The sequence below is a fragment of the Streptomyces sp. 6N223 genome (assembly GCF_052246635.1).
In the GTDB taxonomy this organism is placed as follows: Bacteria; Actinomycetota; Actinomycetes; order Streptomycetales; family Streptomycetaceae; genus Streptomyces.
Window position 1 is genome coordinate 1 of record NZ_JBQQCA010000003.1, and the last position, 57,671, is coordinate 57,671.

General features: G+C 71.1%; 37 protein-coding genes and 2 pseudogenes (1 of these 39 running past the window's edge). 23 read left to right on the top strand and 16 right to left on the bottom strand.

Going from position 1 to position 57,671, the window contains the following annotated elements:
- Positions 1 to 282 precede the first annotated feature (282 nt).
- From ACTWQH_RS03020 to ACTWQH_RS03035, 4 genes and pseudogenes are all read left to right on the top strand, one after another.
- The gene (locus ACTWQH_RS03020) at positions 283 to 2,769 is read left to right on the top strand and encodes a PQQ-dependent sugar dehydrogenase (RefSeq protein WP_443284702.1); all 2,487 of its coding nucleotides are present in this window, start codon (positions 283 to 285) and stop codon (positions 2,767 to 2,769) included.
- A gap of 14 nt (positions 2,770 to 2,783) precedes the next feature.
- Positions 2,784 to 3,581 (top strand): annotated as a pseudogene (locus ACTWQH_RS03025) (ThuA domain-containing protein); the annotation flags it as partial.
- Between the two features lie 14 nt (positions 3,582 to 3,595).
- Positions 3,596 to 4,720: pseudogene (locus ACTWQH_RS03030) on the top strand (extracellular catalytic domain type 1 short-chain-length polyhydroxyalkanoate depolymerase); the annotation flags it as partial.
- 173 nt (positions 4,721 to 4,893) lie between these two features.
- Entirely contained in the window at positions 4,894 to 6,033 is a 1,140-nt protein-coding gene (locus tag ACTWQH_RS03035; RefSeq protein ID WP_443284703.1) for an endo-1,4-beta-xylanase, read from the top strand.
- Positions 6,034 to 6,144: 111 nt separating this feature from the next.
- Here ACTWQH_RS03035 and ACTWQH_RS03040 read toward each other — a convergent pair whose 3' ends face one another.
- Positions 6,145 to 6,966, bottom strand: coding sequence for a MerR family transcriptional regulator (locus ACTWQH_RS03040; RefSeq protein WP_443284704.1), 822 nt, complete (start codon positions 6,964 to 6,966; stop codon positions 6,145 to 6,147).
- 135 nt (positions 6,967 to 7,101) lie between these two features.
- Between ACTWQH_RS03040 and ACTWQH_RS03045 the strand changes: the two genes are divergently transcribed.
- The gene (locus tag ACTWQH_RS03045; RefSeq protein WP_443284705.1) at positions 7,102 to 7,731 is read left to right on the top strand and encodes a proteophosphoglycan 5; all 630 of its coding nucleotides are present in this window, start codon (positions 7,102 to 7,104) and stop codon (positions 7,729 to 7,731) included.
- Between the two features lie 69 nt (positions 7,732 to 7,800).
- Here ACTWQH_RS03045 and ACTWQH_RS03050 read toward each other — a convergent pair whose 3' ends face one another.
- A complete protein-coding gene (locus ACTWQH_RS03050) occupies positions 7,801 to 8,274 on the bottom strand; it encodes a hypothetical protein (protein WP_443284706.1) in 474 nt (157 codons plus the stop codon).
- Between the two features lie 183 nt (positions 8,275 to 8,457).
- Positions 8,458 to 9,390, bottom strand: a complete 933-nt coding sequence (locus ACTWQH_RS03055; RefSeq protein WP_443284707.1) for an aldo/keto reductase — start codon at positions 9,388 to 9,390, stop codon at positions 8,458 to 8,460.
- Between the two features lie 898 nt (positions 9,391 to 10,288).
- Here ACTWQH_RS03055 and ACTWQH_RS03060 point away from each other — a divergent pair.
- Positions 10,289 to 11,104, top strand: a complete 816-nt coding sequence (locus ACTWQH_RS03060) for a GH12 family glycosyl hydrolase domain-containing protein (RefSeq protein WP_443284708.1) — start codon at positions 10,289 to 10,291, stop codon at positions 11,102 to 11,104.
- A gap of 109 nt (positions 11,105 to 11,213) precedes the next feature.
- On the opposite strand, the gene ACTWQH_RS03065 is transcribed toward ACTWQH_RS03060, so the two are convergent.
- A complete protein-coding gene (locus ACTWQH_RS03065) occupies positions 11,214 to 11,432 on the bottom strand; it encodes a hypothetical protein (protein ID WP_443284709.1) in 219 nt (72 codons plus the stop codon).
- A 249-nt stretch (positions 11,433 to 11,681) separates the two neighbouring features.
- The gene (locus ACTWQH_RS03070; protein ID WP_443284710.1) at positions 11,682 to 11,843 is read right to left on the bottom strand and encodes a hypothetical protein; all 162 of its coding nucleotides are present in this window, start codon (positions 11,841 to 11,843) and stop codon (positions 11,682 to 11,684) included.
- Between the two features lie 234 nt (positions 11,844 to 12,077).
- Between ACTWQH_RS03070 and ACTWQH_RS03075 the strand changes: the two genes are divergently transcribed.
- Genes ACTWQH_RS03075 through ACTWQH_RS03115 form a run of 9 tightly spaced genes read left to right on the top strand, consistent with a single transcriptional unit; the run spans position 12,078 to position 32,417 of the window.
- Entirely contained in the window at positions 12,078 to 13,049 is a 972-nt protein-coding gene (locus tag ACTWQH_RS03075; RefSeq protein WP_443284919.1) for a ketoacyl-ACP synthase III family protein, read from the top strand.
- Positions 13,046 to 13,315, top strand: a complete 270-nt coding sequence (locus ACTWQH_RS03080) for an acyl carrier protein (RefSeq protein ID WP_443284711.1) — start codon at positions 13,046 to 13,048, stop codon at positions 13,313 to 13,315. The genes ACTWQH_RS03075 and ACTWQH_RS03080 overlap by 4 nt, the downstream gene beginning before the upstream one ends.
- Positions 13,299 to 14,507 (top strand): acyl-CoA dehydrogenase family protein, encoded by a 1,209-nt coding sequence (locus ACTWQH_RS03085; RefSeq protein ID WP_443284712.1) that lies wholly within the window; start codon positions 13,299 to 13,301, stop codon positions 14,505 to 14,507. The genes ACTWQH_RS03080 and ACTWQH_RS03085 overlap by 17 nt, the downstream gene beginning before the upstream one ends.
- Positions 14,504 to 15,616 carry an HAD-IIIC family phosphatase gene (locus ACTWQH_RS03090; RefSeq protein ID WP_443284713.1) on the top strand — a complete coding sequence of 371 codons (1,113 nt, stop codon included), beginning with the start codon at positions 14,504 to 14,506 and terminating at the stop codon, positions 15,614 to 15,616. Before ACTWQH_RS03085 ends, ACTWQH_RS03090 begins: the two co-directional genes overlap by 4 nt.
- Positions 15,613 to 17,493: a non-ribosomal peptide synthetase gene (locus ACTWQH_RS03095; protein ID WP_443284714.1), complete on the top strand. Its 1,881-nt coding sequence runs from the start codon at positions 15,613 to 15,615 to the stop codon at positions 17,491 to 17,493. Before ACTWQH_RS03090 ends, ACTWQH_RS03095 begins: the two co-directional genes overlap by 4 nt.
- A 22-nt stretch (positions 17,494 to 17,515) precedes the next feature.
- Positions 17,516 to 22,741: a condensation domain-containing protein gene (locus ACTWQH_RS03100; RefSeq protein WP_443284715.1), complete on the top strand. Its 5,226-nt coding sequence runs from the start codon at positions 17,516 to 17,518 to the stop codon at positions 22,739 to 22,741.
- A 31-nt stretch (positions 22,742 to 22,772) separates the two neighbouring features.
- On the top strand, positions 22,773 to 23,771 hold the full coding sequence (locus ACTWQH_RS03105) for a 3-hydroxyacyl-CoA dehydrogenase family protein (RefSeq protein ID WP_443284716.1): 999 nt from the start codon (positions 22,773 to 22,775) through the stop codon (positions 23,769 to 23,771).
- Positions 23,764 to 27,762, top strand: coding sequence for an amino acid adenylation domain-containing protein (locus tag ACTWQH_RS03110; RefSeq protein ID WP_443284717.1), 3,999 nt, complete (start codon positions 23,764 to 23,766; stop codon positions 27,760 to 27,762). The genes ACTWQH_RS03105 and ACTWQH_RS03110 overlap by 8 nt, the downstream gene beginning before the upstream one ends.
- Before the next feature lie 41 nt (positions 27,763 to 27,803).
- Positions 27,804 to 32,417, top strand: a complete 4,614-nt coding sequence (locus ACTWQH_RS03115) for an amino acid adenylation domain-containing protein (protein ID WP_443284718.1) — start codon at positions 27,804 to 27,806, stop codon at positions 32,415 to 32,417.
- 37 nt (positions 32,418 to 32,454) lie between these two features.
- Here ACTWQH_RS03115 and ACTWQH_RS03120 read toward each other — a convergent pair whose 3' ends face one another.
- The 3 genes from ACTWQH_RS03120 to ACTWQH_RS03130 all read right to left on the bottom strand — a co-directional run bounded on the left by ACTWQH_RS03120 (position 32,455) and on the right by ACTWQH_RS03130 (position 35,823).
- Positions 32,455 to 34,122 carry a hypothetical protein gene (locus ACTWQH_RS03120; protein WP_443284719.1) on the bottom strand — a complete coding sequence of 556 codons (1,668 nt, stop codon included), beginning with the start codon at positions 34,120 to 34,122 and terminating at the stop codon, positions 32,455 to 32,457.
- Positions 34,123 to 34,184: 62 nt separating this feature from the next.
- On the bottom strand, positions 34,185 to 34,592 hold the full coding sequence (locus ACTWQH_RS03125) for a RidA family protein (protein ID WP_443284720.1): 408 nt from the start codon (positions 34,590 to 34,592) through the stop codon (positions 34,185 to 34,187).
- Between the two features lie 319 nt (positions 34,593 to 34,911).
- On the bottom strand, positions 34,912 to 35,823 hold the full coding sequence (locus ACTWQH_RS03130; RefSeq protein ID WP_443284721.1) for a thermonuclease family protein: 912 nt from the start codon (positions 35,821 to 35,823) through the stop codon (positions 34,912 to 34,914).
- Positions 35,824 to 35,992: 169 nt separating this feature from the next.
- Between ACTWQH_RS03130 and ACTWQH_RS03135 the strand changes: the two genes are divergently transcribed.
- On the top strand, positions 35,993 to 36,607 hold the full coding sequence (locus tag ACTWQH_RS03135) for a hypothetical protein (protein WP_443284722.1): 615 nt from the start codon (positions 35,993 to 35,995) through the stop codon (positions 36,605 to 36,607).
- Between the two features lie 474 nt (positions 36,608 to 37,081).
- Here ACTWQH_RS03135 and ACTWQH_RS03140 read toward each other — a convergent pair whose 3' ends face one another.
- A complete protein-coding gene (locus ACTWQH_RS03140; RefSeq protein ID WP_443284723.1) occupies positions 37,082 to 37,720 on the bottom strand; it encodes a phage tail tip lysozyme in 639 nt (212 codons plus the stop codon).
- A 279-nt stretch (positions 37,721 to 37,999) separates the two neighbouring features.
- Entirely contained in the window at positions 38,000 to 39,838 is a 1,839-nt protein-coding gene (locus tag ACTWQH_RS03145) for a SpoIIE family protein phosphatase (RefSeq protein ID WP_443284724.1), read from the bottom strand.
- 76 nt (positions 39,839 to 39,914) lie between these two features.
- Between ACTWQH_RS03145 and ACTWQH_RS03150 the strand changes: the two genes are divergently transcribed.
- Both ACTWQH_RS03150 and ACTWQH_RS03155 read left to right on the top strand, forming a co-directional pair.
- The gene (locus tag ACTWQH_RS03150) at positions 39,915 to 43,625 is read left to right on the top strand and encodes a HAMP domain-containing protein (protein ID WP_443284725.1); all 3,711 of its coding nucleotides are present in this window, start codon (positions 39,915 to 39,917) and stop codon (positions 43,623 to 43,625) included.
- Complete coding sequence (locus ACTWQH_RS03155; protein ID WP_443284726.1) at positions 43,622 to 44,254, top strand: response regulator; 633 nt, start codon at positions 43,622 to 43,624, stop codon at positions 44,252 to 44,254. The genes ACTWQH_RS03150 and ACTWQH_RS03155 overlap by 4 nt, the downstream gene beginning before the upstream one ends.
- Positions 44,255 to 44,308: 54 nt before the next feature.
- Here ACTWQH_RS03155 and ACTWQH_RS03160 read toward each other — a convergent pair whose 3' ends face one another.
- Genes ACTWQH_RS03160 through ACTWQH_RS03175 form a run of 4 tightly spaced genes read right to left on the bottom strand, consistent with a single transcriptional unit; the run spans position 44,309 to position 47,882 of the window.
- The gene (locus tag ACTWQH_RS03160) at positions 44,309 to 45,547 is read right to left on the bottom strand and encodes an aminotransferase class V-fold PLP-dependent enzyme (protein WP_443284727.1); all 1,239 of its coding nucleotides are present in this window, start codon (positions 45,545 to 45,547) and stop codon (positions 44,309 to 44,311) included.
- Positions 45,544 to 46,377, bottom strand: coding sequence for an amino acid ABC transporter ATP-binding protein (locus tag ACTWQH_RS03165; protein WP_443284728.1), 834 nt, complete (start codon positions 46,375 to 46,377; stop codon positions 45,544 to 45,546). The genes ACTWQH_RS03160 and ACTWQH_RS03165 overlap by 4 nt, the downstream gene beginning before the upstream one ends.
- The gene (locus tag ACTWQH_RS03170) at positions 46,374 to 47,021 is read right to left on the bottom strand and encodes an amino acid ABC transporter permease (protein ID WP_443284729.1); all 648 of its coding nucleotides are present in this window, start codon (positions 47,019 to 47,021) and stop codon (positions 46,374 to 46,376) included. Before ACTWQH_RS03170 ends, ACTWQH_RS03165 begins: the two co-directional genes overlap by 4 nt.
- A 36-nt stretch (positions 47,022 to 47,057) precedes the next feature.
- Positions 47,058 to 47,882 (bottom strand): transporter substrate-binding domain-containing protein, encoded by an 825-nt coding sequence (locus ACTWQH_RS03175; RefSeq protein WP_443284730.1) that lies wholly within the window; start codon positions 47,880 to 47,882, stop codon positions 47,058 to 47,060.
- Between the two features lie 429 nt (positions 47,883 to 48,311).
- Between ACTWQH_RS03175 and sigJ the strand changes: the two genes are divergently transcribed.
- The 4 genes from sigJ to dnaE all read left to right on the top strand — a co-directional run bounded on the left by sigJ (position 48,312) and on the right by dnaE (position 54,742).
- On the top strand, positions 48,312 to 49,184 hold the full coding sequence (sigJ, locus tag ACTWQH_RS03180) for an RNA polymerase sigma factor SigJ (protein ID WP_443284731.1): 873 nt from the start codon (positions 48,312 to 48,314) through the stop codon (positions 49,182 to 49,184).
- A gap of 66 nt (positions 49,185 to 49,250) precedes the next feature.
- The gene (locus ACTWQH_RS03185; RefSeq protein WP_443284732.1) at positions 49,251 to 50,405 is read left to right on the top strand and encodes an NAD(P)/FAD-dependent oxidoreductase; all 1,155 of its coding nucleotides are present in this window, start codon (positions 49,251 to 49,253) and stop codon (positions 50,403 to 50,405) included.
- 136 nt (positions 50,406 to 50,541) lie between these two features.
- On the top strand, positions 50,542 to 51,156 hold the full coding sequence (locus ACTWQH_RS03190; protein WP_443284733.1) for a TetR/AcrR family transcriptional regulator: 615 nt from the start codon (positions 50,542 to 50,544) through the stop codon (positions 51,154 to 51,156).
- Position 51,157: 1 nt separating this feature from the next.
- The gene (dnaE, locus tag ACTWQH_RS03195) at positions 51,158 to 54,742 is read left to right on the top strand and encodes a DNA polymerase III subunit alpha (RefSeq protein WP_443284734.1); all 3,585 of its coding nucleotides are present in this window, start codon (positions 51,158 to 51,160) and stop codon (positions 54,740 to 54,742) included.
- A gap of 14 nt (positions 54,743 to 54,756) precedes the next feature.
- On the opposite strand, the gene ACTWQH_RS03200 is transcribed toward dnaE, so the two are convergent.
- A complete protein-coding gene (locus ACTWQH_RS03200) occupies positions 54,757 to 55,377 on the bottom strand; it encodes a dihydrofolate reductase family protein (protein ID WP_443284735.1) in 621 nt (206 codons plus the stop codon).
- 293 nt (positions 55,378 to 55,670) lie between these two features.
- On the opposite strand from ACTWQH_RS03200, the gene ACTWQH_RS03205 reads away from it, so the two are divergent.
- The gene (locus ACTWQH_RS03205) at positions 55,671 to 57,116 is read left to right on the top strand and encodes an amino acid permease (RefSeq protein ID WP_443284736.1); all 1,446 of its coding nucleotides are present in this window, start codon (positions 55,671 to 55,673) and stop codon (positions 57,114 to 57,116) included.
- A gap of 80 nt (positions 57,117 to 57,196) precedes the next feature.
- On the opposite strand, the gene ACTWQH_RS03210 is transcribed toward ACTWQH_RS03205, so the two are convergent.
- A protein-coding gene (locus ACTWQH_RS03210) for an ABC transporter ATP-binding protein (RefSeq protein ID WP_443284737.1) crosses the window boundary here: on the bottom strand, positions 57,197 to 57,671 show its 3' portion. 302 nt of this gene lie beyond the right edge of the window; only the last 475 of its 777 coding nucleotides appear in the window; the start codon falls outside the window, past its right edge; its stop codon occupies positions 57,197 to 57,199.

Sequence of the window (57,671 nt, forward strand, 5' to 3'; positions counted from 1 at the left end):
ACCACGGCGCCTACCTCGTGCCGGACTACCCCACCTACCCCCAGACCGAGAACACCTTCCTGGACTGGTTCCGCTGGAGCCTGTACGGCGACACCGCCGCCCACGACCGCCTCCCGGCCGGCGCCCAAGCCGACGGCACCAGCTGGGAATTCACGGAGGCGTAGACCGACTCAGCCGGCCTCACCACGTGCCGGCGCGGCATGCGTACTCCCAGGGCCAGTCCTCACGTCCCCCGGTCCTGAAGTGACTGGCCCTGGCTTCCCCAACCCTACGGAGACGGACGTGTACAGGAGTTTCAGACGGCTTCTCGCCGGGGCGACCGGCGCGCTGCTCGCCACGGCGGGCGCCCTGACCGCGCTGTCGGCGGCCTCGGCCGAGCCCGCCGAGACGGGCGACGCGCGGCAGGCGTCCGCGTTCCAGCAGGTGACGCTCGCCAAGGGCGGCGAGGAGATGGGCGAGCCGATGCACCTGGCGGTGCTGCCCGACCGCTCGGTGCTGCACACCGCGCGGGACGGCACGCTGCGGGTGACCGACGCCAAGGGCACGACGAGCGTCGCGGGTGAGCTCGACGTCTACACCCACGACGAGGAGGGCCTGCAGAGCGTCGGCGTCGATCCCGACTTCGCCACCAACCGCTTCGTCTACCTCTACTACTCGCCCGCGCTCGACACCCCGCCCGGGGACGCGCCGAGCCAGGGCAGCGCGGCAGACTTCAAGGAGTGGCAGGGCCACAACCGGCTCTCCCGGTTCACCCTGACCGAGGACTACACGCTCGACCTCGACAGCGAGGTGGAGATCCTCAGGGTGCCGACCAACCGTGGCCACTGCTGCCACGTCGGCGGGGACATCGACTTCGACGCCGACGGCAACCTCTACCTGTCCACGGGCGACGACACCGACCCGTTCGCCTCCGACGGCTACACCCCGATCGACGAGGGCGAGAACCGCAGCCCGGCCTATGACGCGCAGCGGTCGTCGGGCAACACCAACGACCTGCGCGGCAAGATCCTCCGGATCTCCGTCAACGACGACGGCTCCTACGACATCCCGGAGGGCAACCTCTTCGAGCCGGGGACGGCGAACACCCGGCCGGAGATCTACGCCATGGGCTTCCGCAACCCGTTCACGATCACCGTCGACAAGCCGACGGGCACGGTCTACGTGGGCGAGCACGGTCCGGACGCCGCCACCGAGGACCCCGACCGCGGCCCGGTCGGCATGGTGGAGTTCGTCCGCGTGACCGAGGCGGGCAACCTCGGCTGGCCGTACTGCGCCGCGGACAACCAGCCCTACGTCGAGTACGACTTCGCCACCGAGGAGTCCGGCTCGGCGTACGACTGCGAGGGCGGGCCCACCAACAACTCGCCGAACAACACCGGCCTGACCACCCTGCCGCCCGCCCAGCCGGGATGGATCCCCTACCACGGCGACTCCGTCCCGGAGTTCGGCGACGGGTGGTCGAATTCCCCGACGGCCGGCCCGGTCTACCACTACGACGCCGATCTGGACTCGGCGGTGAAGTTCCCCGAGGAGTACGACGGCGACTTCTTCGCCATGGAGTACGGGCGTCAGTGGATCAAGAACATCGACGTGGCGGACGACGGCAGCCCCGGCGCCATCAACGACTTCCCCTGGTCCGGCACCCAGGTGATCGACGCCGCCTTCGGACCGGACGGCGCGCTGTACGTCCTGGACTACGGCATGGGCTACACCGAGGGCGACGAGAACAGCGCCCTGTACCGGATCGAGCACCTCACCTCCGACGGCCGCGCCCCCGTCGCCGAGGCGTCGGCCGAGCCGACCTCCGGGCCGGCGCCGCTGGAGGTGGCGTTCTCCTCCGAGGGCAGCAGCGACCCGGACGGCGACGCCCTCACCTACAGCTGGGAGTTCGGCGACGGCGAAGGCTCCACCAAGGCCAACCCCACCCACACCTACACCGAGGCCGGCGAGTACACCGCGACGCTGACCGTCGAGGACACCACCGGCCGGATTGCCACCGCCTCCGCCCACATCACCGTCGGCAACACCGCGCCGACCGTCACCCTGGAGCTGCCGGCGGACGGCCAGATCGTCGACTTCGGCGACGCCGTGCCGTACGAGATCACCGTCACCGACCCCGAGGACAGCGAGATCGACTGCTCGAATGTCACGCTGAGCTTCATCCTCGGCCACGACAACCACGGCCATCCGCAGACCTCCGAGACCGGCTGCTCCGGCACCCTCCAGACGGGCTCCGACGGCGAGCACGACGCGAACGCGAACGTCTTCGGCGTCTGGGAAGCCGAGTACACCGACTCCGACGGGCTGACCGCCCGCGACGAGCACATCACCCAGACCAGCCACCGGCAGGCCGAGCACTTCACCGACGCGAGCGGCGTCGAGGTTACGTCGAGCGAGGCCGCGCACGGCGGCAGCGCCGTGGGGGCCATCGAGGACGGCGACTGGATCGCGTTCGAGCCCTACGTGCTCGCCGACGCCACCGAGATCACCGCGCGCGTCTCCTCCGCCGACGCCGGCGGCACCATCGAGGTACGCGCCGGCTCACCCGACGGCGACCTGCTCGGCAGCGTGGACGTGCCCAGCACCGGCGGCTCGGGGACCTTCGAGGACGTGACGGCCGCCCTGTCCGGCGCGCCCGCCGGGACCACCACGCTCCACCTGGTCTTCACCGGCGCGGACGGCGAGGCGTTGTTCACCGTCGACGACTTCACGTTCACCACCACCGACGACACCACCGACGACACGGCCGCGGGCCACCCGCACCCGTGAAGGGAGTATCCGTCATGACCACACGCGCGACCCGCCTGGTCAGGCTGGCGGCCGGGGCGGTGCTGTGCGCCGCGGCGCTGCCGGCCCTGACCCCGCAGGGGGCGACGGCGGCTCCCGACGACCCGGCCTATGAGGTCCTGGTCTTCTCCAAGACCGCGGGCTTCCGCCACGACTCCATCGAGGCGGGCATCACCGCGATCCAGGAGCTGGGCGAGCAGAACAACTTCACGGTGACCGCGACCGAGGACGCGTCCGCGTTCACCTCCGACAACCTCGCCCGGTACCAGACCGTCGTCTTCCTCTCCACCACCGGCGACGTCCTCGACGACGCCCAGCAGGGCGCGTTCGAGCAGTACATCACCGCGGGCGGCGGCTACCTCGGCGTCCACGCCGCCGCCGACACCGAGTACGACTGGCCCTTCTACGGCGAGTTGGTCGGCGCCTACTTCGAGTCTCACCCGGAGATCCAGCCGGCCACCGTCGTCGTCGAGGACCGAGAGCACGACGCCACCGCCCACCTGCCGGCCGCCTGGCAGCGCACGGACGAGTGGTACAACTACCAGTCCAGTCCTCGGGAGTCCGTCCACGTGCTGGCCTCGCTGGACGAGGCGAGCTACGCCGGCGGCACCATGGGCGGCGACCACCCCATCGCCTGGTGCCAGGAGTACGAGGGCGGCCGGTCGTTCTACACCGGCTTCGGCCACTCCGCCGAATCCTTCGCCGAGCCCGACTTCCGCGCCCACCTGCTGGGCGGCGTCCGCTACGCCGCCGGGATCGTCGAGGCCGACTGCCGCCCCGAGGCCGGCCGCACCGCCTCCTCCGCCCCATGACCGGTCGGCGTCGGGGAGGCGCAACGCCCACGTCCGCGCGGGACCTCGCCCCGCCGCACGGCCGGCGCCACGGCCCGTCACGAAAGGACAGTCCCGTGTCCCAATCCGTCGAGCACACACCACGAACCACCACCAGGAGGCGGATCCGCTCCCGGTCCCGCCGCGCGCTCGTCGTCCTGCTGGGGGCGGTCCTGCCGCTGGCGGCCGCGACGTTCCTCACCGCGACCGCGACCGCGACCGCGACCGCGAACACCAACACGACCGCGAACGCGGCAACCGACCGCGCCGCCGCCGCCGAGCTGACCGAGGTCACCGACTTCGGCGAGAACCCCACCAACCTGCGCATGCACCTCTACGTGCCCGACAGCGTCACCGAGCAGCCGGCCGTGGTCCTGGCCCTCCACTACTGCACGGGCACGGGCGAGGCGTACTACGCCGGCACCCAGTTCGCCTCCCTGGCCGACCAGCACGGCTTCATCGTCATCTACCCGACGGCCACCCGCGAGAGTCAGTGCTGGGACGTCTCCTCCCCCGAGGCCCTGACCCGCGACGGCGGCAGCGACCCGGTCGGCCTGAAGTCGATGGTCGACCACACCGTCGCCACCTACGGGGCCGACACCAGCCGCGTCTTCGTCACCGGCGGCTCGTCGGGCGGCATGATGACCAACGTCATGGCCGGCCTCTACCCCGACGTCTTCGCGGCGGGCGCGGCCTTCGCCGGCGTTCCCTTCGGATGCTTCGCCACCACCGACGGCTCCGAGTGGAACAGCGCCTGCGCCGGCGGCGAGGTCACCCACACCCCCGAGGAGTGGGCCCAGATCGTGCGCGACGCCTACCCCGGCTACGACGGGCCCTACCCGCGCATGCAGATGTTCCACGGCACCGTGGACGACACCCTCAGCTACGTGAACTTCGAGGAAGAGATCAAGCAGTGGACAGCCGTCCACGGCCTGAGCCAGACCCCGGAGGCCTCCGACAACCCGACGCCGGAGTGGACCCGCACCCGCTACGGCGGCACCGGCACCCAGGCCACCGTCGAAGCCAACAGCTTCGAGGGCTGGGGCCACGGCCTGCCGGGTGACCTCGGCCTGGACGAACGCGCCATCGAGTTCTTCGGCCTGACCAGCCCGCAGTAGGGCAACGACATGGCTACCAGCCGACCAGCCCTGCCCCCACGCCCACCGGCCGCGACCCGTGGCCGGCGGCGCGGCTCAGCCCTGAGCCGCGATTCCGTAACACCGCAAATCCGGACGGGCGTCGAGCCCGTCCCCCCACCGGATGAACAGGAGCCGCAATGATCAGCAGTACGTCCGTACCGCGCTCGCGCCGGCGGCGTGCGCGCCGCCCCCTCCGGGCGGCCGTGGCCACCGTGGCGACCGCCGGCCTCGCCGTGACCGGCATCGTGATGTTCTCCACCACCGCCACGGCTCAGGCCGACACCCTGGGTGCCGCCGCGGAGCAGTCCGGCCGGTACTTCGGCACCGCCACCGAGGCCGGCTACTGGGGCGACTCGCAGTACACCTCGATCCTGGACAGCGAGTTCTCCAGCCTCGTCGCCGAGAACGGCATGAAGTGGGACGCCACCGAGCCCAACCCGGGCGAGTTCAACTTCGACGGCGGTGACCAGCTCGTCGAACGCGCCCAGGCCAACGGGCAGGCCGTCCGCGGCCACACCCTGGTCTGGCACGCCCAGCAGCCCGGCTGGACCGCAGGCCTGTACGGCGACGACCTGCGCAACGCCATGATCAACCACATCACCGAGACCGCCGGCCACTTCGCCGGCCAGATCTCCTCCTGGGACGTGGTCAACGAGGCGTTCGAGGAGGACGGCTCCCGCCGTCAGTCCAACCTCCAGATCGAGATGGGCGACACCTGGATCGAGGAGGCGTTCGTCGCCGCCGACGCCGCCGACCCCGACGCCAAGCTCTGCTACAACGACTACAACCTCGACGGCATCAACGCCAAGAGCGACGGCGTCTACGCCATGGTCGAGGACTTCCTCGCCCGCGGCGTGCCCATCGACTGCGTGGGCATCCAGTCCCACCTCAGCACCGAGTCCGACCTGAGCACCTACCAGGCCAACCTCCAGCGCTTCTCCGACCTCGGCGTGGACGTGCACATCACCGAGCTGGACGTCGGCGGCTCCGGCACCGCCCAGGCCGACGTCTACCGGACCGTGACCGAGGCGTGCGTGGCCGTCGAACGCTGCGCCGGCATCACCACCTGGGGCTTCACCGACGCGTACTCCTGGCGCGGCGACGAGACTCCCCTGCCGTGGGACGCCAACTACCAGAAGAAGGAGGCATACACCGCGATACTCGACGCGCTGAACGCCGCCGCCGGAAGCAACACCGGCCAGGGCAGCGAGCCCGCCACCGCGGCGTACGAGCAGACCGCACGACGCGAGAGCCCTCTCGTCGCGCAGCTCGCCTGACCCCAAGCCGGGGCGGGGCGGGGCGCCACAAGGGTCCCGCACATGCGGAGCGGCTGGCGCCCCGCCCCCACCCCTGACCAGCGTCGCCCAGGCTGGCCGGGGTGCGATGGCTCAGACCCGGGTCACCGGAGCCTGTAGTTCCGTCACCCAGTTATCGCGGTTCTCGGGGCACTCCAGGTTGATCTCGCGGGGGTATCCGGTCGACTGGTAGCCGTTGGCGTCGATCCAGCGGGCAAGGGTCTGGGCGGTGGGGAGCACGGTATCCATCGAGCCGCGATGCACGATGGTCGCCGCCTGGTCGAAGGACGGCAGGTCGAGGATCCGGAAGGCGCCGTCCTGGAGAGGGGCGGAGACCTGGACGGCGGCGTGGACGCTGATCCTGCCGCCACCCTCCGGGGCGTCCTCGTAGTACGCGACGCCGGGGCCCGTGGGGGTGATGCCCGCCGAGCCCAGGCGCCGGAACAGCTCGTCGTAGAGCGGCCCGATGACCGGGCCGATGTCCTCGGGCTCGTAACTCGCGGCGGTCGCGGTCAGCTCCGCCACCCGGACGGCAGGGACGTTCTTGATGACAACGTCGTTCGTGGGCATGTGCCCCTCGCTCTCGATCGCTCGGAGCCTCGCCTCGACCTGGACCAGCCGTGCTCCCGCGGCAGCGACAGCAGTCTCCAGTTCGGCCCGCCGCAGCCGCAGCATGCCGCGCAGTTCCTCGGCGCTGACCTTCTCGTCCACGATGTCCTGGACCTGCTGGAGGGTGAAGCCGAGGTCCTTGAGCGCGATGATCCGGTTGAGGCGGGCGAGCTGGGCAGCGGTGTAGTAGCGGTAGCCGCTGGCGGGGTCAACGTGGGCCGGGTGCAGCAGGCCGCTCGCGTCGTAGTGACGCAGCATCCGGACTGAGACGCGGCCGTGCCGAGCGAAGTCTCCGATCGTGAACATGATGTCTCCGAGCTGACCGCCTGACACGGTGTGAGAGTCAAGAAGCTACTCTGCGGCCGACCGAGGCAGCGCGGTCGTTGAGGCATGGCCGCTGCGCACACGAGAGCGAGTCGGGCAGAAAGAGGTGGAGCAGTCATGGGGCTTGTGAACCTGGACCTTCCCACGCCGGCGCGGTTGCGCGGCCGCTGGGCGGCATACGCGGCGATCCGCGCGGCCCGGGGCCCGGACAGGACGTGCTGGGCCGACGGCCCTGTATGGCACTTCGACGACAGCGGTGGCAACTGGGCGGAGGTGCACCACCTCGGTGCGGGCCGTGCGGTGCTGATCGGCTACGACCACGAGTACTCGGAAACCTATTACGGCCCGGCCGCCGAGGACTTCGGCGAGGACGAGACCGATGTGCTCGCCGGGGCACCCGACTGGTGGCGGCCGGTGGTGGAGCAGATGCTGGCCGAGAAGGAGTACGTGGGCTTCGTGTACGGCTTCGACGGCGACGGATGGAAGCGTGCCGACTACAGCGCCGAAGACGGATTTCACAGCGTGGGCCTGCCCGCCCGGAGCGTCGAGAAGACGCGCCAGAGCATCATCTCGTTCGCCCGGGAGGCGCCGGGCCTCGGCGGGGCGGCGCCACGTCCGGCCGCGATCGACGCGCTCATCGCCGCCGACGGCGACGTCACGGAGGCACACGTGACCTCGGTCGTCGGAGCGGGTGGTTGGGATCCCGCGGCGGGCGCTGCCGCGGCCAGGAGATTCCTGGCCTTCTGACCGCGTTCGGCGATCGGCGATCGGCGACGACCCTGCCGGCGAGTGCTCGGCGTCGGAATACCTCGGTCGTCAGTGCCAGTCCATGGCGCCGAACATGTACACCACCAGAGCGCGGCCTTCGGCACGCGAGGCGGCGCGGCCCAGCGCGATGGCTTCGGCATAGTCGTAGGCGTCCTCCGGAGCGGTCATCGCGCTCGGCGAGGTCAGGATCCGATACCCGCACACGCTGCGCAGCCAGATGTCCAGGTACAGCGTCTCGCCCGCAGGCGGGTCCACCGGGTCGACGCGAGGATCGCGGTACTGCACCGGCCATTCACGTACGACGTCGCCGTGCCGGAGGATGGTCACCTTCTGGGCCCTCCGGAGGATCTTGTAGCCCATCGGGATCCATTGGCACAGATCGGGGTTGTCGAACAGGGCGGGATCGGTGAACGCAGATGTGGGTCGGTGGCCACCGAAGAGTATGAACTGCGTCTCGGTCCGCTCGCTGTCAAAGGGGTCGATACGGTCCGCCTCAGCCGGCGGGTAAGGCCAGTAGTCCATGGTCCCGATCCTGCCGGGCCCCTCTGACAGCGACCGGGTGCACGTGGTCTGCCGGCGGGCTCGCGTATTCAGCTCTCGCCAGTGCTCCGCGGGGCCCAGCCTGGTGGTGACCGCCCACTGGTCCCCGGGGGCCTGTCGGCTCCAGGCGGGAAGGACGCGCGACGACCGGTCGCGGCGCCGGCGTCAGTCCTCCAGCGTCGACGGCGGCGTGCCCAGGGCGGCCAGCTCCGGCCAGAACCCCTCGGGGATGGTGGTCGCCCGCAGCTCCTCAAGCTGGGCGAGCCGCTCGGGGCGGTTGACCCCCACGATCGTCGAGGCGATGCCCGGGTGGCGCAGCGAGAACCGCAGCGCCACGGCGTGCAGCGGGATGTCCCACCGCCCGCACAGCTCGCGGGCGCGCGCCACCCAGGCGAGGAGTTCCGGCCCCGCCTGGGTGTAGGCGTACTTCTCGCCCCTGCCGGCGAGGATGCCGCCGCCGAAGGGCGCGGCGTTGAAGACGCCGATGCCGCGGTCGGCCGCCAGGTCGATCAGCTCCTCGCCCCGCCGGTCCACGAGCGTGTACCGGTTGTGGGTCAGCAGAACGTCGAACGCGCCGCTCTCGGCGTACCGGCGCATCTGGGAGACGGGGCCCGAGGCGATGCCGAGGGCCCCGGCCAGCCCCTGCTCGCGCAGCTCGGTCAGCCCCTGCACGGCCCCGCCGGGCGCGAACGCCTCCTCGACCTCGATGGTGTAGGGGTCGTGGAGGTGGAGCAGCGGCAGGCGGTCGAGCCCCAGGCGCGCGGTGCTCTCCTCGAACGACCGCCAGACCCGGTCACGGTCCAGCGCGCCCGTCTCCGGGTCGGCGTCGACCTTGGTGACGATCACTTTGCCGGCGGGAAGCCCGTCGCGCCGGACGGCGGCTCCCAGGACGGTCTCGCTGCGGCCCTGGGCGTAGTTGTTCGAGGTGTCGATCATCGCGAACGGGCTGGCGAACATCGCCCGCGCCAGAGCGTCGGCCTCCTCGGCCGGTGTCCCGTCGGGATGCGGCGGGTTGCCCAGGTAGGAGGTGCCGACGCTGACCGCCGTCACGCGCAGCGAGGTCCCCGGCACGATCCGCTCGTCCGTCAACTCATCCATGTCTCTTCGATCTTCCGCCGCGCGCCACGCGTACCTGTTCGATACGCCTTGCCGCACGGGACACTAGCAGCGACGCGTGGCGCCCGCGGGGGGACGGCTCCCCGCCAGCATGCCGCGGCCGACTACGGCTGGACGGCCAGCGACGACGAGCTGATGCCGACGGTCACCGTCACGCCCGACGGCGAGTGGCCCGGGCCCCCTGCCGCGCCGGGTGCGCCTAGCCGCAGCGGAGGATTACCCATTATCGAAGCGCTTCGATTCTCAGCCAGAGCCCCCAATCCGTGAAGAGCACGCGACAACTGCTTGCACGCCCCCTACCTACCGTTGGCAACGTTGCTAAATCTCCCCATCGCACTTCTGTCGCAGGGCTTGTGTGCTCCGCTGAGGGCTCCTAGCCTCAGCCAAACGTTGAAGCGCTTCGACCCTTCGTCGTACGCATCCCGGGACCTTGCAACGAAGCAGAGCCAGGAAGGGGCGTTGACGTCATGCCGAACGCACGCTCCGGGCCGAGCCGGACATTCGCCTACGCCGGCCTGCCGCAGGTCGTCGAAAGCGCGGAGAACGCCGTGGCGCGGAGCACGGTCCCACGCCCCCGTACCGCGGGAGACCGGCGGAAGCCCTCCGCCACCAGAGCAACGCAAACCAGGCTCGATCACGTCCAGGACGTGTCTGACGAAGTCGGCCCCTTCACGAAGGGCATGCCCATCGGCGCCATCGAAGGCTGAAACGTACCCCCGCAGACCTGACTCCACCTCCGGACCCCGCCCCCACACCAAGAGGAGACAGCCGGTGGCCGCGCTCAGCGACACGCTCCGGGGGGCGGTTGCACATCGTCAACCTCGCTGGGGCGCGAGCCGCCTCAACCCCCACCCCCCACAGCAACGAAGGAAGAGCTGTCATGCGACACTCACGACGCCCGCGTCTCCCGCGGGCCCTGGCGCCGGTCACCATCGCGCTGGCGACCGTCCTCACCGTCACAACGGTCAGCATCGCCTCGGCGCAGGAGGACACCCCCGCAGCCCCGCTGGCCGAGGTGTGCGGTGACTTCGAGACGATCGAGCAGGGCAAGTACTGGCTGAACAACAACGTCTGGGGGCAGGACGCCGGCACCGGCTGGCAGTGCGTCCACGACTCCCCGCCCGCCGAGGAGGGCACCATCGCCTGGGGCACCAACTGGGAGTGGTCCGGCGAGCCGACCTCGGTGAAGTCCTTCGTCAGCTCCGTACTCGGCTGGCACTGGAGCTCGATCGAGCCCGACACCGGCCTGCCGGTCCAGCTCTCCTCGGGCACCCCGGTCAACACCGTCTGGGACTACCAGGTCAGCGACAACCCGGGCACCATGAACGTCGCCTACGACCTGTGGCTGCACTCCATCAACAACCCCGGCTCGTCGGACGACCCGACCGACGAGATCATGATCTGGCCCTACCGCAGCGGCGGCGCGGGCCCGATCGGCGAGACCGTCGCCACCGTCGAGATCGGCGGCGCCACCTGGGAGCTGCACGAGGGCAACATCGGCTGGGACGTGTACTCCTTCGTCCGCACGGAGAACACCGAGTCGGTCGAGTTCAACCTCATGGACTTCCTGACCTACCTCGTGGAGAACCGCGGTCTGGACGCCAACAAGTACCTCAACAGCGTGCAGGCCGGAACCGAGGTGTTCACCGGCGCCGGGTCGCTTGAGACCAGCCGGTACGCCACCGACGTCGGCTGACGTCCCCCAACCGGGACCCCGCGAAGGCGGGCACACCGGCGCCCCACGCGGCAGGTCGGCCGGTGGCCGACAGGACACAGCGGCCACCGGCCGGCCCGCCCGGCGCCCGTCAGCATCCCGTTGCGCACCTGCGCGCTGACGGCGTCTCGCGCCGCGGCCGGGCACAGCGGCTGCCGGGCAGGCCCTTGAGCCTGGACCGGCTCATCAGCAGTTCCACCGTGCCGTGGCTGAACCCGGCGCGGTTCACCCGCCCGTCCACCACGGTCGCACCGTTGGCGGCGTAGACCATGTCGGGGAACCAGGCGCCGCGTCCGGTCGGCATCTGCACGCCGCCCCGCTCACCTGGCTCATTTGCCGCCCGCTTAAAGATATGGCGGCCATACGGACCCGAGGGCAGGCTGAAGCCATTCCGCTCTGGTTCCTGAGCATGTGGCCCCACCGTCCTGTCCAAGCGTGTGCCCCATCCGTGTCGAACCCACCTCGATGTCCGTGAGTCCTCGGACGTCCGTCGGCAGACCCGCCGTCAACCCCCTCGTGACCACGGCTCCACCGACGTCCGATCTTCCCGATGCGCAGGTCACACAAGCATGGAGGCAAGATCATGCCCGAACAGAAACAGGCCCTGCGCGTCTCCCTGTTCGACTCCACGCCGCGCGACGGCGAGCAGGCTCCCGGGGACCGCGCGGTCCGCGAGGACGTCCGCCCCGATCTTCAGGCGGGTGGCCGCGAGAACCGCCATCGGCGAAGAACGAAGACACGGCGAGGGCCGAGGTGGTGCGCCTCGGTCACACCGAGCAGGCCGAGGCGGTGCGGCGGGCCTGCGACGCGGTGATCGAGCGCCGACGGCACCCAGGCCGCTCCGGCCTGGTACGTCGCAGAGATCGGCTGACAGCCCGGACATCCTGCCTCAGACGAGAGGGGAACGACCACCGTGTCCCAGCAGGCCCTCCAGCATGGCGCAGCACCCGTCGCCATCCGCAGCGCCGCCTGGTATCTGCCCGAGCACACGCTGCCGATCAACGGTGTGCGGACGCTCGACGAGGCCGAGCGCGCCACCCGCGACGCTCTGGGCATCGACACGATCCGGGCGGACGACCGGCTGAGCTCCGTCACTCTCGCGGAACGCGCCGCACGCCGGGCTCTCGAACAGGCGGGGCTCGACGCCCGGGACCTGGGCGCCCTGGTGATGGTGGAGTCGCGGGTCCAGGAGACGTTCCTCAGCTCCGAGGTGACCAGGCTCCAGCACCAACTCGGCGCCGGCAACGCCACCACCTTCTCGGTGGGCGGGCTCGGCTGTGTCTCGATCACCCCGGCCCTGCTGACGGCCCGCGGACTGCTGGCCGCGGACCCTGCCCTGGACCATGTCCTGGTCGTGCACGGCAGCAAGCCGGCCGCCGCCCTGCGCTACCGCCACCCGGTCACGGTGAACGGCGACGGCGGGCAGGCACTGCTGCTCTCCCGCAGCGGGCGGATACGGGTACTCGACATCGCGCAGCAGACCAACGGGCGCTACTGGGACCTCTTCCACGTCGACTACCGGGACCGCCCCACCGCGTCGTGGCGCGAACAGTGCACGGAGCCCAGCACCTACTCCTTCCGCCTGGCCGTGGAGACGCGCAACCACCTCTCCGCGATGCTGGGCGACCTGCTGCGGCGCAACGGAATCGGCCGTGGGGACGTCGCCGGCTTCGTCAGCCAGAATCTGTCCGCCGGGAGCTTCACCTTCCTCGAGGACTCCCTGGACATCGAACTGCTGCCGGCGTGCCGGGAGAACCTCCGGCAGTACGGACACCTCGGTCCCAACGATGTCTTCCTCAATCTCCGCACAGCACTCGACCGCAAGGAGCTGGCCCCCGGCGACCTCGCGGTCCTGATCAACGTGAGCCCGGTGGCTGCCTGGAGTCTGCTGCTGGTCGAGACAGGTCCACAGGAGGACGCGGCATGAACGACATCACCTCGCAGATCACCGGCTTCCTGAGCGCGGCTCTTCGCCGGCAGGTCGAGCCGGACGACGACTACTTCGCGCAGGGCCTCGCCGACTCGCTGTTCGCCCTGGAGCTGGTGACCTTCGTCGAGAGCCACTTCGCCCTCACCATCGAGGTCGAGGATCTGGATCTGGACAGCTTCAGGACCGCCAACCGCATCACGGAGTTCGTCCGGCGCAAGACCGGAGCGCCCGAGCTGGGAGAGGCGCATGTCGAGGGTTCCTGACAGCGGCCCCGACGCCGCGACGACGGATCTGCCGCCCATGGAGCCCGTGGAGCCCGTGGACCTGTCCCGGGTCGCGGCCGATCTGGCGGCCAACGCACACGACTGCGCCTCTCGTTGGGATCAGGACGGCGGACTGCCCGATTCGGTGCGCAAGGAGTTCGCCGCATCGGGACTGCTCGCCGCGGACCTGCCCGAGCGGTACGGGGGCGCCGGCCTCCATCCGCTCACGCTCGGCGAGATCACCGCACGGATCGGTGGTGAGTGCAGCGCCCTGCGCGGGCTGCTGACCGTACAAGGCATGGTCGCCGCGGCGCTGCTGCGCTGGGGCACCGAGGCGCAGCGGGCCGACTGGCTGCCCAGGCTGGCCGGCGGCGAGCTGACCGCCGGCTTCGCGGCGACCGAGCAGGGCGCCGGCAGCGCGCTGGGGTCGGTGGAAACCCGTATCGAGGCGTCGGGCCGGTCGGACCACCAGGAACGCCAGGAACTGGTCGTGAGCGGCCACAAGAGGTGGGTCACCTTCGGCGCGGTCGCCGACGTGTTCCTGGTCCTCGGCACGTACGAGGGAAGGCCGGCCGCCGTGCTCGTGGACGCCGACCGCGCCGGTGTCGAGCGGGAGCCTGTGAACGGCCAGCTCGGCATGCGGGCCGCCCGCGTCGCCCATCTGTCCTTCGACGGCGTGCGGGTGCCCCGGCGTCAGCTCGTCGCCCCTCCCGGTCTGGGGCTCTCCCATGTCGCCGGCACCGCGCTCGACCACGGCCGGTTCACGGTCGCCTGGGGATGCGTGGGCATGGCGGAGGCGTGCGTCGAGGACGCCGCCACCCACGCCGCGGTCCGCCGGCAGGGCGGCACCCCCCTGGGTGACCACCAGTTGGTCCGGTCACTGCTGGCCAGGTCGGCGGTGGACGCCGCCGGGGCCCGGGAACTCGCCCGCAGGGCCGCGGAGGCACGGGCCTCGGGCCCGGGTCACGGGGTGTCGGAGACGCTCATGGCCAAGTACGCGGCGGCTTCCGCGGCGGCGGCGTGCAGCCGCGACGCCGTGCAGGTGCTCGGCTCGGCCGGCTGCGCGCCCGGCAGCAGGGCGGGCCGCCACTTCCGGGACGCCAAGGTCATGGAGATCATCGAAGGAGCACAGCAGGTGTCCGAACTTCACATAGCCGAACGGCTGTTACGGCGCTTCGGTGGTGCGGCGTGACGGCGGCAGCGGGCGCGCCCACCGTCAAGTGCCTGGTGTGGGACCTGGACGACACCCTGTGGGACGGGGTGGTGCTGGAGGGCGACGATCCCGCCCCCTTCCCCGCGGCGCTGGAGACCCTGGCCGAGCTGGACCGTCGCGGCATCCTGCACGCCGCCGCCAGCCGTGGCGAACACAGCGTCACCCACCGCCATCTGACGGAACGCCGACTGGCCGACTGGTTCTGCGCGACACAGGTGGGCTGGGGCGCCAAGTCCGCCGCGGTGCGCCGGATCGCGAAGGCCCTCAACATAGGTCTGGACACCATCGCGTTCGTCGACAACGACCCGGTGGAGCGGGCGGAGGTCGCCGGCGAACTCCCCATGGTCCGCTGCTACCCGGCGGCGGAGGTCGGACGGCTGCCGGAGTACCAGGAGTTCCGGCCCGAGCACATCACCGCGGAGGCCACCGGGCGGCGCCGGCTCTACCAGGCCGAGTGGCAACGCCAGGAGGCCGAAGAGGAGTTCACCGGAGGACGCCAGGCGTTCCTCGACTCGCTCGACCTGGTCATGGAGCTGCGCGCGGCCACCGAGGAAGACCTCTCCCGGGCCAGCGAGCTGACCGTCCGCACGCACCAGCTCAACAGCACAGGACTGACCTACGGCATCGACGAACTGCGCCGGCTGAGCTCCTCACCGGACCACCAGGTGCTGCTGGCCACGCTCCGCGACCGCTTCGGGGACTACGGGATCATCGGCCTGGCCGTCACCGAACTCGTCGGGCGGGACTCGGTCCTGCGGCTGATGCTGATGTCCTGCCGGGTCGCCTCGCGCGGTGCGGGGAACGTGCTGCTGCACCACCTGATCCAGCAGGCCCTGGCGGCCGGCCGGCGCCCCGTCGCGCACTTCATCCCGACCGAGGCCAACCGGAACATGCTGGTCACGATGCGCTTCGCCGGCTACGAGGCGACGGTCACCGACGAGGACCGCCTCGTGCTCACCGTGGACCCGGAGCGCCCGCTGCCCAAGGCCCCCGGCCACACGCGCGTGATCGCCGGTGCGGCATGCACAGCACAGGAAACCGCGCTGGAGACAGCACAGGAGACAGCACAGGAGGCGAGGCTGCCATGACCCGACGTCCCGGTGGTATCGATGAGTTCGTCCCCGCGGACGCCCCGGCGGAGGTACGGCCGGTGTGGGACGCCTTCCGAAGCCAGGTGGCCAGGACGCCCGAGGCGACCGCGCTCATCATCGGCGGCGTCTCGCTGACGTACCGCGAGCTCGACCACGCCTCGGCCGGTCTTGCGCGGCTGCTGTGGCAGCACGGACTGCGGCCGGGGCGGGTCGTCTGCGTCCGGACGCCGCAGAGCGCCCTGTCCGTGGTCGCCGTGCTCGCCGCGCTGCGCACCGGTGCCACCTGGGCGGTCCTGGAACCGGACCTGCCCGTCGGGAGGTTCGAGGCGCTGTGCCGGGACCTCGACTGCGCGGTGGTGCTGAGCGAGGGCGGCGACGCGGTGCCGGCACCCGCGCTCGCGGCGATGCCCGCCCCGCCGGCGGTCGTGGACGCGGCGGACCTGAAGCTGACGCGGCTCGTCGAGGCGGGCCAGGAGCTGCCGACCGACCCGTACCCACCGGTCCCGGAGCAGAGCCCCGCCTACGTCGCCTACACCTCGGGATCCACCGGTGTGCCCAAAGGCGTGATGGTCAGCCGGGGCCAGCTCGCGGCGTCCATCAGCTGCCGGGGGCCGGTGTACGGCACCGAGCACTCCGTCCTCCTGATCGCGTTGCGGCTGTCCTTCGACGGGGTTCTCGGCGGCATGTTCTGGTCGCTCACCGACGGTCACACGCTGGTCCTGCCCGATTCCCGGCAGCTCGTGCGGGTGCCGGAGTTCACCCGGCTGGCCAGGGAACACCGCGTGACACACCTGTTCAACATTCCCTCCTACTACCGGGCGGTGCTCCAGGAACCCGGCGGCCTGCCCGACACGCTGCGCCTTGTGGTCGTGGGGGGTGAGGAGTGCACCCCCCAGCTGGTGGCCGCACACCACGAGCGACTGCCGGGGATCCCGATCGTCAACGAGTACGGGCCCACCGAGACGACCATCACCTGCACGGTGGAGACCGATCCGGACCCGACCCGGGACCGCATCCCCATCGGGCGGCCCTTCCCGGGAGCGCGGACCCTGGTACTGGACGAGCGGCTGCGTGAAGTCCCGGCCGGGGAGCGGGGCGAGCTCTACGTCGGCGGCTCCTTCGTGGCACTCGGCTACGCGAACCAGCCGGCCCGCACGGCCGAGCGATTCGTCGCGGACCCGTACGGGCGGCCGGGCGGGCGCCTCTACCGCACCGGGGACATCGCCAGCGTCGACGAGCGGGGCGCGTTGCTCTACCACGGCAGAACGGACGACCAGGTCAAGATCCGCGGTGCGCGGATCGAACTCGGCGAGATCGAAAGCGTGCTGGAACGCCATGCGGGCGTGGCGCAGGCCGTGGCGCTCTGCGAGCGTGCCGGGCGGGACGAGCCGCAGGTGATCGCCTTCGTACTGCCGACACCCGGCAGCGGGCCGCCGGACGACCCGGAGCTGCGCGAACACTGCCGAGGCCGACTGGTGGAGCAGGCCGTACCGACCCTGTTCGTACCGGTCGACCACATGCCCCTCGACCGCAACACCAAGGCGAACCGGGCCACGCTCCGCACGCTGATCCCGACGGACCGGCAGGCCTCCGGGGACTGGAGCGGGCACCGGCCTGCCGTCGGCCGGATCTGGGCGGAGGTCCTCGGGCACTCCGGCGCCGGCCCGGACGACAACTTCTTCGCCGTCGGCGGGAGTTCGATCAAGGTCATCGACCTGCACGACAGGCTGGAGCGGCGATGGCCCGGGGCGCTGCGGGTGGGCGAGCTGTTCGACTACATCACCATCGCCACCCAGGCGCAGCGGATCGCCGACCGCCTGGGCGAGCGCGCACAGGGCGAGGAACCCGCCCCACCGGCCACATACGAGCTCTGACAGGCATGAAGGGAGAGGTGACATGAGCGGCACGGGCGTGACACACGGCAGACCGGCCGTCGCGGTGATCGGCATCGCCACGAGATTCCCGCAGGCGGATTCCCTCGCCGCCTTCCGGGCGAACCTGCGGGCGGGGAGGGACTCGGTGCGTCCGATCCCGCCGGAACGGATCCGGAGCACAGGGCTCGATCCCCGGCAGGACTATCCGGAGCAGGGCTACCTGGAGCGGATCGACCTCTTCGACCACGAGTTCTTCGGGCTGTCCCGGCGCGAGGCGGAGGTGACCGACCCGCAGCACCGGCTGGCACTCCAGCTCACCCAGGAGGCGCTGGAGAACGCCGGATACGCCCCGTCCGGGCTCCGGGACAGCCAGACAGCGGTGATCTTCAGCTCGCCGAACAACGGCTACGCGCCCCTGGTGCGCGAGCGCGGCACGCTCAGCCTGAACGGGAACATCCCCTGTGCCCTGCCCGCCAGGATCTCCCACCTCTTCGGTTTCACCGGCCCTTGCTACGGCGTGGACACCGGCTGCAACGGCTCACTCGTCGCCGTCCACCAGGCATGCCGTGAACTCGGCGACGGCGACGCGGACCACGCCGTCGTGGGCGGGGTGAGCCTGCGCCACATCGTGCCGCCGGCGGCCACTGTGGCCGACTTCCCCGGTGTCGCCTCGCCCACCGCCCGGTCCCGCGCGTTCGACCGTGCCGCGGACGGCGCGGGCTGGGGCGAGGGCGGCGCGGTGGTGGTCCTCACCACGCTGGAACGGGCGCTGGCGGAGGGTGCGTTCATCCACGCCGTGATCCGCGGCAGCGCCGTGGTGCACAACGGCCGGCACTCCGCGACCATCAGCACACCGAGCGCCCGCTCGCAGGCGCAGGTCATCACCAAGGCGTGGCGCAACGCCTCGCTGGACCTGGCGACCGCCGGATACATCGAGACACACGGCTCGGGCACCCGCCTCGGCGACGCGGTCGAGGCCGAGGGCCTGGCCCTCGCCCGTCCCGACGGCGACCGCACGGTGAAGGTCGGCTCGGTCAAGACCAACATCGGGCACCTGGACCACGCCGCGGGAATCGCCGGGCTGGTCAAGGCCATACTCAGCGTGCACCACGGCGAGCTGTATCCCTCGCTGCACTTCGAGGAGCCCGCCGACGAGGTCGACCTCGAAGGCGCCCGCCTCGAGGTCGTCACCTCGCTCGAGCAGTGGGGCGACGAGACACGCCGGGCGGGCGTGAGCTCGTTCAGCCTCGGCGGCGTCAACGCGCACTGCGTGGTGGAGCAGCCCCCGGTGCCCCCGGCGACCGCCCCGGTACGCCCCGCCGTCCGCACCCCGCAGCTGGTCGCGGTGTCCGCCCGCAGCAAGGAGGACCTGCTGTCCCAGTGCGAGCGGCTGTCGCTCTCACTGCGCCACAGCGCCCACCCGCTGGCCGACGTCGCGCGCACGCTGAACGAGGGCAGGGACCACCACCCCTACCGTGCGTCCGTGGTCGCCCGGGACACCTCCGAGCTCGCGGCACGCCTGGCCGCCGAGGTCACCTGGCGTCGGCCCGAGGCGGCCTGCACCGTCGCCATGGCCGTACCTCGGGTGGTCTTCCTGCTCTCCGGGGACGCCGCACCCGGCGAGCCGGGCGATCCGCTGCCGGAGGAGTTGCCGGACGAGCTGCCCGCGCCGGCCGACAGCGTCGCGATGGTCGGCGGACAGCTCGCGACGTACCGGCGGCTGGTCCGGGCCGGCGTCTCGCCGGACGGGCTGATGAGTTCGGGGATCTCCCGCTACAGCGCACGGTACCTGCGGGGCGATCTCAGCGCCGAGGACACCGCCACGCTGCGGCGAGCACGCAGCGGGCAGGACCCCGCGGTGGCGGGCACCCCGCTGCGGGTGGAGCAGCTCCACGCGGCGGCGGACGAGCAACTCGCCGACGGCCCCGTGGTGTTCGTCGAGCTGGCGTCCCGTGGCGAGATCAGCGACCGGTTGGCGGCCCACCTCCGCGACCGCGCGGACGCCCGCGTGCTCTGTCTGCGGCCCGGTGCCGCCGATGCCGACGCCGACGCCGCCGTCCTGGAGCTGCTGGGCAGGTTGTACGAGTTGGGCGTCAGCCTCGACTGGCCGGCGCTGCGGGCCCACCCGTCGGCGGGCCGGGTTCCGCTGCCGGGACATCCGTTCACCGGCGTTCCCTGCTGGGCCGCGCCACTGGATGAGGTGCCGCCCTCCGAGCCCGCTGCTCCCGCTCCCGCTCCCGTTCCGGCACCGGCACCGGCACCGGCACCGGCAGCCGAGGAGCCGGAGCCGGTCCCCGCACCCGGCGAGCAACGGCCCGAAGAGTCCGGGACCGTACTGGACTGGCTGCGGGAGACCCTCGTCGAGCTGCTGCACGCGGATGAGGTCCCGGCCGACGCGGACTACTTCGCCATCAACGGCAACTCCGTCATCGCTCTCCAGCTCCTTGATCGGGTACGAGAGCAGCACGGAGTCCAGCTCAAGATGGCGGACATCTACGACCACCCCGTCGTCAGCGCGCTCGCGGACGTCATTCACGACCGGGCGCCGCACGCGCCCACGCCGACGGCCCCGGTCGTCCCCGAGGCGCCCGACGCCGCGTTGCCGCCGATCGTCCCGGGCGGGGAGCCGGTGCTGTCGTACGGGCAGGAGCGCATGTGGTTCCACCACCAGCTCGACCCGACGACCACGCTCTACAACCTCCCCGGAGCCCGCCGGTACCGCGGCCCCCTGGACGTCGAGACGTTCAGGCTCGCCTGGGAGGACCTGGCGCGGCGCCACGAGGTGCTGCGGTCCAATTTCGTCGAGGCCGACGGCAAACCCGGGCTGGTGATCCGGCCCGAACTGGGCGACTTCTTCACGTACCTCGACGTCTCGGGCGAGGATGCCCCTCAGGCCGCGGCGGGCGCGGTCATCACCTCCGCCATGCGCTGGGTCTTCGACATCGCCCACGAGCCGCTCGTGCGGGTGACCGTCGTGCGGATCGGCGATGACGACCACATCGTCTGCTGGTGCATGCACCATGCGGTGAACGACGGCTGGGCTCCGCAGATCCAGATGCGGGACCTGCTGGAGTTCTATACGGCCCGCCTGGAGAACCGTGCCCCCGACGTCGAGCCGCTGCCGGTGCAGTACGCGGACTACGCGCGGTGGCAGCGGGAGCTGATGGCCGACTCCCGCCTTGACGGTGAACTGAGCTACTGGCGCGAACGGCTGAGCGACCCGCCCGCGCTGGAGCTGCCCACCGACCGGCCGCGCCCCGACCGTATGGACTTCGCGGGTGCGACCCACGGGTTCACCATCCCGGGCGCACTGGTGCGGCGGCTGCGCGAGGTGGGCGCGCGGGAGAAGGCCACGCTGTTCATGGTGCTGCTCACCGGGCTCAACGTGCTGCTCGCGCGCTGGTCGGGCCAGCGGGACATCGTCGTCGGCACCCCGACCATCGGCCGTAACCGGCCCGAACTGTGGGAGCTTCTCGGCTTCTTCAACAACACCATCGCACTGCGCTCGGACCTGTCGGGTGACCCGGGCTTCCGCGAGCTGCTGCGCCAGGTGCGCGGGGTGGTGCTCGGCGGGCTCGACCACCAGGAGATCCCGTTCGACGCGGTCGTGCGCGAGGTCGCGGCCGACCGTGATCCGAGCCGTAACCCGGTCTTCGACGTGATGTACGTGCACCAGACGCTGCCACCGGCCGCCGCCTTCGGCGAGACCGTCCTCGGACCGACGCACGACCCGGAGATCAGCCCGCACTTCCCCGGGCTGCCCCCGGGCACCGCCAAGTTCGACATCACGATGGTCGTCGGCGAGCTGGCGGACGAGGACGAGCTCGTGGTCATGATGGAGTACGCGACGCAGCTCTTCGACGCCGACACGATCTCCGCCCTGTGCGAGGCGTACATAGAGCTGCTGCACGCCGTCGCGGACAACCAGGACACGTGCTTCGGCGAACTCCCCGGCGGCCCTCCCCCGGGGTCTGCCCCGGTGGTCCCGGTGGCCGCCCCCGTCGTCAGCGGCGTCGAGCTGCGCGGCGAGGTGCGGCTCCCCGCGCTGCGCACGGCGCTGGAGGACCTGGCGAAGCGGCACGAGGTGTTGCGTGCCAGGACCGTCGGAGCCGTGGGGCACGGCTCGCTGCTCGGCGACGGCTTCCTCACCACCGCGGACGTCTCCGGCGAGAGCGTGCCCCTGTTCACAGCGTGGCAGATCGCCCAGGCCGAGGCCGCACTCGTACTCGATCCGGCATCGGGTCGCCGGCTCCACGCGCTCCTCGCGACGACGGGCCCGGCCCGGCACGTCCTGCTGGTGACCACCCACCGGCAGGCCTACGACGGCGGTCAGCCGGAGGTGCTCTTCCGGGACCTGCTGGGGCTCTACGGCGCCCGCCTGGACGGACGCCGGGCCGAGCTGCCCGCGCTGTCCGGCGAGCACACCGAGCCCCGGGCAGGCTCCCAGCGGGAGGCCCACCTCGCCTACTGGGCACGGACCTTGACGGGACTGGCCCACAGCGCGCCGCCGCTGGACCGGGCCCGGCCCGCCGGCGGCACCCGCGTCACCGCCACCCTCGGGTCCCGGATTCCCGACGACCTCGCCCACGCGGTGGGCCGTTCCGGGGCCAGGGAGAGCGTGCTGGCGGCCGTCGCCGCCCTGCTCGCCCTGCACACGGAGGCGGACGAGGCGCTCATCGGGCTGACCGGCACGGCGCTTCCCCTCTCGGCGGCCCGCACGCGGGTGGGCCCCTTCGCGCCGAGCCTGCCGCTGCGTCTGGACCTGGCCGACGACCCGTCCTTCGAGGAGCTCACCGACCGGGTGCGGCACGCCATCACCGGCGCGGAACAGCACCGGGATGTGCCGCTCGCCGACATCGTGCGCGCGGCCGGACTGCCCGGCGAGCCCGGCAGGGCACCGCTGTTCGATGTGGCGTACACCTACCAGGCGCTGCCGGCGGCACTCGGCTCGGCGGCCGGGGTGGAGGCGGCCCCCCTGCGGTACCCCGGCATGGACGCGGGACGGCTCACGCTGCCGCCCTGCCGCAGCGAGCTGGACCTCTTCTGGTGTGTCGTCGAAGGGCCGGGGCGGGACGAGCTGTCCGTCTCGTTGGACTACCGCACCGAGCTCTTCGACGCGTCGACTGCCCGCGCTCTCGTCGAGGGACTGCTCACGATGCTGCGTGCGGCCAGCCGCACCCCCGGTGCACCGCTGTCCAGCCTGTGGCCCATCCGCACGACGACCAGCGCAAGCACAGCTGCCGACTGACGCGGCTCGGACAACGAAGGAGACCTGCACAGTGGGCGACGACAAGACAGACGTTCAGCAGACCGCGCAGACCGCGCAGACCGCGCAGACCGCGCAGACCGCGCAGACCGTTCCGGCCGGGTCACGGGTGGGCATCGTCGGCGCGGGCACGATGGGGATCGGTGTGGCGCAGTGCTTCGCCGAAGCCGGCCGCCCCGTGGTCGTCGTCGACAACGACCCCGGGGCGCTGGCTTCGGGACCGGCCCGGCTCCGCGCCGGGATCAGGACGGCCACGCTGCTGCGCCGGCAGTCCGGGGTGCCGGCGCAGGCGGGCGCGCCCGCACCCCGCGCCGAGTCCCTCGTGACCTGGTCCGCCGGGCTCGCCGACATGGCCGCCGCTGAACTGGTGGTGGAGTGCGCCCGGGAGGACGAGGACATCAAGGAGGGGATCCTCCGCGAGCTGGACCGGGTCTGCGGGGCCGAGGCGATCTTCGCGTCCAACACCTCGTGCATCCCGGTCAGTCGCCTCGGGTCCTTCACCGGCCGCCCCGACCGGGTCATCGGCACCCACTTCATGAACCCGGCGCCGCTCAAGGACGCGGTGGAGGTCATCCGCGCCCCGGAGACCAGCGATGTCACCCTGGAGCGTACGAAAGGCTTCCTCGCCCGCATCGGAAAGCACGCGCTCGTGGTGCGCGACGCCCCCGGCTTCGTCACGAACCGGGTGCTGATGCTGACGCTCAACGAGGCGGCCGCCGTGCTGGGCGAGGGAACCGCCGACGCCGAGACCGTGGACCGCGTTTTCCAGGACTGCTTCGGTCACCCCATGGGGCCGTTGCGCACGGCCGACCTCATCGGTCTCGACACCATCGCCGACTCGCTGGAGGTGCTGCGCCGGCACACCGGCGAGGACCGCTTCCGGCCCTGCCCCCTGCTGGCCCGTCTCGTCGCCGAAGGCAACGTGGGACGCAAGTCGGGCAGTGGTTTCTACCAGTACGCGCAGTACTCGCCACAGCACCTCACCGCGCGGGGAGGGACCGGCCATGGCTGACCGCCAGGCCGTCGGCCACACCGCCCAGCTCGTGGAGATCCACGGCGAGCTGGACCTCACCACGCTGGGCAGGGCGGTCGCCCAGGTCGTGGCCGAGGCCGCCGCACTGCGGGACGGCCTGCCGCTGCCCGTGGTGGACCTGAGCACGGAGGCGGACCCTCCCCCAGGCCCCGGGGGCCTGGGAGGTGCCCCCAGGGACGCGGCCGAGGCGTGGGCACGCGCGGCGCTCGAGCGGGGCGGCGAGGAGACCGGACAGCCCTCGTCCACCCAGGCGTTACTGCGGCTCGGCCCGGACCGCCACCACTGGTTCCACCGGCACCACCGGGCCGTCGTCGACCGCTTCGGCTGTGCGCTGATCACCCGTCGGGTCTCCGAGGTGTACACGGCGCTCGCCGAGGGCCGCCCGGCCGCTGACGGCGCCCTGGCCACCCGGGCCCAGCTGGCCTCGGCGGCGGCCGGGTACGCCGGATCTCCCGCGCAGGAAGCCGACCGCGCCTACTGGCGCCGGCGGCTCGCCGACCTCCCCGAGCCGGTGACCTTAGCGTCTTCCCCCAGGCCCTTGGGGGCCTGGGAGGTGCCCCCATCGGCCCGGGACGCCGACGCCGACGGGCTGCGGGCACCGGTGAACTCCCGCCCGGTGACGCTCGGCACCACCGACACGGAAGCCGTGCGTGCCATCGCCCGCTACGGCGGTGTGCCGGTGAGGGCGGTGCTGTCCGCCGCCGTGGCGGCCTACGCCCACCGGCTGAGCGGCGCCACGGACGTGGTGATCGGCATGCCGGTGGACGGCCGGCCGAGCCGGGTCAGCCGGCGTATCCCGGACGCCAGCGAGAGCATCGTGCCGCTCCGGCTGACGGTACGGTCCGGCGCCAGCTTCGCCGAACTCGTCCGCGACGTCGCCCGGGAGTCGCGCGAGGCGGTCAGGCACCAGCGGCTGGCGCCCTGCGATCGGCCGCGGCTGTTCGGGCCGATCGCCGACATCCGCGCCCCCCGCGCCCCCGTGCGGTTCGGTGAGCTGTCCGCGGTGGTCCACGACCTGGCGCCCGACCCGGTCCACGACGTGCGCGTCGTACTCGACGACGACCCCGCGGACCAGCGGCTGCGGGTCGTCTTCAGCGGCGCGTCGGACCGCTATTCCGCCGCCGAACTCGACGCGCACGCCAGGCGTTTCCGGCGTCTGCTGTCCCTGGCCGTGGCCGCCCCGGGGCGCCCGCTGGGCACCTTCGACCTGCTGGCGGCGGACGAGCGAACGGCCGTTCACTCCTGGACGAGCGGCACGGAGGGCTCCGGAGCACCCGGCGGCCGAACGCTCACCGACCTGCTGGAGAGCGCCGCCCGAAGCCACCCCGACGCGGTCGCCGTCATCGGCGCCGACGACAAGCTCACCTACGCGGAACTCCACGAGCGTGCCAACCGGCTGGCCCGGCTCCTGCTCGACCGGGGTGCCGGACCGGAGTCGGTCGTCGGGCTGCTGCTCCCCCGGTCCGCCGGGACACTCGTGGCGATGCTCGCGGTGCTCAAGACGGGCGCCGCGTACCTGCCGCTCGACCCCGGTTACCCGGCCGAGCGGCTCCGCTTCATGGTCAAGGACGCGGAACCCGTCTGCGTGCTGACCGACACCGCCATCGACTCGTACGTCGCGAGCGGGTCGACCACGACCATCCGGCTCGACGACCCCGCCATCGCCGGGGAGTTGGAGCGCTTCTCACCCACGGCACCGTCCGACGCCGACCGCCCCGAGCCGCTGCGGCCCTCGCATCCCGCGTACGTCATCTACACCTCGGGCTCCACTGGTACGCCCAAGGGGGTCGTGGTGCCGCACCGTGGCGTGGTCGCGCTGGTGGACTGGGCGGCCGCCGAGTTCGGCGCCGAGTCGTTGGCACACACGCTGACGGCGACCTCCTTCAGCTTCGACGTGTCGGTGGCCGAGATCTTCCCCGCGCTGGCGGGCGGCGGCAGCGTCGAGGTGGTCGGCAGTCTCCTGTCGCTGCTCGACGGCGATCCGCCGAGCTGGTCGGGCGGTCTGCTGTGCGCCATCCCCTCCGTGTTCTCCACGCTGATGGAGACCGGCGGTCTCGAGGTGTCGGCCACGACGCTCTCGATGGCCGGTGAGGCACTCCCCGCCTCCCTCGCCGCGCGGATCCGGGAGATCCTGCCCGGCACCCGGCTGCTCAACGCGTACGGGCCCACCGAAGCCACCGTCTACGCCACCGCGGCCGCCGTCCCTGCCCCTGCTGTGCCGGAGGGCGCACCGCCCATCGGACGGCCGCTGGGCCACGTACGCGCCTATGTGCTCGACAGCTCACTCCAGCAGGTGGAGGCCGGCCGCCAGGGCGAGTTGTACCTGGCGGGAGACGGCCTTGCCCGGGGATATCTGCGCCGGCCCGGCCTGACCGCGGAGCGTTTCGTCGCCGACCCCTTCGGCCCGCCCGGCGAGCGGATGTACCGGACCGGTGATCTGGCCCGTTGGCGCCCCGACGGCCTGCTCGACTTCCTCGGCCGTGCGGACGCCCAGGTCAAGGTCAACGGCTTCCGCATCGAACTCGGCGAGGTGGAGGCGGTGCTCGCCCGGCACCCCGCCGTCACCGAGGTCATGGCCTGTGTCCGGAGGGGGAGGAGTGGCGACGACGCCCGGCTCGTGGCCTACCTCGTGCCCGCGGAGGGAGCCCGCGTCCCCGGCCGCCACGCGCTGCGGGACTGGGCGGCCGAGCGGCTGCCGGCACATCTGGTCCCGGCCGAGCTGAAGGCCGCCACCGCGCTGCCGCGTACGGGCAGCGGCAAGCTCGACCGCGAGAAGCCGCCGACGGGCGTACGGCCGCTGGACGCCGATCTGCCGGTCGCACAGGAACCGCTGGAGGCCGACGCGCGGGAGGAGCAGGTGGCGCGGGCGTTCCGCGAGGTGCTCCGGCTTCCCGAAGTCGCCACGGACGTCAGCTTCTTCGACCTCGGCGGCGACAGTGTCATGTCGATCCAGCTGCTGAGCCGACTGCGCCGGGTGGGTCTCGTCCTCACACCGCAGGACGTCCTCGAGCACAAGACGGTCAGGGCACTGGCCCGGGTCGGCGCCGGAGAGGTCCCGCTGACCGAAGCGGCCGCCGAGTCCCCGGGCACGCGCGTGTTGCCGCGGGAGACGTCCGACAGCGGCATCGGAGTCCTGTTGCCGCTGCGGGAGTCGGGCGACGATGCGCCGCTGTTCTGCGTGCACCCGGCGGCGGGCTTCTCCTGGTGCTACGCGGGGCTCACCTCGCCGCTCGGCACCGATCGGCCGGTGTACGGCCTGCAGGCCCGGGGCCTGGACGGCACCGAAGCTCTGCCGGCGTCCCTGCGGGAGATGGCGGCGGACTACCTGGACCATGTCAGGTCCGTCCAGCCCACGGGCCCCTACCACCTCCTCGGCTGGTCCTTCGGCGGGGTGGTCGCCCACGAGATGGCGGTGCGGCTGGAGGAGAGCGGCGAGTCGGTGGAGACGCTGGCGCTGCTGGATGCCTACCCCATGGGCGCGAACGTCGGGGACGCCGACGCCGACGCCGCGGCCTCGGCCGAGGCCGCACCGGGTTCGGTCGCCGGCCGGGACGTCCTCGCGATGCTCCTGGAGCACTTCGGCTACGACCCCTCCCTGTGGGCGGGCGAGTCGCTGACGTATCCGCGGCTCGTGGAGATCACCCGTGCGCGGGAGGGGCTGCTGGCCTCGTTCGACGAGCAGCGGATCGCCGCGCTGGCCCGGACCTTCACCAACAACGCGCGCCTCGCCGGCCTGCACAAGCCTCGCCCGTTCGGCGGGAACGCCGTGATGTTCACCGCGCGGGACCACTCGCCCGGGACCGCGCTCGGCCTGTGGCGCCCGCTGATCAAGGGCTCGCTCGAGGTCCTGCCGGTCGACTGCACACACATGGAGATGGGACGCCCCGCCGCGCTCGGCGAGGTCGGCCGCGTCCTCGTCGGACAGTGGGCCGCCACGGCACCACAGAAGGGGTCGGTGAACACTCCGTGAGGAACGAGCCAGAGCGTGTGCACTCGGCGGATCACCCGTCGATGCCGCTCACCACGCTGCAGCACGGGATCTGGCTGGCGCAGCAGCTGGCGCCTCCGGGCCGGTACCACCTGGCGAGTGCGTTCGAGATCGCCGGAGATCTCGATCCGGAGCTGTACGAGGCGGCCTTCCGGTTCGCCGTCACGGAGACCGAGCCGTTCAGGTCCCGGTTCGCCGTCACGGCCTCCGGGGAGCCGAGGCAAGGGGCCGGCGCCCTCCCCGCCTGGCACGTACCGGTCGTCGACGTCCAGCGGGAACCCGCACCGATGGCCGCCGCGCTGGACTGGATGCGGGCGGACATCCCCCGCCCGCTCGACCTGGAGAACGGTCCGGCGTTCAGGACCGCGTTCCTGCGCCTGGCCGAGGACCGGGTCTGCTGGTATCTGCTCGTCCACCACCTGGTGGTGGACGGCTTCGGCCTGGCGCTGTTCGCCCGACGGCTCGGCGAGATCTACGCGGCGCTGGAGCGCGGCGAGTCCCCGCGGCCCGGCCACCAGGTGCCGTTGGACACCCTGCTCAACGCCGAGCGGGCCTACCGCTCCACGCCCGACTTCGAGGCCGATCGTGAGTTCTGGACGGCGAGGATGGCCGGCTGGCCGGGAGCCGTCCGGCCGGGTATGTCCCGGCCCGCCGCACCCGGCCGGACGGGCGGGGCACCGGTGCGCGGTGCGTCAAGGATGCCCGAGGACCGGGTGGCCGCCCTCCGCGCACGCGCACGCGAACTCGATGTCCCCTGGACGGTGCTGGCGACCGCCTCCGCCGTCCTGCTGGACCATGCCCGCAGCGGCGGGGGCGATGAGGTCGTCGTGGGGTTCCCGGTCGCCGGCCGCACCCCCAAGACGGCGGGCGCCGTGACCGGCGCGGCGTCGAACGTGCTCCCGCTGCGGGTACCGGTCGACCTGCGCCGGCCGGCCGCCGAACTGATCCGGACCGTCGGCGAGGCGACCGCCCTCGCCCTCGACCACCAGCGCTACCGGCACGAGGACCTCCGCCGTGACCTCGGCTTCACCGGGTCCGCGCACCCGCCGTACCAACTGACCGCGAACATCGTTCCCTTCAGCTTCGGCCGCGGTTTCGCCGGGCGGCCGATGACCCTCAGACAGCTCAACACCGGCGCGGGGGAGGACCTCTCCGTCGTGATCAGGCCGGAACGCGGCCGGGCCGGCCTGATGGTGGAAGCGCACGCCGAGGCCGGGCGGTACGAGCCGGAGGAGGTCGCCGCCGAGGCCGCCCGCTGCGTACGCCTGCTCGACCAGCTGATCGACGAGCCCCGGCGCCCCGTCGGAGAGCTGGATCTGCTGTCACCGGAAGAGCGCAGGCTGCTCGTACCGCGCGTCGGCACACCCGCACCCCCCTCGTCCCGCTCGCCCCGTACACTCCCCGAGCTGTTCGAACACTGGGCCGCGCACACTCCTCACGCCCCGGCGGTCGGCCACGGCGACCGGCAGCTCACCTACGCCGAGCTCAACGCGCGCGCCAATCGGCTGGCCAGGACGCTGATCCGGCGCGGTGCGGGACCCGAACGCACCGTCGCCGTCCTGCTCCCCCGCTCCGAGGACCTGGTCACCGCGATCCTGGCGGTGTCCAAGACCGGCGCGGCCTACCTCCCGCTCGACACGGAATGGCCGCCGGAGCACACGGAGCGGATCCTTGCCGACGCCCAGCCGGTATGCGTTCTCTCCGAACTCTCCGAAGCTGCCGCGACCGCGTCGGCGACCGCGTCGGCGACGAGCGACGCCAACCTGACCGACGCGGACCGCACGGGGCCGCTGACGCCCGACCATGCCGCATATGTCATCTACACCTCCGGATCCACCGGCCGCCCCAAGGGCGTGGTGGTCCCGCACCGCGGTCCGGTGGCGCTGTTGCGGGAGGGAGCCGCCGAGTACGGCTTCGGCCCCGACGACACCTGGACGATGTTCCACTCCTGTGCCTTCGACTTCTCCGTGTGGGAGATGTGGGGCGCCCTCGCGCACGGTGGCCGGCTGGTGGTCGTCCCCCGCGAGGTGACCCGCTCCCCCCGCGCCCTTCTCGACCTGCTGGTGCGGGAGCGTGTGACGGTGCTCAATCAGACGCCCTCCGCCTTCCGGTCGCTCGACCAGGCCGACGCGGAAGAGCGGGAGCAGGGAAGGGAGTTGGCCCTGCGCTGGGTCCTCTTCTGTGGTGAGGCGCTCTCCCCCGCCGTCGTGCGTTCCTGGTACGGGCGGCACCAGGACTCCGCGCCCGTCCTGGTCAACACGTACGGCATCACCGAGACCGCGGTCCTCTCGACCCGGGCCGAGCTGGACCGCGACCACGGTTCGGGGCAGGTCGTCCCGATCGGCAAGGCCATCGCCGGCACCCGGCTGTACGTCCTGGACAACCGGCTGCGCCCGGTGCCCCCCGGGGTGGCCGGTGAGCTGTATGTCGCGGGTTCCGGTGTCGCCAGGGGCTATCTGCACCGATCCGCGTTGACGGCGCAGCGCTTCGTGGCCAACCCCTTCGGCCCCGCCGGGTCGCGGCTGTACCGCTCGGGCGACCTCGTACGCGCCCGCCCGGACGGCTCACTGGAGTACCTCGCCCGGGCGGACGACCAGGTCAAGATCCGTGGCTTCCGGATCGAACCGGCCGAGATCGAGGCGGCGCTGCTGGCCGCCCCCGGCGTGGCGGGCGGCGCCGTGCTGGCGAGCTCCGGCGTTCCGCACGGTCCGGGCCAGGGGGCCGACGGGGCCGCGCGGTTGGTGGCCTACGTGGTTCCCACCCGCGAGGCGGCGGCGGACGATCCCGAGCCGGCTCTCGCCCGGCTGCGGGAATGGCTGCGCGAGCGGCTTCCGGCGCACCAGGTCCCGTCCCTGTTCGTCCCGCTCGACAGGCTGCCGCTCAGCCCCAACGGGAAGCTGGACCGGGCGGCGCTCCCTTCCCCCCACGCCCGCGCGCACACGCCGTCACGCGCCCCGGGCACGCCGCTGGAAGCCGAACTGGCCAGGCTGTACGCCGACCTGCTCGCCGTGGAACAGGTGGGCGCCGACGACGACTTCTTCGACCTCGGGGGCGACAGCCTGCGGGCGACGCGGCTGGTCACCATGGTGCGCCGGGCCGGCCTCGGCGCCCGGGCGGAGCTGGATGTCAGGGACGTCTTCCTCCACCCGACCGTCGCCGGGCTCGCCGCTCATCTGGGGAACACGGCTCATCCGGGCGACACCTCCGTGGCGTCGGCGCCCCGACCCGTCCCTCGGCTCCCGCTGGCCGGGGACCGCGGCGCCGAGCCGGTCCCGCTCTCCTTCGGCCAACGGCGCTTCTGGTTCCTGTACAGGCTCGCCGGCCCCGACAGCACGTACAACGTTCCCCTGGTGCTGCGCTTGGACGGCGAGCTGGACCAGGAGGCGCTCCGTGCCGCGCTGGGCGACCTCACGGCGCGGCACGAAACCCTGCGCACCCTCGTACAGCAGCGGGACGGCCAGGCGGTCCAGCACATCCTGCCGGCCACGGCCGCGCGCCCGGTACTCACCGTCGAACCCGTCGCCCCGGACCAGCTGCCGGACGCGTTGCACGCCGCGGCCGGCCGCCCCTTCCGCCTTGAGAGCGAACTCCCCCTGCGCGCGGTCCTTTTCACCACAGAGAGCACCACAGAGACCTCGCACAGGCAGACGTTGCTGCTGCTGCTCCACCACATCGCCTGCGACAACGCCTCGCTGCGGCGGCTGCTGGACGACCTCGGCACCGCGTACCGGGCCCACGTCACCGGTGACGCCCCGGACTGGTCGCCGTTACCCACTCAGTACGCCGACTTCACCCTGTGGCAGCGCGAACTGCTCGGCACCGACGACGAGCCCAGCGCCCTGCGGTCCGGTCAACTCGCCTACTGGAACAAGGCCTTGGCCGGTCTGCCGGAACGCATCCCGCTCCCCACCGACCGAACGGAGCGGGCGCCGTCCGGGCGCCCGGCGCACGCCGCCGGCGACACGGTGGCTTTCACCGTCCCCGCCCACGTACACCGGCAGCTCCTTCAGGTGGCGGCGGCCGAGCAGGCCAGCCTCTTCATGGTGGCGCACGCCGGACTGGCCGCGCTGCTCACCCGCCTCGGCGCGGGTACGGACATCCCGATCGGGACGGCGGTGTCCGACCGCGCGGACGCGGAGCTCGACGGCCTCGTCGGCTTCTTCGTGAACACGCTCGCACTGCGCACCGACACCTCGGGGGAGCCGACCTTCCGTGAGCTGCTCGGCAGGGTCACGCAGGCCGATCTGGCGGCCTTCGCCCACCAGGATGTGCCCTTCGACCTGGTCGTGGAGGCGCAGGGGCCACGGCGGGCGGCGAACGGGCAGGCCGTGTTCGGCCGGGCCTTGTTCCAGGTGATGCTGGTGCTCACTCGATCCTTCCCGGAAGGGCTCGAACTGCCGGGCGCGTCCGCCACGGTGGACATCGCCGGCAGGGGTTCCGCCGGGTTCGACCTGACCTTCGGCCTGTTCGAGCGGCGGGACGCCGACGGCGGCTGCCGCGGGCTCGACTGCGTCGTCGAATACCGGACCGAGCTGTTCGACCGGTCCACCGTCGAGTCCCTCTGCACCCGCTTCACGCGGCTGCTGCGTACGGTTGGCGCCACCCCGGACATCCCGGTCCACGACATCGACCTGTGAGGGCACGGTCAGCCCGGCGGTGAGCCCGCAGGGTCCTTCACGGGCTCATCCACGGGTTCTGCCAGCGGCTCGGCTTCTTGTAGACCAGGCCCAGCTTTTCCGCCGCGTCCTTGCTTGCGCCGATCATCTCCGCGACGGACTTCGGATCCGTGTTCCTCATCGACTCGATGATCTCGGCCGCGAGGGTGTCCGGGGCCCGGCCCTGTACATCGACCACGAGGCCGAACTGCAGGGAAGGGTCCTCGAAGGAGTCCCTGCGAGCCGGGTAGGTGAATGTCAGGCGCGCAGCGTCGAAGTCCTTCAGCCAGGCTGTGCACCATCCAGGCGCACAGTCCCACCGACCCAGGATCGCCGGGTCCGCGTGGAGCCGGTCGGCCACCAGCCGGGCCAGTGTCCGGGCCGGCCACTCCCAACTGTGGTCCCGCTCGGCTCGGGCGACCTCCCGGTCGTACTCCACCGCGTCGAACCGGACCTCCCGCGGCGGATCGCCCCGCATCGAGGATCGCCAGTCCTTCCAGACCACCTCTTCCCCGTCGCGCACGATCGTGACGTAGAGCCCGCCGCAGCACCCTTCGGTGCAGTACGCCTCGGCGAGCATGACGTCCCTCGGTTCGCTCGTGGCTCGAAGCCGCCCGTTGTGGACCAGCCGCTCGGGGCTCTCGGCGGGACCCTTGTCGAACGCGGCCGCGACGACCGGCATACCGTCGATCACGATCCTGGCCTCCACTTGAGGGAAGCCGACCGGATTCGGATCGGGTACCACGACCCGGATCGCGAACCTTCCTTCCGGTATGTCGTTCCGGGACGCCTCGCTGAGGATCCACGCGGCGCGCCGGGCCTCGACCGGATCGTCGGAACAGGCACCGCGGCGCAGCATCTCGACCCACGGCCGGGAGGACAGCACGTGGCTGATCTGGTTGATGAGGCCTTGGCGAAGTCCGCCGGCCGTCGGGGCCGCCGGCCCTGTGCACAGGTCCTGGACGACCATGGTCAGCAGGGCGGCTCGCTGCAACGTCGCCGGTCGCCGGTCGGCGAGAGCGACCCACCGTTGATAGACGATCGCGGCTTCCTGATACCGGCTGATCTCGGACTGGTAGTTGCGCGTACTGGTCATCGCGAGCAGGAGGTTGCCGACCTGGTCCCAGAGGACGTCGTCTGCCGTCGGCTGGCCGAGCATGTCCGCCAGCCCATGCCCCTCGGCGATCTGCCGCGCGAGGTCGCTGGACAGCAGGTCCCTGGGTGTCGACAGCACCCACTGGCGCACGATCGGATCCGCATGCGCCCTCAGCGCCCGGACAGCGAGAACCCGCGGATAGCGTCGTGACCGTTCAGCGAGCCAGATGAGGTCGTGCGCCGCACCCGGAACCTTCGCGAGCGCCTCCGTGGCGAGCTGGTCAGCGAAGTGCAGCAGCCCCACCGTCTCGATGGCCGGGACGTCGCGCTGTTCGGCATGGCCGCACAGCAGACCGAGGCCGACGAGTACCGCGCGCCGATCCCAGCCGCTCCTGACGAGCCACCGGGCCGCGTCAAGGACCCGTTGCGAAGGTTCGGGTGCGAGCTCGCGCAGGACTCGGGTGACGTCCCTGGTGGTGACCGCCAGGCGGGTGCACCGGTCATGGAGGTCCACCGGCGACAGGGCCGGATCGCCGATGAACTCCCGCAGTACGGCGGTCAGGGCGATCCTGCGTTCGGGCAACATCGGCAAGGTACGAGTAGCGCGGCGACCAGGAACGCCTCTTCGGCGCTCAATGAGCGAACGACATCTTTTCAGTCGAGGACCGCGGTGGCTTCGATCTCGACCAGGTGGTCGGGGACGTCCAGTGCCGCAACGCCGATCAGCGTGGCCGGCGGGGTCGGGGTGACCCCCAGCTTCGCGGCTGCGCGGGAGATCCCTTCCAGGAGCGCGGGCATCTTGTCGGGGGTCCAGTCGACGACGTAGAAGGTCAGCTTCGCCACGTCGTCGAAGGAGCCGCCGATCTCGGCCAGGGCGGCGCCGACGTTGAGGTAGCTCTGCTCGACCTGGGCGGTGAGGTCACCTTCCCCGATCGTGACTCCCTCGGCGTTCCATGCGACCTGCCCGGCGATGAAGACCATCCTCGATCCGGATGCGATCGACACCTGCTGGTAGACGTCGATCTTGGGCAATGCGTTGGGGTTTACAAAGGTGATGGCCATGATGCCTGTCTCCTCGTCCTGAGCGCCGGTGGGCTCGCGTCCGCGACGCCCAAGACACTCGTTGGTCTCTTGTGGTTACTCAGACACTATAGGAGAGTTGTCGCTGACGTGGAAGAACGCACTTTTCAGTGACTGGAGAACCTTGTGGTGACCAAGCGGTTCTCGAGCGCATGGCGCGGTGGAGGGGCAGCACCGACACTGGCTGGACAGCGTGAGTCGCGCCGCGTTGGCGGCTACTGCCGACCTCTGGGGCCATAGCTGCTGCACGACCGGGTGGATCCGACGGTGTCGAGCGGCCTCCGGCCCATGTCATTTCTGATTACTTAACGCCAACAAGCTCCGCTGATGGCTGGAGGTTGAGCCTGCCGACAGCCTCGGACACGTCCTGGGGCCAGAGCCACAGCCGATAGACCGGGTCGACATGGAAATAGTCTTCGGGTCCGTGAAGCACTCGGTTTCGCATATCAACGCAATACCGTTCCCGCCAGGAGAACTCGTCGCCGGCACCGAAATGGTGGCCCTCCACCTTCTTCTTCGTGATCCGGTGGAGCTTCTCCATCGCACGGTATTCGTATGCCAGGAGAGTAGTGGCACTGTTCCAGATGCCGCGCCGCTCCCTCATTGCCTTTTCGCCGGCGGCCAGGAAGAGGGGAAGGTCGAGTTCGCCCGGGATCGAGGGGTAGATGATGAACGGCGCCGCCCATCCGGCGGCGACGAGGTCGAGGTTGAAGGTGGACCGCTGCTCCCGGGGCAGGGTGGCTCGCTCCTTCGCCGAGTAGTTGGGAGCGATGTAGGCCAGCAGGCGGTGGTTGTCGTCGAACGGCCTGTCGGCGACGCGAATGAAGAGATTCCGTGGCCGGCCTCCGTCGGGGCGGGCCAGCCGGGTCTCGATGTTGTGCTTGGCGAACGTCGAGGCGTCGGTGCCCTGCTGGAAGTGCTGGCTGGCGGCGCGCCCCGTTTCGAGTTTCGGGACAAGGAACTCGGCGAGAGCCGGGGAGATGGGGGCGAGCCCGCGACGCATCCAGTCCGCCAACTGCGAGAACTGCTCGTCGATGACCGCCGCGCGCTCGGCAGATCCGGCGGTGACCTCCGGAGTGTCGACGGAGAGCATACGGATCGGCATCCGGATGGCAGGAGTGTCGCCGTCGTGCACGTCCTCCAGTGAGCGGGAGCCCAGCGTCGGCATGCTGGCCCCGGCAGGCGACCAGAAGATCTGTACGGGATCGATCACGACCAACCTCCTTGTCGTTGTCCGGCATTTTCTGCCGGGAGTCCGAAGAGTGGTTTTCCTGTCAGTTCCTGCCAGGGTCATGCGCTCGCGGCAGGTCGGCAACCGGAACGGCGGAACGTCTGGAACGGTTCAGGTCGCGGGATCAGGTCCCGTTGGGCATGGTGGAGACATGCCGAAGAAATGGATGCCACAGGCCATCAAGGCGGATCTCGGCGATCACGCCCCGTGTGATCCGGCGTTTCCGGCGAAGGCGATTGCGCATATCACGGCGGACGAGGAGGATGCCACCGCGGAAGCGCCGATGGATCTCGTGCCCTTCGCCACGCTCAAGAGCTTCTTCACCCATGGCGGAAGGGGCCTGGCGCCGCACATCCTGTGGGACCCCTTCAACGGCGAGTTCGCCCAGTTCTTCCCCGCCACCTCCCGCAGCAAAGGGCTCGACGACCGGCCCGGCGGTACCCGCACCAATCGCGCCGGCGAGGTCGTCATCCAGATCGAGGCTCTGTTCTTCCCGCACTGCCGCCTCAACGGCACGGTCTTCGCCAGGCTGACCGACACCCCGTGCAAGGGCTGGAGCGAACTCAACGCGTGGGTGCGCTCCTGGGGTGTGCAGGACACCTGGCCCATGGGTCGTCCGACGGATTTCACCTCGGACCGCTCGCCAAGCGTCTGGAAGTCCCGCGGCGGCTGGTACGCGCACGCCCATGTCCCGGAGAACAACCACGTCGACCCGGGGTCCTGGCCCGCGTTCGTGCAGGAGCAGCCGAGCGAGCCGGTGGGGTGAGGCTGTCAGGGGCAGCCCCGGAACGTCCGGGTGCTGTGCGGAGTGGCTGCGTTCAGCGCCATGACGCATGCGCGCGGGCCGACGGCGTGACCCGACTCCTGGCAGGTCAGGGCGCAGCGCGGCCGTAATGGCCGCCTCGGATGCGGATGTAGTGCTGGTCGCGTGTGTCGATGGCCGCGGCCAGGATCAGCAGGTCGGACGCGCCGCGCTCCGGATTGTGCTCGTAGGCCGGCGCGTAGCCGTCGTCCTCGGCGTGGCCCGCGGCACCGCGACGCGACGGGACGGAGGACGGGACGAAGAAGCGCTCCGGCGAAGGCCGCGCGGGCCGGAAGCCACCCGCCGAGCGCGCCCCCCGGCCCGCCCACGGCGGAGATCCCCGCGCCGCGCAGGATGGTGGCGCCAGGCCCGCTCTCCGGGGTGGTCGCACCGCCGCCGGGCGGCCGGGATGCTCGGCGACGTCCGGGCCGCACGCCCTCAGGGATGGGCGGCGCGGTAGACGGTGAGGGCGTGCTGCGCCATGGGGCGGCGCTGGTTGAACACTCGTTGGACGCGCGGGTCCGAGCGGGGCAGCCTGGAGCCGCCCTGGATGATGGCCCCCGGAATCTCGTAGTTGTACACGACCTCGTCGCAGGCGTCGTTGACCTTCACCGCGGGCCGCCGGAGAACGGCCCGCACGCCGCCGAAGCTGGACTTGAGCTCATCCGCCAGGTAGTCGATCTGGTGGTCCATGTCGAAGACCGCGCGGGACCCGAGGGCGTCGCCGTTGAACGGGTGGGTGAACAGCCCGGCGCGCCGGGGGCGGGCCGTCCACTGCGCCAGGCCGATGCCAGGACGGGCGGGCCCGACGTGCTGGGCCGCGTTCCGGTTCATGATGGCCTTCGCGGTGTGGTCGACCACGACGCCGTCGAAGTTCTTCGACCGCATGGGGGTGCTCTCGGCGCTTCCCTCGACGCGGGTGGGGATCACTCCGGACTCGGCCACGAGATTGCCCACGAGCCCCGCCACCCCTTTCACGGGATACTCGTAGTGGTCCACCAGGCGCTCCATCACGTAGAGAATGCGCCGGTCGAGACCGAGTCGCTCCCAGTGCCGGTCCTTCACTGTGTCGCTCATGATTCTCCGATCAGGGTCTGGACTGGTCCCCCCCGGGGGTGAGCCTTCCGTCCCCGCGATGGCCCCTCGGCTCGCCTCCCGGGTTTCCGCACGTGGCCCCGATAACCAGGTGAGGGGCCGGCCATCTGGGTTCGGCATCGTCCAGGCCGGGTTGTGGTCCCCTCGCATCGTCCGCCGCCATCTGTCCCGCGCGGATGATCCGCTCGACGACGGAGCGGAGCAGGCCGGTGATCTTGGTGGACCAGGCCGCGTCGTCTGGCGTCCGGCCGGCAAGACGGCCTAGGGAACGGCATGCAGCACGAGCACCGCGATGTCGTCTTCCACCGGATCCGGGCCGAAGTCGTGGGTCGCTCTGCGCACCCGTTCGGCTACCGCCATCGCCCCCATCCCCACGCAGCCGCGCAGGATCGCGGACAGTCCGTCGTCGTCGTCGAGCAGCCGCTCCCCGCTGCGCCGCTCGGTCACGCCGTCGGTCACGCACAGCAACGTCTCGCCGGGCGCCAGACAGAAGTCCTGGGAGGTGAATGTCGTGTGCTCGTCGATGCCGAGCAGCATCTGGGGGCGCACCACCGGCGTCACCGTGCCGTCCACGGCCAGTCGCAGCGGCAGCGGATGGCCGGCGCTGGCCAGGGTGCAGTGGGCGCCGCCGGCGTCCTCCTCGGGAACGAGTTCCCCGTACACCAGGCTCAGGAAGCGCGGCTGGACGACCTCGCCGCCCACGCTCGCCGACTCGGCCGCGTCCTCCGCCATCACCGCGTTCACCCAGCCCAGCACCGAGCCGACGCCGTGGCCCTCGCGCGCCAGCAGCCGGACCAGGTGACGGCTGAGGCCGGTGACCGACATCGCCTCCGGGTCCTTGCCCTGCACGTCACCGAGCAGGAAGCACCAGCGGCCGTCGTCCACCGGGAACAGGTCGTAGAAGTCGCCGCCGACGGTCTGGCCGCTGCCGTGCGGCTCGTAGACGATGGCCGACTCCACGCCCGGCAGGGTGGCCAGCGACTGGGGGAGCTGGCGGCGCTGGAGCGCCCGGTTGATGCTGGCCTGGCGGGTGTAGATGCGCGCGGTGACCACCGCCTGGGCCACCCGGCGCGCCACGTCCTCCACGGTTCGCGCCATGGCGTCGGTGACCCCGGGTGACTCCGACCGGCCGATCACCAGGTGGCCCAGGCAGTCACCGTGCGACACCAGGGAGAACGCCAGCGCCGAGCCGCCGCTGGTCCCCGCTCCCTCGGGCCACGGCCACGACACGCCGACGGTGCCCAGGCTGGGGACCGGCGGGTCCGGCTCGAGCGCCGTCCGCAGCGCGGCGACGCGGCGCTCGTCGGCGTGCCAGACGCGCGAGAGGCGCATCCCGCCGCGCTCCGTGGTCAGCCACACCGCACACCAGTCGGCCAGCCGGGGCACCAGAAGCTGGCCCGCCAGCGCGGCGATCATGTCTTCGTCGAGCTGCCCGGCGAGCAGCTCGCTGGCCTCGGCCAGGAATGTGCCGCCGCTCGTGACCTGGCCACTCGACGGCCGTGCCGTCCTCCCGGCCCGGGCGCCGCCGGGCGGCTCCCCGAGCTCGGCCGCCCAGCGGGCCGCCCCCTCCACGACCGCCGCCGCGGCCTCGTCCGGCGGCCCGGCCGGGCCCGGCGGTTCCTCGGTGACGTCCACGTGGAACCACACGACCTTCTCGGCGTGCCGGTACGTCACGCCCCACGACTCGGCGAGAGCGTTCACGATCTCAAGGCCCAGGCCCCAGCCGCCGCGTCGGCCATCACCGGGCACCCGGGCGGCGGGCTGCCGGTCCACCACCTCGACCAGCACGCCGCTGAGCCGGGCGGCCTCCGGCGGCGGGGTGGCGCGGGGCGGCCCGGGGGGCGAGTGGGCGACCTCGGTCTGGCACCGCACCTCGGTCTCGGTGCCGGCGTGCATGAAGGCGTTGCTGGTCAGCTCGCTGACGAGGAGGGCCGCGTCGTCGCTGAGCCGGTCGGTGGCCGGTCCGGTGGAGGAGGTGGAAAGGGCTCGCTCGGCGATCACCGCGCGCACGAAGGCACGCGCCCGGGACGGCGTCGCGCGGCTCACCGGCAGGCTGCCGCTCGATCCGGATCTGCCCTGGTCGCTGCATGCGGGGTGCACCGATGTCTCCCCCTTCGGGAATCGACATAAATAACTATAATTGCGACGAATAGGACGTCGAATCGGGACGGGATCCATGGAGGACCAGGAGCAGGCCGGGGAGGAGATGGTGGGCGACGCCGAGTTCCGTCCGGTGCTGGAGGCGCTCAAGTCGATGTGCGACGGGGACTTCTCCGCGCGCGTACGGGAACCGGGTGACGGCATCGCCGGTGAGATGGCGGGGGTGGTCAACCGCATCGCCGCGCGCAATGCGCACCTCTCCGCCGAGCTGGCACGGGTCCGCGGCGAGGTGACCAGGAAGGGCCGGCTGGACGAACGGATCTCGGACAGCCCCGGGACAGGCCAGTGGTCCGGCACCGTGCGGGACGCGAACCAGCTCATGGACGCCCTGGCGACGCCGATGCTCAGCGCGATCCGGGTGCTGGACGCGGTCGCCGACGGCGACCTGGGCCGCCGCGTGCAGCTGGGCGACGGCGAGCGTCAGCAGCACGGCGACCTGCGGCTGCTCGCGCGGGGGCTGAACCGGGTGGTGGACCGCCTGTCGCTGTTCACCGGCGAGATCACGCGGCTCGCCCAGGAGGTCGGCACCGAGGGCCGGCTCGGCGGCAGGGCCCGCGTGCGCGGCCTGCCCGGCACGTGGCGCCAGGTGACCGAGGCGGTCAACACCATGGCCTCGCGGCTGACCAAGCAGGTGCGGGACATCGCCGGGGTGACGACGGCCGTTGCCCGCGGCGACCTGACCCGCAAGGTGACGGTGGAGGCGACGGGCGAGCTGCTGGAGCTGAAGCTGACCGTGAACACGATGGTCGACCAGCTGTCGGCGTTCGCGGACGAGGTCACCCGCGTCGCCCGCGAGGTCGGCACCGACGGCAACCTCGGCGGACAGGCCCACGTCAGGGACGTCTCCGGCGTCTGGAAGGACCTCACCAACAACGTCAACTTCATGGCGTCGAACCTCACCTCCCAGGTCCGCAACATCGCCCAGGTGACCACCGCCGTCGCCCGCGGCGACCTCAGCCAGAAGATCACGGTCGACGCGAACGGCGAGATTCTCCAGCTGAAGCTGACCATCAACACGATGGTCGACCAGCTGTCGGCGTTCGCGGACGAGGTCACCCGCGTCGCCCGCGAGGTCGGCACCGACGGCAACCTCGGCGGACAGGCCCACGTCAGGGACGTCTCCGGAGTCTGGAAGGACCTGACCGAGAACGTCAACTTCATGGCCCTGAACCTCACCTCCCAGGTCCGCAACATCGCCCAGGTCGCCACGGCCGTCGCCAACGGCGACCTGTCCAAGAAGATCGACGTCGACGCACGCGGCGAAATCCTCGAGCTCAAGACCACCCTCAACACCATGGTCAACACGCTCTCCGACTTCTCCTCCGAGGTGACGCGGGTGGCCCGCGAGGTCGGCAGCGAGGGCCAGCTCGGCGGCCAGGCCCAGGTCGAGGGCGTGCACGGCACCTGGAAGCGGCTGACCACCGGCGTCAACGAGCTGGCGTCCAACCTCACCACCCAGGTCCGCGCGATCGCCGAGGTCGCCAGCGCCGTCGCCCAGGGCGACCTGTCCCCCTCCATCTCGGTCGAGGCCCGGGGCGAGGTCGCGGAGCTTAAGAACAACGTCAACCGCATGGTCTCCAACCTCCGCGAGACCACCCGCACGAAGGACTGGCTGGAGTCCAACCTGACCCGCATCGCCGGCCTGATGCAGGGCCACCGGGACCTGGTGGAGGTCGCCGACCTCATCCTGCGCGAGCTGGCCCCGCTGGTGAACGCCCAGTCCGAGGCGTTCTTCCTGGTCGACCCCGGCGATCGGGACGAGAACCTCGAGTTCATCGCGGGCTACGGCATCGAGGGCCCGGCCCACGACCGGCTCGAATCCGCCTCCCCGCTCCGCGGCCTCGTCGCCCAGGCGGTCAAGCAGCGAGAGCGCATCCTGGTCGAGAACGCCCCGCCGGAGTACGTCACCATCGAGTCGGGGATCGGCTCGGCCCCGGCGACGAGCATCCTCATCCTGCCGGTCGTCTTCGAGGACCGGCTGCTCGGCGTCATCGAGGTCGCGTCGTTCGGCACGTTCAACGAGATCCAGCTGACCTTCATCGACCAGTTCGCCCAGACCATCGGCGTGTCCATCAACACCATCCTGGCCAACGCCCGCACCGAGTCCCTGCTGTCGGAGTCCCAGCGCCTCACCTCCGAGCTGCGGCAGCGCTCCGACGAACTCCAGCGCTCCAACGCCGAGCTGGAGGAGAAGGCCGCGCTGCTGGCCACGTCCTCCCAGTACAAGTCGGAGTTCCTGGCCAACATGTCGCACGAGCTGCGCACCCCGCTCAACTCGCTGCTGCTCCTGGCCCGGCTGCTCGCCGACAACCCGGACGGCCGGCTCACCGAGCAGGAGGTCGAGTTCGCGGCGACCATTCACCGCTCCGGCTCCGACCTGCTGCAGCTGATCAACGACATCCTCGACCTGTCGAAGGTGGAGGCGGGCCGCATGGATCTCCGCCCCAGGCGGCTGCCGCTGACCAAGCTGCTCGACTACGTGCGCGCCACCTTCCGCCCCCTCGCCCTCGACCGCGGGCTGGCCTTCGAGGTCACCGTCGGCGACGACGTCCCGGCCGAGCTGTACTCCGACGAGCAGCGGCTCCAGCAGGTGCTGCGCAACCTGCTGTCCAACGCCGTGAAGTTCACCTCGTCCGGCGGCGTGTACCTGAGAGTCGAGAGCGTCCCCTCCGCGCAGTTCGAGAAGGAGACGCTGCGGACCGCCGACACCGTGCTGGCGTTCGCGGTGGAGGACACCGGCATCGGGATCCCGCCCGAGAAGCTCTCGGTGATCTTCGAGGCGTTCAAGCAGTCCGACGGCACGACGAACCGCAAGTACGGCGGCACCGGCCTGGGTCTGTCCATCAGCCGGGAGATCGCCGGGCTGCTCGGCGGCCACATCGACGTGCAGAGCACCCTCGGCGAGGGCTCCCGCTTCACCCTGTACACCCCGGCGGAGCTGCCCCGCGCCGCCCTCATGGGCGAGACCGCGACGGACCTGACAGGGGTGCAGACCGCAGGCGAGGTGACGCCGTTGCCGCCGGGCGCGCCACGGCCCACGGAGGCTCCGGCCGCGCGGCCGGAGCCCGCCACGCCCACGCCTCCCCCGCCCGAGCGACCCGAGCGACCCGAGCGACCCGAGCGACCCCTGCCCGCCGCCCCCGCCCCGCGGGCGAAGCCCGCGCCGCGCGAGGAGCGGCAGACGGGCATCTGGCCCGAGACGACACGGCTGAAGAAGTGGCTCAGCGGCCGCCCCGGGCAGGTGCTGGCCGGCCGTCAGATCCTCATCGTCGACGACGACATCAGGAACGTGTTCGCACTCACCCACATGCTGGGCCGGATCGGGATCTCCGTGCGCTACGCGGAGAACGGCCGTGAGTGCTTCGAGGTGCTGGAGCGCTCTCCCGAGGTCTCGCTGGTCCTGATGGACATCATGATGCCGGAGATCGACGGCTACGAGGCGATTCGCACCATCCGCCGGACCGCGCGGCTGGCCAACCTGCCGATCGTCGCGCTCACCGCGAAGGCCATGCCGGGCGACCGGGAGAAGGCGCTGGGCAGCGGGGCCGACGCGTATATCACCAAGCCCGTCGACGTGGACCGGCTGCTGACCGCCATCTACGAGGAGATCGACGCCAGGGAGGGCGAGGACGCCACCTCCCACCGCACCGCGGGAGCCTCGGAGATGCCCCCGCCCCCCGACCGGCCCCATGACGATCCCCCGTCCCCGTCGGAGCCGTCACCATGACCGACCCGCCCCCTCCGGACGACCGGTCGAGCATCCTGATCGTCGACGACATGGAGGAGAGCCTGGTCGCACTCGAGGCCGTACTCGGCCCGCTCGGCCAGCGAGTGGTGTCCGCGCGCTCCGGCGAGGAGGCCCTGAAGGCGATGCTGCGCGAGCCGTTCGCCGTGGTGCTGCTCGACGTGCTGATGCCGGGCATGGACGGCTTCGAGACAGCGGAGAACATCAAACGACTCGACCAGACCAAGGACGTGCCCATCATCCTGCTCACCGGCGCCGACGTCGACTCCGACTACGCCTACCGGGGCTACGCGCTGGGCGCGTCCGACTTCCTGGCCAAGCCGGTCGACCCCTGGATGCTGCGCACCAAGGTCAACGTCTTCCTCGAGCTGCACCGGGTGAACCGCCAGCTGGCGCGGCAGGCCGAGCAGCTCAGGCGCCTGCTCATCGCGGACAAGACGGCCGTCGCCGACGAGTCCGCGGCGGAAGGGCTGGCCGACATCACCGTGCGGCTGGTCCGCATCGAGTCACTGCTCCGCGAGGGCGAGCACACCGCCGGCCTCGCCGACCACATCGCCGAACTGGAACGCCTCGTCCGATCCCTCACTCTCCCGCCATCCGGCGCCACCTAGAACCACGTTGAGTAGTTGTCTGGAACGCGTGGCCCTGCCACCGCCGCGCCGCGGTCATCCCAGGCAGGCGCGAACCGCTCTGGCCAGGGCCGCGATCTCCTCATCCGTGTTGTAGTAGTGCACGGACGCCCGGAGGAGTGAGCTGAGGCCGCGGTCTTCCATGTCCAGCCGGGTGGAGGGGGGCCGCGAGACGCTGATGTTGATCCTCTGCTCGGCCAGATCGGACTTCACCTGAGCCGGCTCTACGCCATCAACGCCGTCCACGGTGAAGGTGACGATGCCGCAGCGTTGAACGCCGAGGTCCCGGACGTGGACGCCGCGGATGCCGGCGAGGTGCTCCCGGAGCGTCCCCGCGAGCGAGGTGACGCGCGCCTGGATGCGCGGGAGCCCCCAGCCGAGGGCGTGGTCAACGGCGGCTCCGAGGCCGAGCAGGGCCGCGTAGTTGGCCTCCCAGGTCTCGAACCGGCGGGCGTCGGGGCGCATCTCGTACCGGTCGCGTGCGGTCCAGGTCGCGGCGTGGAGGTCGAGCATCGGCGGGGTGAGCTGTTCGAGCACCTCCCTGCGTACGTAGAGCAGGCCGGTGCCGCGTGGCCCCCGCAGGTATTTGCGTCCGGTGGTGGACAGCATGTCGCAGCCGATCTCCGCCACATCGACGTCGAGCTGCCCCACCGACTGGCATGCGTCCAGCAGGTACAGCGCGCCGGCCTCGCGGGCGATCTTGCCTACCTCCGCCGCCGGGTTGACCAGTCCGCCGTTGGTTGGCACGTGGGTGAGGGAGATGACCCGCACGCGTTCGTCGATCGCGGCGCGCAGTGCGTCGATCGAGAGCTGGCCGTGCTCGTCGTTCGGAACGACGTCTATCCGGACCCCGTGTCGCTCGGCGATCTGGAGATACGCGATGTAGTTGCTGGCGTACTCGGCCATGCTGGTGAGCACGCGGTCGCCGGGGCGGAAGGGGATGGCGTAGAAGGCCATGTCCCAGGCACGGGTGGCGCTGTCCATCAGGGCGATCTCGTCGCGATGACAGCCGAGGAGCCGGGCCGCGGAGTCGTACACCGACTCGATCCGCTCGTGGGCTTCGGCTGCCGCCTCGTAGCCGCCGATGTCCGCTTCCAGCAGCAGGTGACGCGTGGTCGCGTCGATGACCTGGCGGGGCATCAGCGAGGCGCCGGCGTTGTTGAAGTGAGTCACCCGGGCGCAGCCGGGGGTGTCGGCGCGCGCCCGGGCGACCTCCGCCGACGTGAGGCCGGCGCTCGGCGAGGCGCCCTGTGAGGAGGTGTCTGCCGCGCTCAACCTGCGTGCTCCCATCCCGCGCCGGGCACGTCGTGGCTCACCAGGCGGAGGAACGACATGGCTCGCGGGTGGGCGGGTTTCGTAAGGAAGTCTTCCGGCGGGCCGCTTTCGAGCACGACGCCGCCGTCCATGAAGACCACCCGGTCGGCCACCTCCCTGGCGAACTGGACCTCGTGCGTGACGACGACCATGGTCATGCCGGCCCTCGCGAGCTCGCGCATCACCTGGAGCACCTCGGCGTGCAGCTCGGGGTCGAGCGCCGATGTCGGCTCGTCGAAGAGGATGACCTCCGGTTCCATGGCCAGTGCCCGCGCGATGGCCACCCGCTGTTTCTGCCCGCCGGACAGCCGTGAGGGGTATTCCATGGCCTTGTCGGCGAGGCCCACCCGATCGAGGAGCTGCCTGCCCAGCTCCTCGGCGGCGTCCTTGCGCATCCGGCGTACCGAAAGCGGACCTTCGACGACGTTGCCCAGCGCGGTCATGTGGGGGAAGAGGTTGAACTGCTGGAACACCATGGCGGTGCGGTGCCGGATGCTCCGCACCCTCCGGGCCCGTTCACGCCGTCCACGCCCCGATGCGTCGCACGCCACCGAACGGCCGCAGATGCTCACGGTGCCCGCGTCGGGCTCCTCGAGGAAGTTCATGCAGCGGATGAGGGTGGTCTTTCCGGAGCCGGACGGGCCCATCACCACGACCACTTCGCCACGGCGCACCGTGAGATCGACGCCCTTGAGGACCTCGAGCGCACCGAATCGTTTGCGCAGGCCGGTGACGTCTATCTGGTCTGTCTGGTCTCTCTGGCCTGTCTGATGGAGATTCACCGCGTTCATGCGTATGCCCTTCCCAGTCGTCGCTCCAGTGCGCCCTGGCCCACGGAGAGCAGGGTATTGATCAGCCAGTAGGCCGCGGCCGCCACGAGAAATGCCTCCATGTAGCGAAAGGTGGAACTGCCGATGCTCTCCGCCGCCCTGCTGAGTTCGACGACGGTGACGACGGACGCCAGCGAGGTGTCCTTCATCAGTGCGATGAACCGGCTGCCGACAGGCGGCATGGCCACGCGTATGGCCTGAGGGGCCACGACCCGGCGGAGCGTGCGCCAGTAGGGCATGCCCATGGAGTCGGCCGCCTCCCACTGCCCGCGGTCCACGGCCAGGATGCCGGCGCGAAAGTTCTCGCTCAGGTACGCCGCGGCGTACACGGTGAGCGCGAGGATGGCCGAGGGGATCGGCTCGATCAGGATGCCGAGTTGGGGGAGTCCGTAGTAGACGAGCATGATCTGTATCAGCAGCGGAGTGCCACGGAAGAGCGACACGTATGCAATGGCCGGCCATCTCAGCAGCCGGAACCGGGAGATTCTGGCCAGTCCCACCAGCAGTCCGAGGGCACTGCCGAGCACGAACGACACCACGCCGAGCGTGAGCGTCACGCCCATGGCCCTCAGCAGTTGGGGGTAGTTCTCGACGATCAGATTCATGGTCCGCCCCTCCTCCTTGTCCTTTCCGTCGCTCCCTTAATCCGCGGGCAGCGCGCTGAGTTCTTCGGCCATGTCCAGGCCGCCGAGCCAGCGGCGCGAGATCTCCGACAGGGTGCCGTCCTCGATCATGTCGCCGAGCGCCTCGTCGACCGCCTCCTTGAAGGCCTCCTCCCCCCTGCGGAACGACATCCCGTTGACCTCCGTCTCCAGCAGTGGTCCCGAGGCCACGGCGAGGTCGTTCTCCTCGGCGAGGTAGGCGCCCTGGAACCGGGAGACCAGGGCGGCGTCTGCCCGGCCCAGGGCGACGTCGGTCAGCGCGAGTGTGGCGTTCCGGTAGGTCTTGATCTGCGCGTCGGGTATTTCCTCACGGGCGTAGTCGGCCTGGGTGGTGCCTTCGGTCACCGCGATGGTCTGGCCGCTCAGGGAGGAGACTTCGGTGATGGAGGTGTCGTCCTCGCTGACGAAGACGGATATGCCGTTCACCTCGTAGGGGCGGGAAAAGGCGACCTGTTCCAGGCGTTCCTCGGTGATGGTCTGGCCGGAGATGACGATGTCGAACCGGTTGGCCTGCACGCCACCGATGAAGCTGGCGAAGTCCGAGCCGATGAATTCCACCTCGTCGATGTCCAGCCGTTCGGCCAGTTCTTCGGCCACGTCGATGTCGTAGCCCACCGGCTCGTTGTCTTCGAGGAAGTTCCACGGGGGGTTCGCCTCGGTGATGGCGACGCGCAGCGTGCCGCGCGAGCGGGTCTGCTCCAGCACGTCGGCGTCGGCGTCGGCGGAACAGCCGGCGGTGCCGAGAGCAACGGCAGCAAGCAGCCCAACGGTCGTCAAGGGCCGGGAGGGAGATGAAGGGGTCACGATGGCGTCCTTCCCGAGTGCACAGAGTGCAGCGCAGGGATGTTGAGGGGAGAGCGGTGTTGGCTTCGGGGGATGGGTGCTGCCGTCGTCGATGACAGACATCGCACATGCGAAGGGCAAGAGATGCCCACAGGGTTGAGGCGCCCGATGAGTCAGGGGTCGCCGATCAGGTTGCTCCTTACTACCCGGTCCGTCAAGTACCCCGTAGGGGTATTAACTCCGGGGAAACAGGGAAACATCGCCCAGTCGTGACGCTCCCCGCAAGTCCGGCTACGACTGGTTTGTGGTTGGCCGGTCGGCGCGGTGCGCGTCCGGCTCGCCTCCAGCGCCGGCGGGCCGGCGTCGCGCCGAGGACCGTTCGGGTCAGGGACATCGCTCTGCCTAGGATCGGAGGTCGATCACTGATCCGAGGGGGCAGGGAGGCCGAAGGTGGAGCTGACCGGCACGCTGACGGACGCCGACTGGGAATCGCATCGCCCCGCCGTCTTCGGGGCGGCCTACCGGATCCTCGGCACGGTGACCGAGGCCGAGGACGTCACGCAGGACGTCTGGTTGCGCGCCGCCACCGCCGACCTGTCCGAGGTGCGGGATCTGCGGGCCTGGCTGGTGACCCTGGCCGCCCGGACGTCCTACAACGTGCTGAAGTCGGCGCGCGTCCGGCGCGAGTCGTATGTCGGGCCCTGGCTGCCCGAACCGCTGCTGACCGGGCCTGACGCCGCCGCCCAGGTGCTCATGGACGAGTCGGTGAGCACCGCGATGCTGGTGGTCATGGAGACGCTCACCCCCGCCGAGCGGGTCGCGCTGGTGCTGCACGACGTCTTCGGCTTCCCGTTCGCCCGCATCGCCGAGGTGCTTGGCGGCACGCCCGCCGCCAGCCGTAAGCTCGCCTCCCGCGCGCGGGCGCGGGTCGCCGCGGTCGAGGAGCGGCCCCGTGCGTCCAGGGCCGAGACCGAACGCCTGCTGAAGGCGTTCAAGGCGGCCGCCGAAGCGGGGGACACGGCCGGGCTCGTCGAGATTCTGCACCCGGAGGCCGTCTATGTTGGCGACGGCGGCGGCAAGGTGACAGCCGCGCGCAGGCCGGTCCGGGGCGCCGAGCGGATCGCTCTGCTGTCGGTCAGGTCGATCGAGATCAGGCGCCCCGACGCGTTCCAGATCATCGAGGTGAACGGGCACCCGGCCCTGGCCACCTACCGCGGCGGCTCGTTGGTCTGGCTCGACACAGTGGAGGTTGTCGACGGGCGGATCACGGAGTTCAGGAGACTGGCCAATCCCGAGAAGTTCGCCCACCTCGGTCACATCTGAACCCGCTGTCTTGTCTCCCTGCGAACCCTCCGATCCGGGAGGTGTCGCTTGAGAGAGGACGAGACGATGGCACGTGTTGTGATCATCGGAGGCGGTTTCGCGGGCGTGTGGGGCGCGGCGGGAGCGGCGCTGGCGCGCGGAGACGCGGATCTGCGCATCACGCTCATCGCGCCGAACGGGCACCTGGTGCTGCGGCCGCGCCTGTACGAGCCGGAGCCGGACCTGGCTCAGGTGGAGCTCAGCAGGATCCTGGGGCCGATCGGCGTCGAGCACCTGCGGGCCTCGGTGAGCACGATCGACACCGACCGCCGCGTGGTGGTGGCCGACGGCGAGGAGATCGGCTATGACCGCCTGGTGCTGGCGGCGGGCAGCAAGCTCGTTCAGCCCCAGGGCCTGCCCGGCGCTGAACGGCTCTTCGACATCGACACCCTGGACGGGGCCCGGCGGCTCGCCGACCATCTGCGCGACCGGGAGGACTACTCCGCCGTGGTTGTCGGCGCCGGGTTCGTCGGTCTGGAAGCCGCGACCGCACTGGCCGCCCGGGGCAGGGTGCTGTTGGTGGACCGGTCGGAGGTGATCGGGGCCCCGCTCGGCCCGGGCCCGCGCGAGGAGATCGAGTCGGCGCTGGACAAGCTTGGCGTCGAACGCCGCCTCGCGACGACGGTGACGGAGGTCGGCGACGGATACGCCGCCCTCTCCGACGGCACCAGGGTGGAGGCGGACGCGGTGGTCTGGTCCGTGGGGATGAGGGCCAGCGAGCTCACCCGGCAGGTCTCCGGCGAACTCGACCACCTCGGCCGGGTGCCGGTGGACCAGTGGCTGCGCGCCCTTCCCGAGGTCTTCGTCGCCGGGGACACGGCCGCGGCGGCATTCGACGCCGAGCACACGGTCATGCAGGCCTGCCAGCACGCCACCCCGCTCGGCAAGGTCGCCGGGTACAACGCGGCGGCCGACCTGCTCGACGTGCCGCTGCGCGACTTCACCCCCGGCCCGTACGTCACCTGCCTGGACCTGGGCGGGGCCGGTGCGGTCTTCACCCGGGGATGGGACCGCAGGGTGATGGCGTCGGGCGCCGACGGCGCGGTCGTCAAGAAGCGGATCAACCACCACATCCAACCGCCGGTCGACGACCCCGTGAAGATCCTCGCCGCCGCGGACCGCGTCTACCTCGAGCTCCCCTTCTTCCCCCGCGACGAGGAGGCGGCCGCCCCCGCCGCATGAACCCCGGAAACGCCGTGGCTTGAGGATCGCGGCGCCAGCCTTCTCGGCCGACGCACCCGGATTTTCCTGGACCCTGAACGATCGTTCTGAACGAGCGTCCTGAACGATTGTTCAGGGATGGGGTACGCTCCCGGGCATGGGACATCGCGAAGAGCTGATGGCCGCCGCGAAGCGCTGCCTGGAGGAGCGGGGATACGCCCGTACGACCTCGCGGGACATCGCCGCCGCCGCCAAGGCGCCGCTCGGGACGATCAACTACCACTACGGCTCGAAGGAGGCGCTGCTGAACGCGGCGCTCCTGGAAACGATCTTCGAGTGGGGCGAGAAGGTCATGGCCGGGGCGGCGGGGGGAGTGGGGCGGCTCGAGTCGTTGTGGGAGCGGATCGTCGCCTCGCACAACGGCACAGATCGGCCGCTGCTGGTGGCCAGCTCCGAGGCGCTCGCGCAGGCCGAACGCTTCCCCGAGATCCGGCGGCAGATCGCCGAGGCGTTCGAGAAGGCCCGCACGGATATGGCGGCCGAGCTGCACGGCATCGACGCCGACGGGGAGCTCGAAGGGCAGCGGGAGCTGGCGCGTGCGGTCGGGTCGGTGCACATGGCGCTGGTCGCCGGGCTGACCCAGCAGTGGCTGATCGACCCCGAGCGCGCGCCCTCGGCGGCGGAGGTGGCCAAGGGCCTGCGAGCGATCGCCCGCCACCTGGAACCCGACGAACCCGGCGAGCCCGGCGAGCCCGGCGAGCCCGGCGAGTGACATGCCACGGCCCTTCACGCATCTGCATGTGCACACGCAGTACTCGCTGCTCGACGGCGCGGCCCGCCTGAGGGACCTGTTCGCCGCCTGCCAGGAGATGGGCATGTCGCACATCGCGATGACCGACCACGGCAACCTGCACGGAGCGTACGACTTCTTCCAGCAGGCGACGGCGGCCGGCGTCACGCCGATCATCGGGATCGAGGCGTACGTGGCGCCCGAGTCGCGTCGCACCAAGCGGAGGATCACCTGGGGGCAGCCGCACCAGAAGCGGGACGACGTCTCCGGCTCCGGCGGCTACACGCACAAGACGATCTGGGCGGCGAACAGGACAGGGCTGCACAACCTCTTCAAGCTGTCGTCGGACGCGTACAAGGAGGGCTGGCTGCAGAAGTGGCCCCGCATGGACCGGGATGTCATCGCCGAGCACGCCGAGGGCCTGATCGCCTCCACCGGCTGCCCGTCGGGCGAGGTGCAGACGCGGCTGCGGCTCGGCCAGTTCGACGAGGCGCTGAAGGCGGCGGCCGCATACCAGGAGATCTTCGGCAGGGGGCGCTACTTCCTTGAGCTGATGGACCACGGCATCGAGATCGAACGCCGCGTCCGCGACGGCCTGCTGGAGATCGGCAGGAAGCTCGGCATCCCGCCGCTGGTGACGAACGACTCGCACTACACCTACGCCGCCGAGGCGAGCGCGCACGACGTGCTGCTGTGCATCCAGACCGGCAAGAGCCTCACCGACCCCGGCCGCTTCCGCTTCGACGGCACCGGCTACCACCTCAAGTCCGCCGAGGAGATGTACGCCGTCGACTCCTCCGACGCCTGGCAGGAGGGGTGCGCGAACACGCTGCGGGTGGCGGAGCAGGTCGACACCACGGGCTGGTTCGGCAGGCGCGACCTCATGCCGCGCTTCGAGGTCCGGGACGGGTACACGGAGGTCACGTGGTTCCGGGAGGAGGTGGCGCGTGGCCTGCGGCGCCGCTTCCCGGCGGGGGTGTCGGAGCGGTACGAGCGGCAGGCGGCGTACGAGATGGACGTCATCGTGCAGATGGGGTTCCCGGCGTACTTCCTCGTCGTCGCCGACTTCATCATGTGGGCGAAGAACAATGGCATCGCCGTCGGCCCCGGCCGTGGCTCCGCCGCTGGCTCGCTCGTCTCGTACGCGCTCGGCATCACGGACCTCGATCCGCTCGAGCACGGGCTGATCTTCGAGCGGTTCCTCAACCCCGAGCGCGTGTCCATGCCGGACGTCGACATCGACTTCGACGAGCGCAGGCGCGGCGAGGTCATCCGGTACGTGACGGAGAAGTACGGCGCCGACAAGGTCGCCATGATCGGCACCTACGGCACCATCAAGGCCAAGAACGCCATCAAGGACTCGGCCCGCGTCCTCGGCTTCCCGTACGCGACGGGCGACCGCATCACCAAGGCCATGCCCGTCGATGTCGGCGGCAAGGGCATCCCGCTGTCCGGCATCACCGACCCGGCGCACCCGCGCTACGCCGAGGCCGCCGAGGTGCGGGGCCTGTACGAGAACGAGCCGGACGTGCGGAAGGTCGTCGACACGGCGCGGGGCGTGGAGGGCCTGGTGCGGCAGATGGGCGTGCACGCGGCGGGCGTGATCATGTCCAGCGAGCCGATCGTCGAGCACGTGCCGGTGTGGGTCCGGCACAGCGACGGCGTCACCATCACGCAGTGGGACTACCCGACCTGCGAGTCGCTCGGCCTGCTGAAGATGGACTTCCTGGGCCTGCGGAATCTGACGATCATGGACGACGCCGTCGCGATGGTGCGGCGGAACGGGGGCAACGGGGGCAACGAGGGCCGGGACATCGAGCTGCTGGGGCTGGCGCTCGACGACCGGGCGACGTTCGAGCTGCTCGGGCGCGGCGACACCCTCGGCGTCTTCCAGTTCGACGGCGCGGCCATGCGCTCGTTGCTGCGCATGATGAAGCCGGACCACTTCGAGGACATCACGGCGGTCACCGCCCTGTACCGGCCGGGGCCGATGGGCATGAACTCGCACGTCAACTACGCGCTGCGGAAGAACGGCCAGCAGGAGATCACCCCGATCCACCCGGAGCTGGCGGAGCCGCTGAAGGAGGTCCTGGACGTCACCTACGGCCTCGTGGTCTACCAGGAGCAGGTGCAGAAGGCGGCGCAGGTGCTGGCCGGCTACTCGCTCGGGCAGGCCGACCTGCTGCGGCGGGCGATGGGGAAGAAGAAGCAGGAGGTCCTGGACAGGGAGTTCATCCCGTTCCGGGACGGCTGCCGCGAGCGCGGGTACTCGGACGCGGCGATCCAGGCGGTCTGGGACGTGCTGGTGCCCTTCGCGGGCTACGCCTACAACAAGGCGCACGCGGCCGCGTACGCGCTCGTCTCGTACTGGACGGCGTATCTCAAGGCGAACCATCCGGCCGAGTACATGGCGGCGCTGCTCACCTCCGTGCGCGACGACAAGGACAAGTCGGCCGTCTATCTGAACGAGTGCCGGAAGATGGGCATCACGGTGCTGCCGCCGGACGTGAACGAGTCCGAGGCGACGTTCACGCCACGCGGCGACGACACGATCGTCTTCGGGCTCACCGCCGTCCGCAACGTCGGGCAGAACGTCGTCGACTCCATCGTCCGCAACCGCCAGGCCAGGGGCTGCTACGCCTCCTTCCCCGACTTCCTCGACAAGGTCGACGCGGTGGTGTGTAACAAGCGGACGGTCGAGTCGCTCATCAAGGCCGGCGCGTTCGACCGGCTCGGCCACTCCCGCAAGGGGCTGGCCGCCCAGTACGAGCCGATGATCGAGACCGTCGTCGCGCTCAAGCGGCGGCAGGCGGAGGGGCAGTTCGACCTCTTCGACGACGCCGGAGCCGACGCCGCAGCCGACGCCGACGAGCCGGGTCCCGGCCTCGGCCTGGACGTCGAATTCTCCGCCGGGGAGTGGGAGAAGCCGTACCTGCTGGCCCAGGAGCGGGAGATGCTCGGCCTGTACGTCTCCGACCACCCGCTGTTCGGCGTCGAGCACGCCCTGACCGCCAAGGCGGACGCGGCCATCTCCGCGCTCAACGGCGGCGAGCACGCCGACGGGGCCGTCGTCACCATCGGCGGCATCATCTCCGGCCTGCAGCGCAAGACGACCCGGCAGGGCAACGCCTGGGCCATCGCCACCATCGAGGACCTCGGCGGCTCGCTCGACTGCCTGTTCTTCCCCGCCACCTACCAGTTGGTCTTCACCCAGCTCGAAGAGGACGCGATCGTCCTCGTCCGGGGCCGCCTCGACAAGCGCGAGGACGTGCCCCGGCTGGTGGCGATGGAGCTGACGGTCCCCGACCTGACGACCGACGCCGACGGCGGGCCCGTCCGCCTCGACATGCTCGAAGCCCACGTGACACCGCAGTGCATCGGCCGCTTCAAGGAGATCCTGCGGGCCCACCCGGGCCCCACCGAGGTGCACCTGCGGGTGCGCGCCCCCACCAAGACGACCGTCTACCGGCTGGGCTACCGCATCACCGTTCGCCCCGAGTTCTGGGCGGACCTGAAGGCGGCGGTGCCGGTGACGCGGGCGCCCCAACCCCGCGGTCATCGTGTTTGACGGTGCCTTCCGGGTCAGGACAACACGCGATAGGTCAGGTGCGTGACCGAGGTCGCGGCTCGCGACTCCACCTGCTCGAGGTTCAACGGCGGGACGCCGTCGAACAGCCGCGTGCCGGCGCCGAGTGTGATCGGAACGATGTGCAGCCGCATCTCGTCGATCAGGCCCGCGCCGAGATACTGGTTGACGGTGGTCGCGCCGCCGTGGATGGAGATGTCGCCGTCCCCGGCCGCATCGCGTGCGCGTTTCATCGCGGCTTCGATTCCGTCGGTGACGAAGTGGAACGTGGTGCCGCCATCCATCGGCTGCGGATCGCGCCGGTGGTGGGTGAGCACGAAGACCGGGCAGTGGTACGGCGGGTTGTCGCCCCACCAGCCCTTCCACTGCCGATCCCACTCGCCACGCACTGGGCCGAACATATTGCGCCCCATGATGAATGCCTTGGCCGTCATCATTCGGGCGAACTCGGCCGGGTGCTCCTCGGGGCCTTCGGCGTACCAGGCGTGCAGCTTGTCACCCCAGCCATCGCCGCCGTCGTCGCCGAACGGGCGCTGCTCGGTCTGGTTGAGCCCGGCCGAGTATCCGTCGATCGAGATCGACAAGTCGCAGGTCACCTTGCCCACGCGTCTCGTCATCGCACTGTCCTCCTCGCGGCGACCCGCCGTCGCCTTCGCGGTGAGCTTCCTGTCGAGCGTCAGTCTGGAGCAGATCTCAGCGAGTACGCGGGGAGATCGCCGAACGCCACCCGCACCAGAACGCCACCGTACGCCGCGCCCTCGCCCCGTTCGGCACGCGCCCCGGCGCACACTGACCGCCGCCGGAACGCTTGTCCGTGGACACGCGTCCGGGGGCGAGGGGCCATGCAACTTCCAGCCGTGCGGCCGTGCCTCCCGCATGAGGCGATGCGTTCGGGGTACAAGGCGTTGCCATGACCGAAGTCAAGGAGCCGAAGAAGGAGCCGGACCCCGGGGCGGGGCCCGACGAGGGGTACCAGCGTGGTCTCGGCAGCCGCCAGGTGCAGATGATCGCGATCGGGGGTGCCATCGGCGTTGGCCTGTTCATGGGTGCCGGTGCGAACATCGCCGAGGCGGGGCCGAGCCTGATCCTGATGTACGCCCTGGCGGGTGTCGTCATCTTCCTCATCATGCGGGCGCTGGGGGAGCTGCTGCTCTACCGCCCGGTCTCGGGCAGTTTCGCGGAGTACGCCAGAGAGTTCCTGGGGCCGTTCTTCGGGTACGCCACCGGGTGGACCTACTGGCTGCTGTGGGTGGTCACCTGCATGGCCGAGCTGACGGCGGCGGCCATCTACGTCACCTACTGGTTTCCGGACATTCCGCAGTGGGTGAGCGCGCTGGTGTTCATGGTGGTGCTCTTCGGCGTGAATCTGATCTCGGTGAAGGTCTTCGGCGAGATCGAGTTCTGGTTCTCGATGATCAAGGTCACCGCGATCATCGGGATGATCGTCATCGGCCTCGGCGTCCTCACGCTCGGCGTCTCCGAGGCCGGGGACACCGCTGAGGTCTCCAACCTCTGGGCCCACGACGGGTTCTTTCCCACCGGCGTCGGCTCCAGCCTGATGACGCTCCAGGGCGTCATGTTCGCGTATCTCGCCGTCGAGCTCGTGGGCGTCACCGCGGGCGAGAGCGCCGACCCGGAGAGGTCGCTGCCCCGGGCGATCAACACGCTGCCCTGGCGCATCGCCCTGTTCTACGTCGGCTCACTGACGGTCATCCTCTGCGTGGTGAAGTGGACGGAGTTCGACGCGGACGTCAGCCCGTTCGTCGCGGCGTTCGGCAAGATCGGCCTGCCCTTCGGCGCCGCGATCGTCAACTTCGTGGTTCTGACCGCGGCGCTGTCCTCCTGCAACTCCGGCATGTACTCCACCGGCCGCATGCTCCGGGACCTGGCCGGGAACCGGGAGGCTCCCGCCCGTCTTGGACGGCTCAACGCCCGGCAGTCGCCGGCCACCGCGATCACCCTCTCCGTCGCGATGATGGGCATCGGCGTGGTCCTGAACTACCTCGTCCCGGAGAAGGCGTTCGCATACGTCACCTCCGTCGCCACCGCCTGCGGCATCTGGACGTGGGCCATGATCCTCGTCAGCCACATGCGCTACCGCCGCGCCGTGGTGGCCGGCCGTCTGGCCGCCTCGCCCTTCCCGGCGCCCGGCGGCGCGCTCGGCAGCGGCGTCGCCCTGGCGTTCCTGCTCTTCGTCGTCGTCCTGATGTGCATCGACGACGACGCCCGGATCTCGCTGTACGTGGGCGCGGTCTGGGCGGTCCTGCTGGTCGCCGGCTGGTACGGCGCCCGCCGCGTCGCGGGGCGGCGGGCGGGCGAGGAGCGGGCGGAGCCGGCGTACGACACCACCGGGTAGGGCCGTCAGCTGCCGCCGACGTGGATGCCGGGGCGGTGGTGTCTGAGCTAGCGGTGGTGTCCGAGCTAGGAGTCGAGGGCTCAGTCGGTCGCACCGTCAGTCCGCGCAAGGCCCGTGCCCACCGGATCCGAGGCATCCGCCGGGTCGGCCGCGTCGGCGACGATGCGGCCATCGCGTAGCGCCACCACACGCTGGCAGCGCTTGGCGACGGCCATCTCGTGGGTGGCGACGAGCATGGTGAGGCCGTGCTCGTCGGCCAGTCGCTGGATGAGGTCCATGATCTGGCCGCTGGTGGCCGAGTCGAGGTTGCCGGTCGGCTCGTCGGCCAGCAGCAGGCGGGGGCGGGCGATCAGGGCGCGGGCGATGGCCACCCGCTGCTGCTGGCCGCCGGAGAGCTGCGAGGGCAGCGCCCGCTCCCGGCCCGCGAGGCCCACCGCGTCCAGCAGCTGACGCGCCCGCGCCTCGCGGTCGAAGGGGACGGAGCCGGCGCGGCGGGGCAGCAGGGGGGCCATCACGTTGTCCAGGGCGGTCAGGGCGGGCAACAGGTGGAAGCGC

Excerpts from the sequence above, each read along its gene's own strand:
- ACTWQH_RS03035 (WP_443284703.1), top strand. The coding sequence starts at position 4,894 with ATGATCAGCAGTACGTCCGTACCGCGCTCGCGCCGGCGGCGTGCGCGC.
- ACTWQH_RS03040 (WP_443284704.1), bottom strand. The coding sequence starts at position 6,966 with ATGTTCACGATCGGAGACTTCGCTCGGCACGGCCGCGTCTCAGTCCGG.
- ACTWQH_RS03045 (WP_443284705.1), top strand. The coding sequence starts at position 7,102 with ATGGGGCTTGTGAACCTGGACCTTCCCACGCCGGCGCGGTTGCGCGGC.
- ACTWQH_RS03050 (WP_443284706.1), bottom strand. The coding sequence starts at position 8,274 with ATGGACTACTGGCCTTACCCGCCGGCTGAGGCGGACCGTATCGACCCC.
- ACTWQH_RS03055 (WP_443284707.1), bottom strand. The coding sequence starts at position 9,390 with ATGGATGAGTTGACGGACGAGCGGATCGTGCCGGGGACCTCGCTGCGC.
- ACTWQH_RS03060 (WP_443284708.1), top strand. The coding sequence starts at position 10,289 with ATGCGACACTCACGACGCCCGCGTCTCCCGCGGGCCCTGGCGCCGGTC.
- ACTWQH_RS03070 (WP_443284710.1), bottom strand. The coding sequence starts at position 11,843 with ATGGCGGTTCTCGCGGCCACCCGCCTGAAGATCGGGGCGGACGTCCTC.
- ACTWQH_RS03080 (WP_443284711.1), top strand. The coding sequence starts at position 13,046 with ATGAACGACATCACCTCGCAGATCACCGGCTTCCTGAGCGCGGCTCTT.
- ACTWQH_RS03085 (WP_443284712.1), top strand. The coding sequence starts at position 13,299 with ATGTCGAGGGTTCCTGACAGCGGCCCCGACGCCGCGACGACGGATCTG.
- ACTWQH_RS03095 (WP_443284714.1), top strand. The coding sequence starts at position 15,613 with ATGACCCGACGTCCCGGTGGTATCGATGAGTTCGTCCCCGCGGACGCC.
- ACTWQH_RS03100 (WP_443284715.1), top strand. The coding sequence starts at position 17,516 with ATGAGCGGCACGGGCGTGACACACGGCAGACCGGCCGTCGCGGTGATC.
- ACTWQH_RS03110 (WP_443284717.1), top strand. The coding sequence starts at position 23,764 with ATGGCTGACCGCCAGGCCGTCGGCCACACCGCCCAGCTCGTGGAGATC.
- ACTWQH_RS03115 (WP_443284718.1), top strand. The coding sequence starts at position 27,804 with ATGCCGCTCACCACGCTGCAGCACGGGATCTGGCTGGCGCAGCAGCTG.
- ACTWQH_RS03125 (WP_443284720.1), bottom strand. The coding sequence starts at position 34,592 with ATGGCCATCACCTTTGTAAACCCCAACGCATTGCCCAAGATCGACGTC.
- ACTWQH_RS03135 (WP_443284722.1), top strand. The coding sequence starts at position 35,993 with ATGCCGAAGAAATGGATGCCACAGGCCATCAAGGCGGATCTCGGCGAT.
- ACTWQH_RS03140 (WP_443284723.1), bottom strand. The coding sequence starts at position 37,720 with ATGAGCGACACAGTGAAGGACCGGCACTGGGAGCGACTCGGTCTCGAC.
- ACTWQH_RS03150 (WP_443284725.1), top strand. The coding sequence starts at position 39,915 with ATGGAGGACCAGGAGCAGGCCGGGGAGGAGATGGTGGGCGACGCCGAG.
- ACTWQH_RS03155 (WP_443284726.1), top strand. The coding sequence starts at position 43,622 with ATGACCGACCCGCCCCCTCCGGACGACCGGTCGAGCATCCTGATCGTC.
- ACTWQH_RS03165 (WP_443284728.1), bottom strand. The coding sequence starts at position 46,377 with ATGAACGCGGTGAATCTCCATCAGACAGGCCAGAGAGACCAGACAGAC.
- ACTWQH_RS03170 (WP_443284729.1), bottom strand. The coding sequence starts at position 47,021 with ATGAATCTGATCGTCGAGAACTACCCCCAACTGCTGAGGGCCATGGGC.
- ACTWQH_RS03185 (WP_443284732.1), top strand. The coding sequence starts at position 49,251 with ATGGCACGTGTTGTGATCATCGGAGGCGGTTTCGCGGGCGTGTGGGGC.
- ACTWQH_RS03190 (WP_443284733.1), top strand. The coding sequence starts at position 50,542 with ATGGGACATCGCGAAGAGCTGATGGCCGCCGCGAAGCGCTGCCTGGAG.
- dnaE (WP_443284734.1), top strand. The coding sequence starts at position 51,158 with ATGCCACGGCCCTTCACGCATCTGCATGTGCACACGCAGTACTCGCTG.
- ACTWQH_RS03200 (WP_443284735.1), bottom strand. The coding sequence starts at position 55,377 with ATGACGAGACGCGTGGGCAAGGTGACCTGCGACTTGTCGATCTCGATC.
- ACTWQH_RS03205 (WP_443284736.1), top strand. The coding sequence starts at position 55,671 with ATGACCGAAGTCAAGGAGCCGAAGAAGGAGCCGGACCCCGGGGCGGGG.